We start from the raw sequence: 57232 nt of genomic DNA on the forward strand, positions 1-57232 counted from the left end.
TGTCCAGCGGCGGACACAGCTTAGGAACCAGCCGGGTCCACAAAGTACCCTTGGGAACTGTGAAGGTACTCGTCATCGGCCCCGGCGGCCGCGAACACGCAATTGTCCGATCCCTGCTCGCAGACCCCAACGTTTCCGAAGTCCACGCGGCTCCGGGCAACGCCGGCATCAGTAAGCTGGTCCCCACGCATGCGATTGACGCGAACGACCCCGACGCCGTGGCCGCCCTGGCCGCCAAGCTCACGGTGGACCTCGTGGTTGTCGGTCCCGAGGCGCCGCTCGCTGCGGGTGTCTCCGACACCGTCCGCGACGCCGGCATCCCGGTATTCGGTCCGAGCAAGGCCGCCGCCCAGCTGGAAGCCTCCAAGGCCTTCGCCAAGGAAGTCATGGCCGAGGCGGGCGTCCCCACCGCGATGGCACGGGTGGCCGGCAACGCCGAGGAAGCCGCCGACGCGCTCGACACCTTCGGGGCTCCCTACGTGGTGAAGGACGACGGCCTCGCCGCCGGGAAGGGCGTCGTGGTCACCAACGACCGCGGTGAGGCCCTCGCCCATGCGCAGAGCTGCTTCGCTGCCGGCGGCACCGTCGTGATCGAGGAGTTCCTGGACGGCCCAGAGGTTTCGGTATTCGTCCTCTGCGACGGCAGCAACACCGTGGCGCTCTCCCCGGCCCAGGACTTCAAGCGCATCTTCGACAACGATGAAGGCCCCAACACCGGCGGCATGGGCGCCTACACGCCGCTGGAGTGGGCCCCCGAGGGCCTCGTCGACGAGGTCCTTGACCGCATCGCCCAGCCCACGGTCAATCAGATGGCGCACCGCGGCACGCCGTTCGTGGGGGTGCTGTTCGTCGGTCTGGCCCTCACCGCCCGGGGCACGCGGGTCATCGAGTACAACGTCCGTTTCGGCGACCCGGAGACCCAGGCTGTCCTGGCCCGGCTCAAGACTCCCCTCGGCGGCCTGCTGATGGCGGCCGCGAAGGGCGAACTGGACAAGGTCCAGCCGCTGCGCTGGTCCAAAGACTCAGCCGTCGCCGTCGTCGTCGCCGCGGAAAACTACCCCGGAGCCCCCCGCACGGGAGACCGGATCCGCGGGCTCAAGAAGGTTGAAGCCATCGAGGGCGTCCATGTCATCCATGCCGGCACCAAGCTCGACGCCGAGGGCAAGGTGGTGTCCGCCGGCGGGCGCGTCCTCGCCGTGGTGGCGCTGGGGACCGACCTCGTCGAGGCCCGGGAACGGGCGTACGACGGCGTCGAGCTGGTGCAGCTGGAGGGCGGCCAGTTCCGCACCGACATCGGCGGTAAGGCGGCCCGCGGCGAGATCAAGGTCACGTCGTCCGGCGCCCCGGCCACCACGAAAGCGAAGGCCTAAGCATGACCGGCACCAATTCCTCCCTGCCCGGTGACGCACCGAAGGGCCTGGATACCGCCGCGCCGGACCTGCCGGGCTGGAAGCACGTCTACTCCGGCAAGGTCCGCGACCTGTACGTTCCGGTGGATGAGACCATCACCGAGCGAATGGGCCGCGAATGCGTCCTGGTGGTGGCGAGTGACCGGATTAGCGCCTTCGACCACGTCCTGGCCAGTGAAATCCCGGACAAGGGCCGTATCCTCACCCAGCTCAGCCTGTGGTGGTTCGAGCAGCTGGGCGTGGAGCACCACGTGCTCGCGTCCACGGTCGACGGCGGCGTCCCCGCCGCCGTCGAGGGCCGCGCGATGATCTGCAAGAAGCTGGACATGTTCCCCGTCGAGTGCATCGCCCGCGGCTACCTCACCGGCTCCGGGCTCGCCGAATACCGGCAGACGCGCACCGTATGCAGCATCCCGCTGCCTGAGGGCCTCGTGGATGGATCCCGGCTCGACCCGGCGATCTTCACCCCCTCCGCCAAGGCCGAGGTGGGCGAGCACGACGAGAACATCACCTACGACGCTGTCGTCCAAATGGTCGGCGACGACATCGCGGCCCGGCTGAGCGAACTCACCCTGGAGATCTACACGAGGGCCGAGGCGATCGCCCGGGGCCGCGGCATCATCCTGGCGGACACCAAGGTGGAGTTCGGCTTCGACGCCGCCACCGGCGTCATCACCCTGGGCGATGAGGTGTTGACCCCGGACTCCTCCCGGTTCTGGGACGCCGCCACCTATGAGCCCGGCAAGGCCCAGCCGTCCTACGACAAGCAGTACGTCCGCGACTGGCTGACCTCGGCCGAATCCGGCTGGGACAAGTCCTCCGACGTGCCCCCGCCTCCGCTGCCGGCCTACGTCGTCGCCCGGACCCGCAGCCGCTACGTCGAGGCCTACGAGAAGCTCACCGGCCGGCCGTTCAGTTAACTGTTCGCCGGGGTTTTCGTCGAGGCGGCCGCCTCGGCACGGCGCTTCGCCAGCCGGATCTCCAGCACCGCATCCAGTGCCTGCTGGACCCGGTCCGAGGCCCCCGCGGCGCTGAACTCCTTCTGCGCCTCACCGAGGTAGATGAGGGCCTCGTCGGATTCGCCGGCGGCCTTGAGCGCCTTGCCGAGCAGGAGAGCCACCTCGCCGGCGACGTGCCGGGCCAGCGCATCGCGTTCGGCGTGGATCTCCCGCAGCTTCTGGACTGCGGCGACGATGTCCCCGGTGAGGTAGAGCCAGCGGGCCCGGATGAAGGCCACTTCAAGCTCGTCGGTCCTGTTGCCGCCGACAATGGACAGCGCCAGCTCGGCGCGTTCGATCGAGGTCAGCGTCTCCGGCTCCACGATCCCCGAGGACAGCCTCACTGCGGCGGACGCCTTGTTGAAGCGAGCCCACAGGTCGATGTCGTTGGCGGGGGAGAGCATCTGCGCCGCGCGCTCATGGTACTTGATCCCCTCGGCGTAGTCGTGGCGCATGAAGGCGACGTTCCCGATCACCCAGGCGACTTCGCCGGCGAGCTGGGTCATCGAATGATCATCCATCTGCGCGTTCATGTCCTGGCAGTACTGCCAGGCCTCGTCCAGCCGGCCGCTTTCGGCCAGCGCCCCAATCAGCGCCCGCAGCGCCCCGATGATGAGGGTGGATCCCTTGGGCAGGTCGGCGCAGAGCCGCACCGCTTCCTGGGCATGCGCGACGGCGACGGCCAGCTCCCCCTGCCCGTGGCATACGGCCGCCAGCATCTGCCGGGCTCGGACGCCCAGCCCGGCCGATTCGGCCGCCATCGGGTGGTCCAGCAGCCGCTGCACGAGGTTCTGGCATTCCTTGAGCTCGCCCTGCTTCATGAGGCATTCAGCCTGCATGTAGGTCATGTTCCACCACGCGCTGGTGTTCTTGGCCTCGAGCGCGATCTGGGCCGCTGCCGCGGCGTGGGTGGCCGCCAGCGGGTAGTCTCTCAGGTCCCAGGCCTGCCGGGCGTACAGCACGGCGAGCACGTATTCGGCGTCACTGACGGAGACCGGCTGACTCCAAGCCTCCAGCGCCTTGGGGGCAAGTTCGAGGCGGCGGGCAAGCTCTTCGATGACATCAGCGGTCGGTTCGCGGCGTCCGGTTTCGAGCAGTGAGATGTAGCTGGGCGAGTACAGATCCCGGCCCAGTTCCGCCTGCGTGAGACCCCGTTCCAGCCGTTCCGCGCGGAGCTTCTCCCCAAATCCGTTCCCCACGGATACCTCCTCATTCCGGACATTCTTTGTACTAAGTGCTTGACAGCCCCTGTGGAAATCATTTTACAATGTGTGTCAACAAGGTAGTGCTGACTTGGTGCAGACCCCGACTCTTATTGAGGATCTCTATGTTGAAGAAGATTGCAGCCGGCGTCCTGCTGGCGGGTGCCCTCGCGTTTGCCGCCGCGGCCCCGGCGGCGCTGTCAGTAAGTGCTATCGGTAACTGGCCGGATCCCATGGGCCACACCTCGGCAATCGGCAACTGGCCGGATCCGATGACGTCCTCCCCGGACATCGGCAACTGGCCGGACCCCATGTAGGCAATACCCAGAGGAGCCCCGGGACATGCGCGAACCATGTCCCGGGGCTTCTTTTTGTGTGGAGCTTCACCTTGGGCCCCGCCCGGCGCCCGCGTTTGCCCCGCCCGGCGCGGCGCCCGCGTTCGCCCCGCTGTCCTGGCGGCGGCGCAACGGATTGCCGGTCACAAATCCGGACATAAAAGAAGAGGGCCTTCCGATTGGAAGACCCTCTTCTTGATTGGTCGGGATGACAGGATTTGAACCTGCGACCTCGTCGTCCCGAACGACGCGCGCTACCAAGCTGCGCCACATCCCGATCCGCTGCTACAAAAGCAACTTCACAAGAGTATCCGATGTGGGCCCCGGATGTGAAATCGGCCGGCGGTCCGCCCCGAGCATCCGGAGAACAGGAGCATCCGGAGAAGGGGATCAGACCAGCGAGTCTTTCCAGGCCCCGTGCAGCCGGGCGAAGTGCCCGCCGCCGCCGACCAGTTGCTCCGGGGTGCCGTCCTCGACAATGCGGCCGTCGTGCACCACCAGAACCCGGTCTGCGGTCTCGACCGTGGAGAGCCGGTGCGCGATGATGAGCGCGGTCCGGCCGGCGTCGCTGCCGGTGCCCTGCAGGAGCTGGCTGAGGCCGTTCTGCACGAGCCGTTCGGACGGGATGTCCAGCGAGGACGTCGCCTCGTCAAGGATCAGCACGGCCGGGCGCGCCAGGAAGGCCCGGGCGAAGCTGATCAGCTGGCGCTGCCCGGCTGAAACGCGGCCGCCACGCTTGTTGACGTCCGTGTCATAGCCCTCCGGGAGTTCCTGGATGAACGCGTGGGCACCGACCGCCCGGGCGGCATCCTCGATCTCCTGCCGCGATGCGTCGGGGCGGCCCAGACCGATGTTGTCCGCCACGGAGCCGCTGAACAGGAAGGCCTCCTGGGTGACCATGACAACGTTCCGCCGCAGATCCGCCGTCGTGAGCTGGCGCAGGTCCACGCCGTCGAGCAACAGGGACCCGGAGGAGACGTCGTAGAACCGGGCAATCAGCTTCGCCAGCGTCGATTTCCCGGCGCCGGTCTGCCCCACCAGGGCCACGGTCTGGCCGGCGGGGATGTGCAGGTCCATGGTCGGGATGATCACCGGACCATTCCCGTAACGGAACTGGACGGCACGGAACTCGATAGTGCCTTTCGCGTCCTGCAGGGCCACCGGGTTCCTGGGCGGCCGGACGGTGGGGACTTCCTCGAGCAGCCCGGAGACCTTTTCGAGCGCGGCCTGGGCGCTCTGGAAGGAGTTGTAGAACATCGCCATCTGGTCCACCGGCTGGAAAAAGCGCTTGGTGGACAGGATCAGGGCCAGCAGCACGCCGACGGCGAGGTCGCCGCTAAGCACCCGGAAGCCGCCGAAGAGCAGCACGACGGCGACGCAGACGTTCCCGATCAGCACCAGACCGGGCTGGAAGATGCCGTTGAGGTTGATTGAGCGGACGGTGGCCTTGCGATAGTCCTCGGCGAGTCCGGTGTAGCGGACCGAGTTTTCGGGTTCCTTGCGGAAGGCCTTGACCGCGCGGATCCCGGTCATGGTCTCGACGAAGTGCACGATCAGCCGGGCGGAGACCACGCGGGACTCGCGGAACGCGATCTGGGAGTGCTTCTGGTACCAGCGCGCCAGGAAATACATCGGCACGCCCGCCGCCAGCACCAGCAGCCCGCTGCGCCAGTCCAGCGCAAACACCGTGGCGGCGGTGAACATCATGAACAACAGCCCGGACGCGAGCGAACTCACCCCGGAGTCCAGCAACTCGCGGAGCGCCTCAAGGTCCGAGGTCTGCCGGGCAATGATGCGCCCGGAGGTGTATTTCTCGTGGAACTCCAGGCTCAGCCGCTGCGTATGCCGGAATACCCGGACCCGCAGGTCCAGCAGCATCGCCTGGCTGAGTCGCGCCGTCGAGGTCACGTACACGGCAGTGAGCCCCGCCGTCGCGACGGCGGCGGCGAGGTAGGCGGCGCCGGTGAGCACCAGCGGGAGGTTGTCCCCGGCGCGGAGGGCCGGCAGGGCCCGGTCGATGCCGAAGGCGATCAGCGCCGGTCCGGCCACGCGCGCCGCCTGGGACAGTACGACGGCGGCGATGGTCAGCCAGAAGCGGCGCCGGACCGGGCGGATCAGGGAGCGCAGCAGGGCCAGCGAGCGGCGCCGGACGGCCTTGCTCTCGCTCTTGGACAGGTGCGCGTTGTCCTCGTTGGCGGTGCCGAAGGTGGAACTGCTCATCGGGATACCTCCTCGGCCTCGAGGTCTGGCAGTTCGGAGTCATACAAATCGGAATCCAGGTCCCGCGGTTCGGGATCGAGGCTGGCAATGACGTAACGGTAGTGGCTGTTCTGGGACAGCAGCTCGGCGTGGGTGCCGACGGCGGAGATCCGGCCTTTCTCGAGCAGCGCCACCCGGTCCGCCAGCGCCACCGTGGACGGGCGGTGGGCGACGATCAGCGTGGTCGTGTCCGCGAGGACCTCCCGCAGCCGGTGCTCGACAAGTTCCTCCGTGTTGACGTCCAGGGCAGAGAGCGGGTCGTCGAGGACCAGCACCTTCGGCCGGGCGGCGATGGCGCGGGCCAAGGCGATGCGCTGGCGCTGGCCGCCGGAGAGGCTGAGCCCTTCATCGCCGATCAGCGTGTCCAGACCGTCGGGCAGGGAGTAGGCGAAGTGGGCCTGGGCGACGTCGAGCGCCTCTTCCAGGGCCTCCTCGTGGTGCGCTTCCGAACTGGTGCCGGGGACGCCGAGCAGCACGTTGTCCCGGACTGAACTGGAAAACAGGGTGGTGTCTTCGAAGGCCACAGCGACGATGCTCCGCAGTTCCTCCACGCTGAATTCGCGCAAGTCCACGCCGTCGATGGTGATGGATCCGGCCGTGACCTCGTAAAGCCGGGGGACCAGCTGGAGCAGGGCGCTCTTGCCGCTGCCCGTGATACCGACGAGCGCCATGGTCTCGCCCGGGTTGATATCCAGGCTGATGTCCTTGAGGATCGGCGTGTCGGCGGCGTCCTCGAAGGCGAAGGCGGCGTTGCGGAAGCTCAGGGCGCCCTGGAGCTCGGCGGGGCGGTGAGGGTCCTCCGGGCTGGTGATGGTGTTGGCCGCGTCCATGACCTCGAAGTGTCGGTCTATGGCGGTCTTTGCGGTCAGCGCCATGGCCAGGAGCATGCCGCAGAACTCCACCGGTGCCGCGATCACGGCGGCGGTGGCGAAGAACGCCACGAGTGCCCCGATGCTGAGTTCCCCGGTGGAGGCCAGCAGCACGCCGACGACGAGTCCGGCACCGAGGGCCAGCTCGGGCAGCAGGGTGACGACCAGGCTGAAGACGGCCAGGTGCTTCGCCTTGGCGATCTCGGTCTGGCGGAGCTCCTCGGCCTGTCCATTAAAGTTCTCCAGCGCCTCGCGGCTGCGGCCGAACGCCTTGAGCACGCGGATGCCGTGCACGGACTCCTCGACCGTGGTGGCGAGGTCCCCGGCCTGGTCCTGGCTACGGCGGGCCACCTTGCTGTAGCGGGTGCGGAAACGGAAGCCGTAGATCATGATCGGCACCGCGGCGGCGAGGAAGATCAGGGCCAGCTGCCAGCTCATCGAGAACATCACGACGACGCCGATCGCCACGGTCAGGGTGGTGACCACGAGCATGATGGCGCCGAAGGCCATCCAGCGGCGCAGGAAGTTCAGGTCGGTCATGGCCCGGGAGAGCAGTTGCCCGGATCCCCAGCGGTCATGGAAGGACACCGTGAGATCCTGCAGATGGCCGTACAGGGACACTCGCATCCGGGTCTCGACCGTGGTGGCGGGATTGATCACGAACTGCCGCCGCAGCGCCACGAGGCCCGCCTCGGTCACGCCCAGGCCCAGGATCACGAGGGAGGCGATCCAGACGGCGTCCGCGCTCCCGCCCGGGCGGAGGGATTCGTTGACCAGGACGCGGAGCACCTGCGGGATCGTCAGGGCCACCACGCTGGCCAGCAACGCGCAGAGCAGGCCCAGAACGAGGCGCGGCAGGATCGGCCTGACGTGGGGGTAAAGACGGCTGATGGAGGAGAAAAACGGAGTCTGCTTGGCCATGCCTGCTTCTTAAAACGCGCCTGCGAAGTATCTAACGCAACTGGAGGTAGTTTCCGGTAGCAACTACCCTAGGCCATCGGGTGACCGGGTTCACAGGAACCGGGTCACATCAGGATCTGGCCCAATCAGTACATGCCGCAATGCCCGGCCGGCGTCCGGGGTCCGGGGGCCGGGGGCGGGCGGCGGGGGACATGTCCAGTCCTGGCAGCGAGGGGTGGGTCCGGACCTCGCAATGCCGGGGGACATGTCCAGTCCTGGCCGCCAGGGATGGGCATAGGCCCGTTATGTCCAACCGTGGTCCCCGGGGGAGGGCATGTCCCGGGGCGGACGTGGTTCAGGGGTGGGCCCGGACCGCGCAACGCCGGGGGACATGTCCAGTCCTGGCCGCCAGGGATGGGCATAGGCCCGTTATGTCCAACCGTGGTCCCCGGGGGAGGGCATGTCCCCCCGGCGGGCGTGGTTCAGGGGTGGGCCCGGACCGCGCAATGCCGGGGGACATGTCCAGTCCTGGCCGCGAGGGATGGGCATAGGCCCGTTATGTCCAACCGTGGTCCCCAGGGGAGGGCATGTCCCCCCGGCGGGCGTGGGTCAGGGCCGGGGCGTGAGGGTCAGGAGCACGGCCTCGGGCCGGCAGGCGATGCGGACCGGGGCGAAGCGCGAGGTGCCGATGCCGCCGGAGACGTTGACCGGCGTCGTGCGTCCGTTGCTTTGCCAGTCGTTCAGACCCTTGGCACGCCAGGTGGGGAGGTCGCAATTGGAGACCAGGGCGCCGTAGCCCGGGAGGCAGATCTGGCCGCCGTGGGTGTGTCCGGCGAACAGCAGGTCCGCCCCCTCCTCGGTGAAGTGATCCAGGACGCGCTGGTATGGGGCATGGGCGACGGCGATGCGCAGGTGCGCTGACGCGTTCTGGCCCTTGGTCCCGCGCGGCCAGCCCGCGTAGCGCTCGAGGCCCAGGTGGGGATCGTCCACGCCGGAAAAATCAAGGCGCAGTCCCTTGACCACGAGCGACTGGGACCGGTTGGTGAGGTCCACCCAGCCGCCCATCCCGAAACCGGAGCGCAGCCGCGGCCAGTCCAGGTCGACCGGGTTCTGGCGCTCCCCGGACGGACCGCGCAGGTAGGAGGCGGGGTTCTTGAGCTGCGGGCCGAAGTAGTCGTTGGAACCGGGCACAAAGACGCCCGGGAACTCCATCAGGGGCTGCAACGCCTCGAGCAGGGGTTTCACCGCGTTGACGTGACTGAGGTTGTCACCGGTGTTTACGACCAGATCGGGCGACAGGTCCGCCAGCGAGGCAAGCCACCCGGCCTTCCGGCGCTGGCCGGGCACGAAGTGGATGTCGCTGAGATGCAGCACGCGGATCGGCCCGTGGCCCGGCGGCAGAAGGGCCAGTGACTCCTCCCGCAGGACGAACTGGTTCTTCTCCCACAGTCCGTAGCCGGCGGCGGCGGCCCCGGTCGCTGCGCCAAAAGCCGCCGTTACGGCAAGGCCGCGCCCGAAGCCCCGGACGCGGCCCGCCAGCGTGGTTCCCCCGGCCACTGGCTACTTTTCCTTGTCGCTGGGGCTCGGTGACGGCTCCGGCTTCTCGGTGGGCGTCGATTCCCTGGTTGCCGGGGTGGTGGGGCGCACGATCGGAGCCGGGCCGGTGACCAGGTTGGACGGCGGGGCGGGGAACGGATTCGTCCCGTACGCCGGGGCCACGGCGGACATGAAGTTCGAGAACTGCGGGCCCGCGATCATGTAACCGTCGACCCCCCGGTAGAACTTGCCGTTGATGGTGACGTTCTGGCCGGCCCGCTGCTGCGAGCCGAGGGCGTCACCGAACCACGACGCCGTCGCCAGTCCGCTGGTGTGGCCGACGACCCAGGTGGAGCCGTTGTTGTTCGAGGTACCGGTCTTGGCCGCGATCGGGAAGGAGGTACGGGTGGAGATCCGGGGCTGGATCAAGGACCCGGAACCCCTGTTGAGGACTTCCTGCAGAGCGAAGTTCACCCCGCGGGCCACCTCGGGCTTGAGCGCGTCACGGCAGTTCGTGGCCTGGGCCGGAAGCTGCGCGCCGGTCTGGTCCGTCACCTCGGTGATGGCGATCGGTTCGCAGTACTTGCCGTCGTTGGCGAAGGTGGCGAAGGAGCTGGCCATGGTCAGCGGCGACGTCTGGGTGGAACCCAGCAGGTTGCCGGTCGAGAACATATTGATTTTCGGGTTGGGTGCGGTGATCTTTCCGGAGCTGTCCCGTTCGGGCAGGCCACCGTGAAGGCCGACGGCGTCAACGGTCTTCTGGATGCCGCAGAAGTCCAGCTGCGCGGCCGAGGCGAAGGTGACGGTGTTGATCGAGTTGTAGAGGCCCTCCAGGACGCTCATGGAGCGGTAGTAATTCTCCTCGGCGTTCTGCAGGTCGTCGGCCGCGCCGAGACCCTTCTCGGCGGTGTTGTAGGCGCCGGTGGTTATGCCGCAGGAGTTCCGCCATCTGAAGTTCAGCGGGTACCTGCGCACTGCACCGTTGACGACCGTGTTCATCGACTTGCCCTCGTTCAGCCATTGCGCGAAGGTGAACGGCTTCATGGTCGAGCCCGGCTGCGCACCGCCGAGGCCGTTCAGGTCGTTGCCGTCGGCGTCGTACTGGTCGACGCTGAAGTTCAGCTGGGAATCGAACTTGCCCTCGGCGGGGAACCACACGGTGTTCTGCGCCATGTTGGTGATTTTGCCGGTGCCGGGCTGGACGGAGACGAGGGCCGCGCCCCACTTGTCCGGATTGGCGCCGGCGGAGCCGTCCACCTGGGCCTGCGCCGCAGCCTGGGCGTTCGGGTCGAGGGTCGTCTTGATGGTCAGTCCGCCGCGGAAGACTTTCTTCTCGCGCTCGTCGGCGTCGGCACCGTAGGCCGGGTCATTCAGCAGCAGGTGGAGCACGTAATCACAGAAATAGGGGGCCGTGGTGGAGTAGGCGCAGCCCTGCCGTGCCGGGGTGACCTTGGTTTCCACCGGGGTGGCTACGGCGGCGTCGTAATCTGCCTGCTGGATCTTTCCGGTGCTGAGCATCGAGCTGAGCACCAGGTCCCGACGGTTCTTCGCGTTTTCCGGATTGGCGATCGGATCGTAGAAGGACGGGCTGTTCACGACGCCCGCCAGCAGCGCAGCCTGCGGCAGCGTCAGGTCTTTCGCGGTGGTGCTGAAGAAGAACTTGGAGGCGGCCTCAATGCCGTAGGCGTCCCGGTTGAAGAACACGATGTTCAGGTAGCCCTCAAGGATCTGTTCCTTGGTGAACTTCTTTTCCAGCGCGATGGCGAGCTTCATCTCGCGGAGTTTGTCCCCGACACCCTTGTTGACGCCGTTCAGGAGGACCTGGTCGCCCTTGCCCTCGGCCTCGAGGGAGGAGTTGATGACGTTGTTGACGTACTGCTGCGTGATGGTCGACGCGCCCTGCCTGTTGCCGCGGGCGGTGCTGACGAGGGCCCGCATGATGCCGGTGGTGTCCACGCCGCCGTGCTCGTAGAAGCGGCTGTCCTCGATGGCGATCACCGCATCCTTGATGTGTGGCGACATCTGGTCCAGCGATACCCGGGTGCGGTTCTCGGCGTAAAGGTTGGCGATGACGCTGCCGTCCGAGGCCAGCACGGTCGTCGACTGACTGGGCGGATCCACCTGCAGTTCGGCCGGAAGGGTCTCAAAGAATTTGATCGAACCGCTCGCCGCGCTGCCGGATATGGCAGCCGCCGGGACCAGCAGCCCCGCCACCAGGACACCACAAATGGCGCTCACGCCCAGGAAAAGAAGGACTTTTCCGAGGGTGGTGGCCGTGTCAAATAAAGGGTTCTTACCAGTCGCCATGTTTTCCACTTTACCGGCAAGTACTAGGCTTACTCGCATGACGAAATGGGAGTACGCCACGATTCCGCTCATTATCCACGCTACAAAGCAGATCCTGGATCAGTGGGGCGACGACGGCTGGGAGCTTGTCCAGGTTGTTCCGGGCCCGGACGGCAACGGCCTGGTTGCCTACCTGAAGCGGGAGAAGCAGTAGCCATGAGCACCCCAGCAGCGGCCGCGCCCGGCGCCTCCGCGAACCCGGCCCAGCAGGAAAACCCCGCCGCCGGCACCGACAACGCGGGCGCGTCGTCCGCCGTCGAACAGCGCCTGGCCGAGCTCGGCCTGACACTGCCGGAGGTCGCCGCGCCGGTGGCCGCCTACGTTCCCGCGGTCGTCTCCGGCAACCACGTCTACACCTCCGGCCAGCTGCCGTTCATCGACGGAAAACTCCAGGCCACAGGCAAGGTCTCCTCCGGCACGGAAGGAACCTCGGACGAGCCGACCGTTTCCCCCGAAGCCGCGAGGGACTACGCCGCCGTGTGCGCCGTGAACGCGCTGGCCGCGGTGAAGAGCGTCATCGGCGACCTGGACCGCATCACACGGATCGTCAAGGTGGTCGGTTTCGTCGCCTCGGACCCGTCCTTCACCGGCCAGCCCGGGGTGATCAACGGCGCTTCCGAACTGCTGGGCAAGGTCCTCGGCGACGCCGGCCAGCACGCGCGTTCCGCCGTCGGCGTCACTGTCCTGCCGCTCGACTCTCCCGTTGAGGTCGAACTGATCGCCGAATTCGCCTAGAGGGCCGGTCACTTCCCTTGCCTCAGTTAGCCCGACGACTTTTCGCTCTTCCCGCCGACCTGGAAGGGGCGGCACGCAGCTGGCTTGAACACGGCGAACGGACGCCGCGCGCGGCCCGGTACGCGTCCTCGGTGGTCCTCCTGCGGGATTCCCCGACGGGACTGGAGACCTGGCTGGGTTACCGGCCAGGGTCTTCGCCCCTGGGCGTGCTCGCCTTCCCGGGGGGATCACTGGAGGCGTCCGACGACGACGCGGTCGGCTGGTTGGGCCCCTCACCCCAGCATTGGGCCGAGCAGATGGGAACGGACGACGTCGGGCTGGCGCGCCGCCACGTGGTCGGCGCCATCCGTGAACTGTTCGAGGAGACCGGCGTCCTGCTGGCCGGGCCGGACCTGTCCGGCACCGTGGAGGGCACGTCCACCCCGAAGTGGATGCGTGCCCGGGAAGCCGTGGCCGCGCAGGAGAAATCGTTCACCGAAGTGCTGGCCAAACGCGGGCTTTCGGTGCGGACGGACCTGCTGAAGCCGCTGGTCAACTGGCTTAGCCCCGACTTTGCGCACCTTCGATTCAACACCCGTTATTTCGCTGCCACGGTGCCGATGAACCAGCAGCCCTCGCTGCTGGCCAGCAAGGGTGTCTGGGGCCGGTGGGTCTGCGTCCGCAAGGTCATCAACGAGCGGGACACCACGGTGCTTGGCGACGAGGTGGGCCAGGAGAACACCGTCGGGCTGACCCTGAGCCAACTCCTGGTGCCAGGCTCCGAGATCATGCTCGAAAAGATGGCCGCCGCCAACGGCTGCATCGCGTACCTGAGCTACAAACGCAAAGCCCACGTCTACCAGCCCAAACTCGTCGAGGAAGACGACGGCCGGCTCCTGCTTGAGGTGGAAGCCGCAAAGACCGTCGCAGGGGAGCCGCAGCGGGAACGCTGATCCTGCCCGCGTGACGGGCGGGCGATGCGGCCAGGGCTGCCGGTGCGCGCCCGCGTTCCGGCCGGTGGACATGCCCCACCTCTCCTCCCCGGGCCAGGGGGACATGCGCTCCCCTGTCTGAGTCCAGTGGACATAATGGCTATATGTCCAGTCCACGGTCCCGGGACTGGGCATGTCCCGCGAACCTGTGCGCGAGGACTGGGCATGTCCCGCGGTTCGCTTCACAGCCCCAAACTCAGAAGGCCGGTCCCGTTTCACGGGCCGGCCTTCGTTGTGCTGCTGGATACTCTTAGCGGGAGCGCTGACGCAGGCGCTGCATGTCGAGGATGACGACGGCGCGGGCTTCCAGGCGCAGCCAGCCGCGCTGGACGAACTCGGCGAGGGCCTTGTTGACGGTCTCGCGGGACGCGCCGACCAGCTGTGCCAGCTCTTCCTGGGTGAGCTCGTGGGCCACCAGGACGCCGTCGGTCGCGGGGCGCCCGAAACGGTCCGCGAGGTCCAGCAGGGCCTTGGCCACGCGGCCCGGGACGTCGGAGAAGACCAGGTCGGACAACGAATCGTTGGTGCGGCGCAGGCGGCGGGCCAGGGCCTGCAGCAGCTGCGCGGAAACTTCCGGGCGTGTGCGCAGCAGCGCGTTGAGGCTTTCGTTCTTCAGCCCGGCGAGGCGCGTTTCCGAGACCGCTGTGGCTGTGGCGGTCCGGGGGCTCGGATCAAACAGTGCCATTTCGCCAAACAGCTCACCCGGTCCGAGGATGGCCAGGAGCGATTCCCGGCCGTCCGGCGACGTGCGGCCGAGCTTCACCTTGCCGGAGACGATGAAGTACAGCTGGTCACCCTGGTCGCCTTCCCGGAATACCGAGGCCCCGCGTGAGAGGTCCACCTCGGTGAGTTCGTCCGTCAGCAGACGGAACGCCTCGTCGTCGAGCGTGGCAAAAAGTGGTGCGCGGCGCAATACCTCGATGTCCATGAAATCTCCTGACTTACTGTGTCGGCTGGGGCGCTTCAGCCATTCTTCCAGAATTTTGACACTCCTGTGACGTAGTTGGCACCGAAAGGCGCGAAATGGAGCCGCCGGCGCCGGCGGACCCTTGGCGCCGGCGGTCCGCCGGCGCGCGGCAAACTGTCAGCCACCGCCGGTAGAATTGGTCCCTACCGCCCCTAAGGAGGCCTGGTGTTCGGCATGACCATCCTGGACCTGGCGTTGATCCTGACGCTGCTGTCCTACCTGATCTACGGCCTGCGCAACGGCTTCCTGGTGACGCTCGGAGGTATCGCCGGCTTCGCGGCGGGTGCCGTGGGCGCATTTGTTTCGGTCCCGATAGTCAGCGATCTCGTGGACAACGCCGGCTGGCGCCTGACGGCTGTCGTCGCCACCGCCGTCCTGTTGATGGTTATCGGCCACGGCCTCGGCACCATGATCGGGCGCAGGATCCGCAGCGTCGTGAAGATCAGCCCGCTCCGTGCCGCGGACCGGGTGGTGGGCGGCGGAGTGAACGTGGTCGTCTCCGCCTTGGTCATGTCGCTGCTGGCGTTTAGCATTAGCGCCCTGGGCGTTCCCTTTGCCTCGCAGCAGATCGCCGAATCCAAGGTGATTAGGTTCATCGACGGGATGACTCCGAACCCCATCAAGACTTCGATGGCGCAGTTGCGGTCCGCGGTGATCGGCGAGGGCATCCCGACGCTTTTCGAAGGCTTTGCCCAGGGCCAGCCTGCGTCCGTCCCGGACGTCAATACTGACACCCCTGCGCTGAATGCTGCGGCTGACTCCGTCTTGAAGATCGCCGGAACCGCATATCAGTGCGGACAGAACCAGACTGGCACCGGCTTCGTGGTGTCACCGGGCCGGGTGGTGACAAACGCCCATGTCGTCGCCGGTGTTCCGGAGCCGGTGGTCGAGGTTCCGGACGGGGGCGCCTTGCCCGGACGCGTCGTGTACTTCGACGGCCAGCATGATCTTGCAGTCCTGGCCGTGGACGGTCTGCGCTCCGCGCCGCTGCCGCTCGGTTCCGTCCTGCCCGCCGGCAGCCCGGCCGCGTTTGCCGGCTACCCGCACGGCGGGCCGTTCGAGTCCAACCCCGCGACGGTGCAGGACATCATCACCGTGCTCGTTCCGGATATCTACGGCAACAACGCAGCGCCCGCGGACGTTTACCGCCTGGCCGGGGACGTGCAGCCGGGCAATTCCGGGGGGCCCTTGCTGACCACCGACGGGCAGGTCGCCGGCGTCGTGTTTGCCAAGGCAACAACCGGATCCTCGCTCGGCTACGCGATCACGATGGCCGATCTGGGTCCGGTCGCCGCCCTGGCGCCCGGACTCGACCGCCCCGTCTCCGCGGGGCAGTGCATCACGAAGTAGCCCGCGGCGTCCAGATAGGCCATGCCCGTGGCGTGCGCCGTCTGCCTGCCTGCCCTGCGAGCCGACACCGGTTCCGCCCACGCCGGTGCCATGGGGGGACTCGGTTAGTCCCGGCTGGTCTCCAGCCCCGCGAGGTACTCCACTGCGAAGCGGTAGCCCATGATGCCGGCGCCGGCGATCACGGCCTTGCTGATGTCCGCGAGGTAGGAGCGATGCCGGAACTCCTCCCGGGCGTGGACATTGGTGATGTGGACCTCGACGGCGGGCAGCTGCACCGCGGAAATCGCGTCCCGGATCGCGATCGAGGTGTGCGTGTACGCGCCGGCGTTGATGACAATACCGATCGCCTTGCCGCGGGCTGTATGGATGGCGTCGACCAGGGCGCCTTCGTGGTTGGACTGGAAACACTCGACGTTCAGCCCATGGGCAGCGCCGGCGTCCTTGGCGAGTTGTTCGACGTCGGCCAACGTGGCCGTACCGTACTTCTCCGGTTCGCGGGTGCCGAGCAGGTTCAGGTTGGGTCCGTTGAGGACCAGGATGGTGCCGCGGCCGGCACCGGCGGGGGTAGCTTCGCTCATGCCTGCCAATGTATCGCAGAGAGCCCCGGGGATTCCCCCGGGCCTGCCGGAGCGGCGGCCCTGCCGCAACTGGAAGGGCCGCCCTGCCGCGACCGGCAGGATCCGGATGAAGCTCCCGGGCCGGCTGGCGCGCGGGGAAACCTCGACCCAGGCGAGTCATCAGGCGCAAGATTGCGCCCCGGATGGCTGCCCGCCGTCCTGGAATGGGTGCCCGCTATCCGGAGTGGACGGCGGCGCCGCCCACTTGGGTGGGGCCGCCGCCGTCGGGCCGCCTGATCCGGCCGGCCCGGCTGCTACTTCCTCAGCGACTGTGCAATCTGGGCCATCACCGTGTTGTCGGCCAGGGTGGTCGCGTCGCCGACCTCGCGGCCTTCCGCGACGTCCTTGAGCAGGCGGCGCATGATCTTGCCGGAGCGGGTCTTCGGCAGTTCGGGCACCACAAGGATCGTCTTGGGCTTGGCGATCGGGCCAATCTCCTTGCCCACGTGGTTGCGGAGCTCCTGGACGATCTCGTCGCCGGAGTCCACCGCGTCCCCGCGCAGGATCACGAAGGCGACAACGGCCTGGCCGGTGGTCTCATCGGCCGCTCCGACGACGGCGGCCTCCGCCACGGCAGGGTGGCTGACCAGCGCGGACTCGATCTCGGCGGTGGAGAGGCGGTGTCCGGAAATATTCATCACGTCATCCACCCGCCCGAGCAACCAGACGTCGCCGTCCTCGTCCTTCTTGGCGCCGTCACCGGCGAAGTACATGCCCTCGAAGCGGGACCAGTAGGTGTCTTTGAACCGCTCCGGGTCGCCCCAGATGCCGCGCAGCATGGCCGGCCACGGTTCGCGGATCACCAGGAACCCGCCGTGCCCGTTGGGCACCGATTCGCCGAGCTCGTCCACGACGTCCACGGCGATTCCGGGGAGCGGGACCTGGGCGGAGCCGGGCTTGGTGGCCGTCACGCCGGGCAGTGGGGCGATCATCTGCGCCCCGGTTTCGGTCTGCCACCAGGTGTCGACGATCGGGGCCGGGGTGTCTTTGCGTTTGCCGTTCTTGCCGGCATTGCCGCCGATGACCTCGCGGTACCACATCCACGCCTCGGGGTTGATGGGTTCGCCGACGGAGCCCAGGACGCGGATCGAGGAGAGGTCGGACCGGGCCGGGATCTCCTTGCCCCACTTCATGAAGGTGCGGATGGCGGTCGGGGCGGTGTACAGGATGGAGACCTTGTACTTCTCCACGATTTCCCACCACCGGCCCTGGTGTGGGGAGTCGGGGGTGCCCTCGTAAATGACCTGGGTGGCGCCGTTGATGAACGGCGCGTAGGCGACGTAGGAGTGCCCCGTGATCCAGCCGACGTCGGCGGTGCACCAGTAGACGTCCGTCTCCGGGTGCAGGTCGAACACGGCCTTGTGCGTGTACGCGGTCTGGGTGAGGTAGCCGCCGGTGGTGTGCAGGATGCCCTTGGGCTTGCCGGTAGTGCCGGAGGTGTAGAGGATGAAGAGCGGGTGCTCCGAGTCGTGCCCCACGGCAGTGTGCTCCGGGGAGGCCAGCCCGACGGTGTCCGCCCACCAGTGGTCGCGGCCGTCGTGCCAGTCCACGTCCTGGCCGTTGCGCTTGACGACGACGACGTTCTGGACGGTATGGCCGTTATGGGCCAGGGCTTCATCGACGGCAGGCTTCAGGGCGCTGGGCTTGCCGCGGCGGTAGGTGCCGTCCGCGGTGACCACGAGCCTGGCCTCGGCGTCGTCGATCCGGGAGCGCAGTGCGTCGGCGGAGAAACCACCGAACACCACCGAGTGGATGGCGCCGATCCTGGCGCACGCCAGCAGCGTGATCACGGCCTCGGGGATCATGGGCAGGTAAACCGCGACGCGGTCACCCTTGACCACACCGAGGGATTCGAACGCGTTCGCGGCCTTCTTTACTTCCTCGGTCAGCTGCGCGTAGGTGTAGGACCGGGTGTCGCCCGGTTCGCCCTCGAAGTAGATCGCGACCCTGTCTCCGTGGCCGTTCTTTACGTGGCGGTCCAGGGCGTTGTACGCGGCGTTGACCTCGCCGCCAACGAACCACTTCGCGAACGGCGGGTTGGACCAGTCCAGCGCCTGGTCGAAGTCCTTGGACCAGGTGAGCAGCTCACGGGCCTGCTTCGCCCAGAAGGCGGGGCGGTCGGCGTCGGCCTCCGCGTAGTCGGCGTCGGTGACCACGGCGTTGCGGGCGAACTCGGCCGAGGGAGCGAATCTGCGGTTCTCGTGTGACAGGTTTTCGAACGCGTCGCCGTGCTGCGGTGTGCTGACGGAAGACGTAGGGCCGGGTGCCTGGGTCGTCGTGGCGCCGGGGGTCTGCTGGGACATGGTGAACCTCATCATTCATCGATCCGTGCTGCGCGGGCGCCCGGATCTGCTGCGCCGTGCCGCAGGCGCGACGTCGGGCAGCGGTCGATCACGGGCGTCCCGCAAAGAACTGTTCCGCAACAAACACTAGTACCTGGGTGCGACAGAAGGTGTGCCCCGTCACAACGGGAGCCGTGAGCGGTGTCTGTTAAGCGCTGAATGGCGCCGGTCAGGGGGGACTGGTGCCGCCCCGGCCCGGACTCTGGCGCTGCCGGTGATCGTCGGACAAAATTGGGCCAGGAACCTCTGAAACAGAGGCAGAAATGAGACTTTGGGGCCTGGTGGCCCGCGCCCTGGCGCCTGGCCCGCCGGGCGTGGGACTGGTACGCAGTGCAGGAGCAGGACCCGACGATTCACCCGACGCCAGGACTGATCCGCGAGGTCACGCAACCCGGCCAGGGCCTCAACCCCCTGATTGCGCCGTTCTGGCAAGCGGACTACGGCTGGGACGGAATCGACGCCGGGGCTGTGAACGCGTGGGAGCGGGAATGCCGTCCGCAGGCCTCCGGGCAGCGCCCAACGAGGCTCCGAAGATTGGCGGTCGCATTGCCCGAACCGCAGAGCCTCCCGGCGCTGATCGCCGCCTGGGAGGGGCGGTCTCGACACCGTGATCGTTCTGCCGTACGCGGGGTACGTTGCCCGCCGTCTCACGCACCGCCACCTCGCAGTATCGGCCGTAACACGCAGCGATCCGGTCAGCTACAGCCGAGCCACCGGCGTGGCGCGGGTCACCGGCCGATCCGAAGGATGACGCGGATTTGGCGGTGCAGTGCACGGCTTGTCAGCTAGTGATCGGACGGTCACTTGGCTAGGCTGAGATGGAGTTGCGACATCCGATGGAGGCGACCTGAACCGCGCGCGGTCCAGTCTCCGCCTGCCGTTCCGCGGCACCGTCCTGGGTTGCACCATGCTAAGGAGAACAGAATGAACGAGCAAGCTAATGGGCAGCTCCACGCGCCTTCCGACGGCCACGGCAACACCGGGCCCGCCCGTCCCGCCGGCTTCGGGGACGCCCCCCGTTTCACGGTGGACAAGGCGAAAGGAAAGTCCGGCATGAAGAACGAGGCCGTCCTCGGCCCGTTCACCGTCCGGGACCTGACTGTTTTCGGCTCCACGTTGATTCTCTTCATCGCTTCGCTGATTCCGATGTTCGCCGTCCGTTACAACCTGTGGAACCTGGGGAGCCTCTTCTTCCTGGGCCTGGGTATCCTGCTGCCGCTGATTGTCAGCGCCCTCTTCGTGGCGCGCCGCCTCAGCCCCGGAACAAGGATGCGGATCGGTTCATTGTCCGTGGACCAGTTCGCCTCGGTGGTGGCGTCCTTCGCCGTCGCCTTCTTCTTCCTCGCCGTGGCCGGCGCCTACGTGCCGAGCATGCTGCTGGCCCTCGTGGGGGCACTGGGACTCTTTGCCGCGACCGTCCTCGCCCGCCTGATCCCCTACCTGGCCGGCGACTTCCTGGACCGCCAGGAGACCCCGGCGCATGTGGTGGCACGCGATACTGCGGCGCCCGTCCGCAAGCCCCGTGCGCCCAAGGCGCCCAAGGAGCAGAAGAAAGCCAAGGATTACCAGGACAGCAGCACGGGTACCGTCGCAGGCTGGGCCAAGCGCATGACCCCCGGCGGTCCTGCCGCAACCCCGGCCCCGCGCGCCGCCGAGCCCCGGGCCGCTGCTGCGGACGACGCCGTTCCAGGTACCGCCGCTGCGGCTCCGTCCGGGGCCACGGCGCCGTCGGCCGGGCCGGCTGCAGCCGCGGCCGCGCAGACCGCTGCTGCCCCCCGGGCCGTTCCTGCTCCGGGGTCCGGTGCCACGGCTACGGGTGTCCCGGCAACCCAGGCTTCCGGCGTTGTTCCTGCCGCGACGGCAGCCCCTTCGACGGCAGCCCCGTCCACGGCTGCTGCCCCGCCGTCCGCAGCAGAGCCGGCCGGTCCGTCCGCCGCTGAGCAGACCCGGACTCCCGGCGTCGGGCAGTCCGATGGGAACGCCGCAGTCGCCCCGGCGGCCGCCGCCGAGCCGACACACGAGGAACGGCAGGCGAAGACCACAGCGGCTGCCGAGCAGACCCTCGCGGCGGACGTGCCGGCGGCCGCCAGCAACAGCGCTCCCACCACCGTCAACCCGCAGGTACGGTCGCAGGAGCCTATCGGGGCCACCGTCGATCCTGCGAGTCGGACAGCGCCGAATCAGGCCCAGCCTGTCCACGACGCCTTCTGGTTCGCCGTCGCCCGGCCGCGCACGGCTGTCGATGAACACACGGGCGCTCCGGCATTCGTGATTGAACCCGGCGGCTGGGTCCTGGCCCTAGAGGACCGGGGGAGCGAGTTCCTGGTCCAACATACCGACGGCAGGGTGGGCGTGCTGCGCGACCTCAGCAATATCGAGCGCGGTTAGCCGGACGCCGGTGGCCACCGCCGAGGAGTCCGAGCCCGGCAGCGTCGGGCCTGCCAGCCCTGGCGCGTCCGCGCCAAGTACGTCGGGTCCCGACAGCCCGGGTATGGCCGGCCCCGCACCTGCGGGGCCCAAGGCCGCGGGCGAGTCCCTGCTCGGACTCAAGCGACGCGCCCGCCGGATCAACCGGGCGCTGGCGGAGCAGTACCCGTACGCGCACGCTGAACTGGATTTCCGTAATCCCTTTGAACTCGTCGTGGCCACGGTGCTCTCGGCGCAGACCACGGATGTGCTCGTCAACCAGATCACCCGGCTGCTGTTCGCCCGGTACCCGGACGCACGGAGCCTTGCGGAGGCGGATCCGGACGAGCTTGAAGGCATCATCAAGCCCACTGGGTTCTTCCGCGCGAAGGCGCGGAGCCTGCTGGCCCTGAGCAACCGGCTGGTGGATGAGTACGACGGCGAGGTGCCCGGACGCCTGGAGGATCTCGTGACGCTGCCCGGCGTCGGGCGGAAAACCGCCAACGTCGTGTTGGGAAACGCCTTCGGTATCCCCGGCATCACCGTGGACACCCACTTCGGCCGGCTGGCGAGGCGGTTCGGCTGGACAGACTCGGAGGATCCGGTGAAGATCGAATTCGACGTCGCCGAACTATTCGAGCCGAAGGACTGGACCATGCTCTCGCACCGGGTCGTGTTCCACGGCCGCCGGGTCTGCCATTCGCGAAAGCCGGCCTGCGGGGCCTGCGCGGTGGCCAACTGGTGCCCGAGCTACGGGATGGGGGAGACCGATCCGGAGAAGGCGAAGAAGCTGCTGAAGTACGAACTGGCCCCGGGACAGGAGGAGCTGCTCGCGAAGCTGCTTGCCGAGACCCACCGGGCCGCGGAAATCCGGATGGAATCGCAGAGGAAGCCGCGGTGACGGCCCGCGAGGATCTCCTCGATCTGGCGGCCGGGGTCGCGGCGGGCACGGCCCCGGCGCCGGATCCGCGCTGGCGGGAACTCGCCATTGAACCAGGAGAGCGCGTCCGCCGCGCCGCCGTCCTGATGCTGTTTGGGGCCCTTGACCATGTCCCCGCGGCCTCGGGCAAGAAACTTGCTCCGGCTGACCTGGACGTCCTGCTGCTGCAGCGCGCCCAGACCCTGGATGACCATCCGGGACAGATAGCGTTCCCCGGAGGCGGTATCGACGACGGCGAGTCGGCGGTTGACGCCGCCCTGCGCGAAGCCCGGGAGGAAACCGGGCTTGACCCGTCCGGCGTCGAGGTGCTCGGGGTCATGCCCGAACTGGCGCTGCCCCGCGGCAACTTCCTGGTGACGCCCGTCCTGGCCTGGTGGGCCGCCCAGTCACCCGTGCGGGTGGTGGACTACGGCGAGTCTTCCCAGGTCTTCCGCGTCCCTGTCCGCGACCTGTTGGATCCTGACAACCGGGTGATGGCAACCGTCAGCCGGGCCGGCCAGACCTTCCAAAGCCCCGCGTTCACCGTCAACGAAGTGGTGGTGTGGGGCTTCACCGGGATGATCCTCAACCAGCTGTTCGAGCAGCTGGGTTGGGCGGTTCCCTGGGACGGAACGCGGCTTTACGGGATCGACGTCTGACGCGGCCGGAAGGTCGCTCTTCGCACAGCGTGCAGTGCTAGTGTGGGGCGAGCCGCGGGCTCGTCCGCGTAGTGCCCAGCCGGGTTGCCTCCCGGCCGCTCGACGCGTTCTTCCCGGGCCGGGACTTGTCGACGACCAAGCCGGTGGCGGCATTCTCGCGCACAGCGGTGATGCCCGCGGCAGCGGCCTTGATGGTGTCGAACAATGGCGAAACGGCGACAACCGTTCCATCCGGTGCGGTCAGCTTGAAGAAATACGCTTTCTCTCCAGCCTCTGCGATCTCAAAAATGCCAGCCAATCTGCTGCCTTCCAAATCCATGCGTCCTTGCATTGGCCGGTGGAACCAGGAACGGCTACCGGCCATTTCGAGCGTAGCCGGGTTGACGGACCGGACACAATGCTACCGACGGGTACGTTACGTCCCGTGGTCCCGGTCCCTTATTTCGCCTTGTCGTAGGAGTCCACGACCGCCATGCTGACCGGGAAGTCCACCGGGATCCGGCCGAAAAGCAGCTCCTTGGCGGCGTCCGCAGCCTCCTCGATGGCGAGAATGCAGTCCCCGACCGCCTCCTCCGGACAATGGATCATGACTTCGTCATGCAGAAAGAACACCAGTTCCCCGGCGGGCAAGCTGTCCGCGCGCATAGCCCGCAGCCGCCGTCGTAATTCGGCCAGCCAGCATGCCGCCCAGTCCGCGGCTGAGCCCTGCACCACGAAGTTGCGGGTGAACCGGCCCCGGGACCTGGCCAGGGTATCGGCACGGCGCTGTTCTTCGGCGGTGGCGGACTGTTGGCTCCGCAGCCACCCCTCCGACGGCGGCGGGCTGCTGCGGCCGAGCCGGGAGGTGACGGTCTTCCCGGCTTCACCCTGGCGCGCCGCGTGCTCCACAAACCCGACAGCCCGGGGATAAGTGCGGGCCAGTTGGGGCATGAGCCGCCCGGACTCGCCCGTGGTGGCCCCGTAGATGGCCCCCAGGAGCGCCATCTTTGCCTTCGCCCGGTCACCGCCGAAACCCTGCGCCGCGATGCCGGCGTAGAGGTCCTTGTCCCGGGCCGCCTCGGCCATCTTCGAGTCCTGGGCAAGCGCCACCAGCACCCGCGGTTCGAGCTGGGAAGCATCCGCAACGATCAGCTTGTGGCCCGGATCGGCGTGCACGGCGCCACGGATCTGGCGCGGAATCTGCAGCGCCCCGCCGCCGCGGGAGGCCCAGCGGCCCGAGACCACGCCGCCGACGACATACTCCGGCTGGAACCGGCCATCCCTGACCCAGGCGTCGAGCCAGGCCCAGCCGTTGGCCGCATGGAGCCTTGACAGTTTCTTGTACGCCAGGAGCGGCTCGATCGCCCGGTGCGACGATTCCTTCAGCTCCCACTGACGGGTGGACTTCACCTCGACCCCGTTCCGGTGCAGGGCGCGCATGAGCTCCTGGGGTGAATCCGGGTTGAGCGAAGGGGAGCTCAGCAGCTGCCGGAGCTCTGTGGTGAGCGCCTCAAGTTTGGCCGGACGGCGGCCCTGCGGAGGGCGCGGACCCAAGTGGTCGGCGAGAATCTCCTCGTGCAGCTCCGTCCGCCAGGGGACCCCGACGTGCTGCATTTCCGCGGCAATCATGGCCCCTGCGGATTCAGCCGCCAGGAGCAACTGGAGCCGCTGCTTACGGTTGGCCGGCTGGCCGGCGGCCCCCGCCTGGTTGAGAGCCTCCTGCTGCGCGGCGTACTCTTCGCGCAGGTCCTCCGGGTTGTGGCGCGACGCCCGCCGAAGTGCCGGATCGTCAAACAAGGCCCCCTGGTCCGCGGGCGGAGGCGGCGGCTGGAGGGCCCGCGGCGGCTGCTGCAGATCATCGTCCTGGGTGAGTTTCTCGGCGTTCCGGGCGTAGGAGGTGTGGGCGGTGAATTCCGAGTGTGCCAGGATCGCGCCGCACAGTGAGAGGTCATAGCAGCGCTCCAGCTCCACCCCGGCGGCCAGCAGTGACGGGTACCAGTCCTGCGTGCGGTGCCAGATCCAGCGCGGCCGCCGCTTCTCGAGCTGAAGCACGACGCCGGCCAGTTCCGCGGCGCTGATGACCCTCGGTTCGGGGCTGGCCGGGTGAGGGGCGCCCCCGGCGGTGAGTTCCTGGAGGGCTGCGCCGTCAGCGTGGGCGGCGAGCAGCAGATACATACGGTCAATTCTGCCCTGTGGCTCGGGGCGGCTTGTCCACATAGCCCGGCGCGCGGCTTACGGGCCGGTCCGCCCAGAGGCAGAGTGACGGTATGAGCCGGCATGAGCTATTTCCCCCCGACACCCCACGCCGGCGCGGCGCCGGGCCCGGTGAGGCGGCCTGGCTGCCGGACGCGTCGGCGGAGACGCTGCTGGTAACCGCGAACGAGCTGCTCCACGGAGAAGTGGAGCGCATCGTGGCGGCGGCCGGCGGTACCTTGCGGACGGTGCCGGACGTGCTGGAGGCAGCGCCGTTCTGGGCCGCTGCGGCGGCGGTGCTGGTGGGAAACGACATCACCGCGCTTCCGCCGCGGCGCCGGGCGCCGGCCGTTCTGCTCGGACTGGCCGACGACGGGGACAGCCTCTGGCAGCTGGCGGCCGCGATAGGGGCGGAACGCGTCGCCGTGCTGCCCGAAGCCTCGGCCTGGCTTGCCGCGCACCTCAGCCGTTCCCGTTCGCCCGCGGCAGGCGGGCTCGTCCTCGGCATCAGCGGCGGCTGCGGCGGGGCGGGAGCCACCACCGCTGCCATCTGGCTGGCCCAGGCCGCTGCACGGCACGGCGCCGACGTCCTCCTGGTGGACGGTGACCCCCGCGGCGGCGGCCTTGAACTCGCTTTGGGCGCCGAGGAGACGCCCGGTCTCCGCTGGCCGGATCTCGCCGGGGCAAGTGGGAGCATCGATCCGGGCCAGCTGGCCGAGTCCCTGCCGACGGCGGGAGGTTTCTCCTTCCTGTCCTGGCCGGGCAGTCGCGACGGCGCCACGGTCGTGGAGACAGCCACTGTGTCCATCGTCCTGGAAGCTGCCCGGCGCGGCTTTGACCTGGTGGTGCTGGACATCGGCCGCGGAAGTGAGTCGCTGCGGGCGCTCGCCTGGGACTGCGACCGGCTCGTTCTCATCGTCCCCGCCCAGCTGCGCGCGGCCGTCGCGACTGCGCGACTGCTGCACGATCTCCCTCCCGTGGAAACCTCCCTTGTCGTCCGGGGCAAGCCTGGAGCCGTGCTGGACGGAGGGCTGATTGCGGACTCGGTCGGACTTCCCCTGTCCGGGATCATGCCGGAAGTCCGGGGCACTGCCGCGGCGACGGAACTTGGACGGCTCCTGATCTCGGGTCAGCAACGCATCGTCCGCCGCTTCGCCGCAGCGGTACTCGAGCTGAGCGTCGGGGAAGTCCGGTGAGCGCGCACGCGGCGGCGGGCCCCCCGGACGCTGCCGCCGCCGGCAGGCGCCGCCTCGGCAACCGGCCGGGGGCCGGCAGCTCCGCGGACGAGCAGTTGTTACAGACCGTGCGGGAGTCCGTTCTGTCCGAGGCCGGGCCGGTCACGCCATCCCGCGTGGCCGCCGCCGTGCAAGCGACCGGACGGCTGCTCGGCACCGCGGGTGCCCTGGCCGCGGTGGACAGCATCAGTGCGGAACTCACCGGGCTGGGCCCGCTGCAGGCACTGGCGAGGGATCCCGCCGTGACGGACATCTTCGTCAACGGACCCGACTCGGTGTGGATTGACCGCGGCAACGGCCCGGAGAAAGTGCCGGTGTTCTTCTCCGGCGAGCCACAGATCCGCGCGCTGGCAGCACGGCTTGTGGCGGCCGGCGGGCGGCGCCTCGACGACGGATCTCCGTGCGTGGACGTCCGGCTGGACGGCGGCTACCGGGTCCATGCGGTCCTGCCGCCGATCTCCACGGCGGGCACCCTGCTGAGCGTGAGAATCCGACGGGAACGAGTGTTCACGATGCCGGAGCTGCGGCAGATCGGCATGTTCGGCACCCTCATCGGGACGGTGCTGGAACGCATGATCGATCGCAGGTTGGGTTTCTTGATTAGCGGAGCCACCGGTTCCGGAAAGACGACGCTGCTCGCGACGCTCCTCGGCCTATGCCGTCCGGGGGAACGGCTCGTCCTGATTGAAGACGCTTCCGAGCTCAACCCGGTGCACCCGCATGTCGTGTCGCTGGAGACCCGGCATGGAAACCTCGAGGGAAGCGGCGTCGTCGACCTGGGCGAGCTGGTCCGCCAGGCCTTGAGGATGCGGCCCGACCGGCTGGTCGTGGGCGAATGCCGGGGCGCCGAGGTCCGGGAGCTCCTGACAGCCATGAACACCGGCCACACCGGAGGCGGCGGAACCATCCACGCAAACACCGCTGGCGCCGTCCCCGCCCGGCTGACGGCGCTCGGGGCGCTCGCCGGCATGGGCCAGGACGCCGTGCGCCTGCAGGTGGCGAGCGCGCTGGACGCCGTCGTCCATGTGGGCAGGACCGGGGCCCGGCGGCACGTGGTGTGCATCGGCGTCCTGGAGGACCTCGAAGAAGGCCTGGCAGTCACCGTGGCTCTCGAGGCGTCAGGGGACGCCGAGGCCGGCGTCCGTTGCGGCCCGGCGTGGCCGGGGCTGGCGGACCGTCTGGGCCTGGATCCAGGGCCAGACGGGATCCCGGCGTGACGCCGGCTCTGGCCGGAGTGTTGGCGCTCGCCGTCTGGTTGGCGCTTTCGCCGCCCGGCGGCCCGAGCCGGCGGCTCCGGCTGCGGCTCGCCCGGCCCCCCAGGAACGCGGCGCGGGGGCCCGCCGACCGCCGTTCGGGACCTGGCGCGGGGCCAGCCCGGGGCCGCGGGGCTGCCTTGCGACGCGGCACGCCGCGCCTGCCGGTGCTCCGCGGTCTGCGCCCGCAGAGGTGGACGCAGCCCGGGCAGACGTTCGCACCGATGGCCCTGCTGGTCCAGCAGTCCGCCGCGCTGCTCAGAGGGGGCCGATCCCCCGCCCGGCTCTGGGATGAGCTCTGGCTGCTCTATGGCGGCGAGCCTGCACCGGGCCGGTCCGCGTCCGACGTTCCGCCCGCAGCGCTCGCCCCGGCCTCCCGGGCCAGCCTCGCGGCCGCCCGGGCTGCCGCGAGGTGTGGAGCCCCCGTGGGGGAGGCCATCCGGAGGGCCGCCGCTGTCCGGGTCTCCGGCGCTTCGCCGGGACGCCCTGCGGCCGAGCAGGAACGCGGTGCCTGGATCGAGTTCGCCGCGTGCTTCGACGTGGCGGAGGCGAGCGGCTGTCCGCTGGCCGATGTTTTGACGCGCTTCGCCGCCCAGCTCGAGGCCGAAGAGGATGCGGAAGCGGCACGACAGACTGCCCTTGCCGGTCCCCGGGCCACAGCTCGCCTGCTCAGCTGGCTGCCCGTCCTCGGATTGGGACTCGGCATGCTGCTGGGCGTGGACCCGATAAACATCCTGCTGGGGGAGCCGGCAGGCCTTGCGGCGCTCGCGGCGGGCGTTGCCCTCACAGCCGCCGGACGGATCTGGTCGACCAGGCTCGTCCGGTCAGCGGCCGGACAGTCGTGATGACTGCCGAGATGGCCGGTCTCGCCGTCGCGGTACTGCTGGCGGCGGCCACCTCGGTGGCATTTACCGACCGCTCCCAGGCCAGACAGCGGCTCAGGCGGCGGCAACACGAACCGTGGTCGGCAGGGCCCGGCGGAACCCCGGGAACCGCCCACGGCGACGAGGGAACGGCCGACGCCCCCGGCCTCGGCGACACCGCCATGATGCTCGAGCTGATTGGGGCGATGCTGGACGCAGGGTCCGGGCTCGGACGGGCATTGGAACTGGCCGCGGGCCTCGCCACCCAGGAGTTCCGCGCGCCGCTTCGCCCGGTCGTGTCCGCGCTGGCTCTCGGTGCCGACTGGGACGCAGCCTGGCGCAGTTCAGACGTCCGATCGCCTCGGCTGCTGGACTTACAAGACGCCCTGGGCTTCGCCGCCCTGACGGGGGCGCCCTCCTCCGCCGTTCTGTACGCTCAAGCGGCCCGGATCCGCCGGGAACGCTTCAGGACCGCCGAGAAAAAGGCCGCTGCTCTTGGCGTGAAGCTCGTCGTCCCTCTGGGTCTTTGCTCCCTGCCGGCCTTTGTATGTCTGGGCATCGTGCCCGTGCTCCTGGCGATGATCCCCGGCTGATTCAAGGTTTTCCAAAGTGCCTCTCGATATTGTGCGGTAGGCATCGCAGTACGAGCGCCCTCGTGTGTGACCCAGTGATAGCTACCCGCTCAGGGCGTCCGGTATGTCGGTACGTCTGAGAAAAATATTCGGGAGTTTGAAGTCAGGGCAGGGGGGCAGATCAATGATTCGACTGCGAAGGGCCGGTGTGATTGCGGCGCTAAATCTGTTGGTGGTGGCAGGGCTGGCTGTTGGTGCCACACCGGCTCACGCCGTAACCTGCGCCCCTGGAACGCCGGCACCCACCAACAACTATCCGGGCACAACAGTGCTGGCGACCAGTTTCGAGTCCCAAACGATCGCAGCGGCTGGCTTCCGTGCCCCTGCCACTGCGGGGACAGGCACGGCCACAATTTCCGACGCAGACGCCCACTCCGGTAAGTGCGCCGCCAAGCTGCACGTAACCACCGCGGCGGGCTCCCTGGCGAACTTTTCCACGCCCCTGCCCGCCGGCAGCAAGGACGTTTACGCCGACGGATGGTTTAACGTCACTGCCAAGGGTGTCGACGGCAACAACGTTCCCTACTTCCGCTTCTTCACCAACGGAACCCGGACCCTCGACGTCTATCGCTCCAACAACGGAATCGGCCCGCTGTGGCTGCGGGTCGCGTCCCCGACCGGGACCCCCACTTACACTCGGCTGGCGCCCTCCGTGAAGCTGAACAGCTGGCATCACCTGACACTGCACGCAGTCGCCAACGGAGCCGCGACCACGGTGGAAATCTGGTTCGATAACAAACTGGTCTTCTCCAGCGGCCAGGTCGCCATCGACGTCGACACCTTCTCCGCCGTGCAGCTGGGCGCTGAACATCGGCGCCAGGCAGGCGACGTCTACATCGATGACGTCATTATCAAGAGCTCCAAGGGAGTGGCCGGAAAGCCGGGAACCTTCGTTCCCGTTACTCCCGCCCGGATGCTTGACACCAGGTCCGCCTCGCCGGTGGCTGCCGATTCCGCAGTCTCATTCCAGGTCGCAGGCGTAAGGGGCATTCCGGCCAAGGTGGCGTCGGTGGTGTTCAACCTGACGGTCACGTCGCCGCGGTCCGCAGGTTTCATCACTGCCTATGCCTCAGGCACCGGTCGCCCGAACGCGTCCAACCTTAACTTCGCCCCCGGGCAAACCGTGCCGAACCTCGTGACGGTCCCGGTGGGGACCGACGGGAAGGTCACGCTCTTCAACCGATCTCCCGGGAGCGCCCAGCTCATCGCTGACGTCACCGGCTATTACATCACCGGCACCCCGGCGATACCCGGCTCCTTCCGATCCCTCGCGCCCTCCCGGATCCTTGACACCCGGAACGCCTCGCCCGTCGGTGCGGATTCGGCGGTGTCCTTCCAGGTCGCCGGGGCCCGCGGCATCCCTGCGTCGGTGGCGTCGGTGGTCTTCAACCTCACCGTGACCGAGGCCCGGTCCTTCGGTTTCATCACGGCCTATGCCTCCGGGACGGGACGCCCCAACGCCTCCAACCTGAACTTTGCCGCGAACCAGACCGTGCCGAACCTGGTAACGGTTCCCGTGGGAGCTGACGGAAAGGTCACGCTGTTCAACCGCTCCGGCGGCACCGCCCAGCTCATTGCAGATGTTGCCGGGTACTACCTTCCCGGCACGCCGACGGAGCCGGGCGCCTTCAAAGCCATCGGGCCCACCCGGGCACTGGACACCAGGAACGCTTCGCCCGCTGCGGCGGACGCAGCGGTTGCCTTCCGGGTCGCCGGCGCTAACGGCATTCCCGCTAGCGTCTCTGCCGTCGTCTTCAACCTGACGGTCACGGCGCCCCGGTCCTTCGGTTTCGTTACCGCCTACGCTTCCGGTACGGCGCGTCCCAACGCGTCCAACCTGAACTTCGCCACCGGGCAGACAGTTCCGAACCTGGTCGCTGTCCCCGTAGGCTCCGACGGCCGGGTCTCGTTATTCAACCGCTCCTCCGGCACCTCCCAGCTCATCGCGGACATCGCGGGTTACTTCCTCCGATAGGGCACTGAGTAGGGACAGAAGCCGAGTTCCGGATGATTGAAGGCCTCTTAGCCTGGTGCGTACCGCCGATGGCTAGGAGGCCTTCCTCATGTCCCGTTGGCCGGTGCCGGCCTGTTGGCCGCGTTTGGCGGGCGGCGTGGGCCGACGTTGGCCTGTTGGCCTGTGCCGGCCTGCGTGGCCGGTGTCGTCCCGTTGGCCGGTGTCGGCCTGTTGGCCGCGTTTGGCGGGCTGAACGCGTTGGCCGGCGATTTCCGAGGAGGCGCGAGCCGTGGCCGGCCCTGGGCTGACCTGCTGGAGTGCTCCTCCACATCCTGCGGGATGGCAACGTTTTCCACTTGGGCGTTCTCCCGACTTACCGGCATGGCCGGGAGCAGGGAGAGTCGAAGGAGCCGGCGATTCAGCCGGACCCTTTGAAAGGAAGCCACATGTCGATTCACCGAGACGCCCCGGCCGAAAACCGCCGGGAAGCCGCCGATCATGGAACCACGGAGGTCCGTGAAATTTATCCCGGCGCCCGCGCGGCCCGCCCGGTCCACAGCGGCCGTCCAAGAAGGCCCAAGGGTTCCGAGGCCGGAATGGCAACCGCCGAGTACGCCATCGCCACCCTGGCCGCCGTGGGCTTTGCCGGGGTGCTCGTGTTCATCATGCGCAGCGACGAGGTCCGCGGCTTCCTGCTTAATCTCATCCGCACGGCGCTGGCGTTGCCATGAAGCCCGGACGCCCCGACATCGAGACTGCACGCGGGCAGCCGTTCCGGCCGAAGCTTCGGGCATCCCGAGGAGCCGCCTCCCCACCCGCAGGTGACCGCCCCCGGACGCGTTTGGGTTCCGCGGGCGGCTCCTGCCGCGGCGCGGTCACCGCCGAATTTGCTGTGGCCTTGCCAGCCGTCATTCTCCTGCTGGCCATGGTCCTGGCCGGCTCGGCCGCCGGGGTGACGCAGCTTCGCTTCGAGGAAGCCGCCCGGGCAGGTGCGCGTGCCCTCGCGCGGGGCGACACTGCTGCCGACGTCGGGGGAATCGTGCGCCGCCTTGCGGGGGAATCAGCTGGGTCGGCGGTGACTTCCGACGGCGAATGGAGCAGTGTCGCTGTCTCCGGCCGAGTGCAAGGCGCCGTCGGTTCGCTCATTCCGTGGACGCTCTCCGCCCGCGCCTGGGTGCGGCGAGAGTCAGCCCCGGCTTCGGCCCCTGTCCGGATCGCACCGGCGCAGCGCCACCAACCGGCGGGGCTGAGTTCGTGAAGCCGCAGCCGGCTGTCCCTGCCGAGCCGGCGCGGCTGCGGCACCCCGACCGCGGCTCGGGTACGGTCCTCGCTCTGGCCCTGGGGTTGGTCCTGCTCATCGCGGCGGTCTTGATCGCGCTGCTGGCGCAGGCTGCGATGATGGCGTCCCGGGCCGCTGCAGCAGCCGACCTCGCGGCGCTGGCGGCTGCGGATGCGGCCAGGGGGATCACTGATGGCGAGCCCTGTGCCATTGCCCGCGAGGTCGCGCGGCGGCACCAGTCAAGGGTCCTGAGCTGTTCCGAGGGGGCAGGGGAAACCGTTCAAGTCCGGACGCAGCTTGACGCCGGCACGATGTTCGGGGCATCGGCCACCGGACTCGCCCGCGCCGGTCCGCCGCCCGCGGAGACCGTGCCGTAGCGGCGCGTGAGGCCGGGCCAGCCCAGGGTCAGGCCTGGAGAGGAGTCACGGTCAGGTCCGCGCCGCCGTGTTTCCCGTTGGACCCTGTCCCGTCGCCGGCTGATCCGTCGCACGCCTCTCTGCCTGCAGCGTTAGTACCACTAGTGTCGTCCATGACACCCGCGTTCATGAATTCAGACGCGTCCTTTAACAGAACATCGATCAGGGTGACAGCGGCATCCTTGTCCAAGGGGTTGTTCTTGTTGCCGCATTTGGGGGACTGCACACACGAAGGACAGCCGGACTCGCATTCGCAGGCCTTGATCGCGTCGCGGGTGGCGGACAGCCACACCCTCGCCTTGTCGTAGCCGCGTTCGGCGAAGCCCGCGCCGCCCGCGTGCCCGTCGTACACGAAGATCGTGGGCACTCCGGTGTCCGCGTGGATGGCCGTGGACACGCCGCCGATGTCCCAGCGGTCGCTGGAGGCAACCAGCGGCAGCAGTCCGATGGCGGCGTGTTCGGCGGCATGCAGGGCGCCGGGAAACTGCGCCTCGATCAGCCCGGCGCCGGTCAGGGAGCGGTTGTCCATGACGAACCAGACGGCCTTGGTGAACAGGTCCCGGGCGCCGAGCTGCAGCGGTTCCTCGCCGAGGATTTCATTCGAGATCAGTGCCTTGCGCTGGAAGGAGACCACCTGCGTTGTTACCTTCACGTCGCCGAAATGCACGGCCACGTCGCCCCACTGGGTGGTGCGCCGGGTCTCCAGCACCTCGATCTGGGTCACGTCCCGGGCGGTGGTGTAGTAGTCCGGATTGGCGCGGCGCACCACCACGCAGTGATCGTCCTCGTTCAGGTCCTCGACCACGTAGCTCTCGCCCTGGTGCACGTACACGGCTCCGGTGTGCGCCTGGTAGTGCGTCTGCGGCGCATCCATGGTCCCCAGCAGGGAGCCTGTGTCTGCGTCCACGATGCTCACCGGCCCGCCGCCGTCGGCCCGTAGGTTCACCATGGCCGCTGCGCTCTGCGGTGCGTCCAGAACCAGCCGGCAGGCCGCTTGCGCAGGTAGCCCTGGGCCACGAGCTGGTTCAGCAGCTTCTCCGCCGTGCCGCCGAACAGCTCAAGTTCGGCGTAGCCCAGCGGTAGTTCGGCGGCCGCGGCGCAGAGGTGCGGTCCCAGCACATAGGGATTGGCGGGATCGAAGACGGTGGCTTCCACCGACACGTCGAAGATCGCCTCGGGATGGTTCACGAGGTACGTGTCCAGCGGATCATCACTTGCCACAAAAGCGGCGATGGCATCCTGGCCGGCACGGCCCGCACGGCCGATCTGCTGGAACAACGACGCGCGGGTTCCCGGCCAGCCGGCCACCAGCACCGCGTCGAGACCGGAGATGTCGATGCCGAGCTCCAGGGCCGAGGTGCTGGAGACTCCCAGGAGCGCTCCTGAGCGCAGGGCTTTCTCGAGCGCGCGGCGTTCTTCCGGCAGGTAGCCTGAGCGGTAGGCCGCAACCCGCTGCGGCAGGCTGGGATCCACCTCGTCCAGGAGCCGTTTCGTGATGGACGCAATCGTCTCTGCGCCCCGCCGTGACTTGATGAAGGCAATGGTCCTGACCCGTGAGGCCACCAGGTTGGCCAGCAGGTCCGCGGTTTCGGCCACGGCAGTCCGGCGTTCCTTTGCGCCGTTCTCGCCCCGGAGCTCCGTCAGGGCAGGCTCCCAAAAGGCGACGGTGGTGGAGCCGTGAGGGGAGGAGTCTTCCGAGACCGCGCGGACCGGCGCACCGATAAGCCTGCCGAAGGACGTCCCCGGCTCCGAGGCGGTGGCCGAAGCTGCGATGAAAACGGGCCCGGGATGCGAGCCGTCCGGGCTGTAGTAGGCGCAGATGCGGCGCAACCGGCGCATCAAATTGGCCACATGGGAACCGAAAACGCCGCGGTAGCTGTGTGCCTCGTCGACGATCACGTAGCGCAGCCGGCGGAAAAACCGGGCCCACCAGGCGTGGTTGGGAAGGATCCCGAAGTGCAGCATGTCCGGATTGGCCAAAATGAAGTTCGCGTGGTCCCGGATCCAGCGCCGCGACGCCGGATCGGTGTCGCCGTCATAGGTTTCGGCCCGGACGGTTGGGAGCTTCAGCGACTGGATGGCGGCCAGCTGGTCGGCGGCCAAAGCCTTGGTGGGAGACAGGTACAGCGTGACGGCGCCGTCGTCGTGGATTTTGCCCGGTTCCGCCAGGACGCGGAGCTCCGAGCGGTGGATCGCGTCCAGCGCCGGCAGCTGGTAGGCCAGCGATTTGCCTGAAGCGGTTCCGGTGGCGATCACGACGTGCTCCCCGGCATGCGCCAGATCCGCGGCCTGGATTTGGTGGCGGTACGGCTCCTGGATTCCAAGGGAGCCGTACGCGGTCACCAGATCGGGATGCGCCCACTCCGGCCACGGCGTGTACACCGCCGGGCGGGAGGGGATGGTGCGCACATGACGAAGCTGTTCCGGGTCCGGGCCGCGGCCCAGCAACGGAATCAGGGACTCATGTGGGTTCACTCAAACATTCTTTCACCCGGACTCAAATCGGCCGGGTGCGGCCTCAACCCACGGACAAGTCCGAACCCTCATCCGATGCCGAAAGCATCAGCACACGGCAGACGGTGCTCCAGCCGAGGTGGGAGTACAGCTTCTGGCCGTCCAAAGAGGCCAGCAGCAGTCCGGTTTCCACCTCGTGCTCGAACGCTTGGGCGGCCAGCGCCCGCATGATGAAACTGCCCAGCCCGCGCCGCTGGAAACCCGGTTCAGTGACGATCTTGTCGAAGATCGCTGTGCGGTCCACCACGAACACTCGTCCGCTCGCGGCCACTTCCTCGGCCGCGCGGACCACGGCATGTTGCACACTGTCGATCCTGGACACCTCGAGCTTGAGGTCGTCGTCGGAAAGCCAGGGGTCCTCCGCGTCCTGGGTCTCCATGTCCACGATCATCATGGTCTGTGAAGCCGAAGTGACATTAAGGGCGTGCCGCTGCGCCAGGGAGGTGTAGCGATCCAAATCGTTGGTGAAGATGGTCAGGATCCGGGCCGGCACTTCTGCGGTGCTCGCGGCCAGTTGTGCAAACTCCGGATCCGAGGGATCGTGGGCGAAATACCCCCACTCACGGGTTGTGTCAGCGCGCAGGACCGCCGGGAACCGGCCCTCCCTGCGCGTTTCATAACCACGGCAACCGGCCCAGCCGGCCACCCAAGTTTCCACCAGATGGGTGGTGTCTTCAACCATGGCGTCCAGACTCATGAGATGAGCGTATTCCAGCCCCGTCACAAGCAACAGTGGCCGGACTGGGGAACCGGCCTCGCTGATGAAATCGTGGCTGTCCTGGGAGGCGTTCCCGCCCCTGCCGGCCGCCCTGCCGGCCGCCCCGCCGGCCTTCGTGCGTCCCGGCGCCCGGTGTCCGCGCCGTCGGACGCTCCAGTACCCTTAAACACGTGGCTTTGAACCGAATTGTGCTCTTTTACGGCTTTACTCCTCTGACGGATCCGGATGCCGTCCGGCTCTGGCAGCGCGCCCTGTGCGAGAAACTCGGGCTGACCGGCCGCGTCATCATCTCCAAGGACGGCATCAATGCGACCGTCGGCGGCGAGCTGCAGGCGGTCAAGCAGTACGTGAAGACCACCCGCGAGTACAGGGGGTTCCACGGCATCGACGTGAAGTGGTCCGACGGCAGCGCCGAGGACTTCCCGCGGCTCAGCGTCAAGGTGCGGGACGAGATCGTGTCCTTCGGCGCCCCCGGCGAACTCACAGTGGACGCCAACGGCGTCGTGGGCGGCGGCAAGCACCTCACCCCCGCGGAAGTCCACGAGCTCGTCGAGGCCAGAAAGGCCTCCGGCGACGAAGTCGTCTTCTTCGACGGGCGCAACGGGTTCGAGGCCCAGATCGGCAAGTTCAAGGATGCGATCGTCCCCGACGTCGCGACCACCCACGACTTCATCAAGGAACTCGATTCCGGCAAGTATGACGCCCTCAAGGACAAGCCGGTGGTCACCTACTGCACCGGCGGCATCCGGTGCGAAGTGCTCTCCAGCCTCATGGTCAACCGCGGTTTCAAGGAGGTTTACCAACTCGACGGCGGGATCGTCCGCTACGGCGAGACGTTCCGGGACCGGGGCCTCTGGGAAGGCTCGCTCTACGTATTCGACAAGCGCATGCACCTGGAATTCAGCGAGGATGCCAAGACGATCGGCCAGTGCGTCCGCTGCGCGGCGCCAACCAGCAAATTCGAGAATTGCTCGAACCCGGCGTGCCGGACGCTGACACTGTATTGCACGGATTGTGCCGCCAGCCCCGAGACGCTGCGCTGCCCCGAAGGCTGCGCGGCCTGAGGCTTCCCCCGCCAGCCGTGCTCCCGTCAGCCGTGCTCAGATACGGCTGATGCGGTAGGCGAAGTTTGCCGGCGCGTCCGCATCCACCTTGAGGCTGAGGATCGCATCAGTGGGGAGGGTCACCACGCTTACTCGTGAGGTCCCGCACCGGAGGCTGAGGTCCACCAGTTCGTTCTCACCGTTTTCCACGGAAAAGGACACGCGGCGGGTGCTCCGGCAGGCAAGGGTCAGGGCGTAGGTGCCCTTGGGCAGCTGCGCGGTCGTATCATTCCGCTCCTCGTCGGCCTCCAGGGTTCCGAAGCCCGTGTGAAAGGTCTCCCCCTTGGCGTCGGGCAGCACCTGCAGGACCCAGGCATCAAGTTCAGCTCCTGACACGGGCTGGTTCAGGCTCGGATCCTGAGGGATCGCGGCATCGCTTAACCTTGGCGCGGCGGAAGGACCGCCATTTTCACTGGATAGGCCTTCGTCGTACTCGTAGGCGCAGCCGGTCAGGACTCCCGCAAGCAGCGCAACGGACGTCGCGGCGGCCGCTGCTGTTTGGCGCATCCGCGGCATCATTGTTTCCGAGCAGTTTCCGGGCCAGGCATGCCCCGACTTTAGACGCGCCTAACCTGATTCCGCTAGAGCCGAACGGCCCAGTCGTGAATTGCCGGTCTCCCACCGCTGGCGGGACCTACGGAGCCGAACCGCTCCCGCTGATCCGGACTCCAGCGACGGCACCGATTCCGGGATCGGCGGAGCCCTCCGGGAACTGCACCACATGGGCCGAGACGGAACCGGTCTCAAGGTTGACCTCCGAACTGGCGACTCCTCCACACTCGAGGTTGAGCTCGAGCAAGGTGCTCGCAGCTCCGCCCTGGCCGGCGAATTGCGTCACTGTCAGATGCGCTCCCGGAGCGCCGATGCACGCCGCCGTGACGGTATACCGGCCCGGCACGGTGACCCGGACAGAGGTTGTGAATCCTCCGCTGGCGCTGTCGCGAACGCCGCCAGCACCCCCGGTGAGCAGCCTGTCGGGCAGCGCCCCAAGTATCCGGTCAAGCTCCACTGTGTTCCGGGCCTCCGCGGCCACGAGTTCGGCGTCCCGGGGAGCCTGCGGGGCGTCCGGTCCGGACGAGGCCGACGGGCTGACCGCCGCCGGGGCCAGCCCGACGTCGTCCGCGTACTCGCACCCAGCCAGCCCGGAAGTACCAGCGGCCAAGGCCAGCAGCAGCGCCGCTTGGCGCCTCCATCGCGGACCCACGGCAGCAGACATGCCCCTGAGCCTACTGGCTGGTACCAGAAGCGCAAGGGAGCTACGCGGCGGGAACGAGGTGGTAGGCATAGATGAGCGGGGCGTCCACACTGGCCGTACTGATCTCCACGGTGCCGGCCGCCGGGATCAAAATGCGCGCCGTCTCGCGGCTGCCGTTGCAGGCTGCCCCCGCTTCGGTCAGCCTGCGTCCGTCCAGCGAGACCTCGAAAAAGGCCTTGCCCCCGCCGTCGCAGCTCACGGTGAGCGTGTACCTGCCGGCCGGGACTCCTGTGGCCGCCTTGAGGATCGGGTCGCGGTTGAGGATCTTGCCCGCGTCCTCCAGCACAATTGCGCTTGCCGAGGGCAGCGCGGTCGCTCTCCACTCCGGCACATCGGCGGATTCGATGGAACGGACGGGCGAGCATGCCGAAGCGGCGAGCACGACGGCGGCACCGGCCGCCGCGCCGGCGAACCGCCGCCGCAGGCCGGGGTTGCCGAGGACGCGGGAGGTACGGAAGAACACTCCTTCAACCTACCCCGTGCAGCCGTGTCCGCCGGCAGGCTCAGGGGCCAGCCGGTTCCGCGGGACCGCCCCGGGCCGCCCCTGGTCGGCCGTGAATCCGAGCATCTTTCCCGGTGCAGGGCACGGTACGCCCTGTCGCGCGGTCGGTTCGCTTCCGCATCCGTGAGCGTGCGGTCCAGCGGCTGCAGCGCCAGTCGAAAGAGCACGTTCACCTGCTCCGGCTGCAACCGCAAACGTTCGACGGCGACGCCGTAGGCCCCTTGACCTTGACGCAACGTCAACCTTTAAAGTCGGAGGACTAACCAGGAACTCAGGAGATCATCGAGGAGGGCCGCCCATGGATTGGTCCGTGCAACAGATCGCAATGCTGGCCGGCACCACGAGCCGGACGTTGCGCCACTATGACGACATCGGGCTGCTCAAGCCCAGTCGCACCGGGGTCAACGGTTACCGGTACTACGACCAAGCGGCGCTCGTGCGGCTCCAACGCATCCTGCTCCTGCGGGGGCTCGGGCTCGGGCTGCCGGCCGTGGCAGAGGTCATCGGCCAGGAACCGGACGCAGAGAAGGCCCTTGGCCGGCACCTCGAGTGGCTCCGGCGGGAACAGGACAGGCTGACCCGGCAGATCGCCTCGGTCCAGCAAACCATGGAGGCAGTGAAAGAAGGAGGAGGAATCATGGCGGAGAAAATGTTCGACGGCTTTGACCACACCCAGTACAAGCAGGAGGTCGAGGAACGTTGGGGAAAGGACGCGTATGCCGCAGGCGACGCTTGGTGGCGGGGAATGGGAGCCTCGGAAAAGGACGCCTGGAAGCGGCGCTCCGAGCAACTGGGCAACGACTGGATCGCGGCCGCGGCCGCGGCATCAGGTGTCGCTCCGGACAGCAGGGAGGCGCAGGAGCTGGCCCGGCGGCAGGTCGAGTGGTTGGCCCGCATTCCCGGGACGCCAGCGGCGGCACCCGCCACGGGCATCAACAGGGACATCAAGGGATACGTGACCGGCCTCGCTGAGCTGTACGTGGCCGACCCCCGCTTCGCCAAGAACTACGGCGGCGCGGAGGGAGCGGCCTTCGTCCGCGACGCGCTGCGGATCTACGCGGAGAAGCACCTCTAAACTTGTCCGGTGACCGACTCAACGCACTTTATCGACGGCAACATTCCCGACGCACCCCGCAGCGACCTCCCCGGCCTGCTCGTAGTGCTCGGCGCGGACTTGCGGAGCATCGGCTACACCGTCGACGGTGTGGCGGAGCTCCTCGGCGAGGCCGCGCATTCCGCCCTCAGCCGGGATCAGTTGATCCCGGCGCTGATTGTCACCGGGCGCGCCCTGGCCGGGGAGCCGACGACGGCGGCGCTCGCCGCCGTCGTCCGGCTCTGGCTGCTGGCGGAGCCGCAGCGGGCCGAGACCGTTGATGATTCCCTCCCCCGCATCGGCACTCAGGGCCTACTGGAGCTGGGCCTGGTGGAGCTGTCCGGGGAGGGCCTGGTGCAGGCGCGGGTGGACCTGCGGCCGTACGGCTGGGCCGGAACCGCGGGGGAGGGCACCGTCAGCAGCGGCGGGGCGGATCTGTGGGTCGCCAGCGACCTCGCCGCGCACCAGCGCCCGGGCGTCCTCGGCCACGACCATGTGCTGGGGATCGGGCAGGCGTCCACCACCCTGGTGCAGGTCACCGCACGCCGGCATGTGGCCCGGGCCCTGGACGTCGGCACCGGCTGCGGCATCCAGACCTTCCACCTGCTGCACCACGCGGAGCACGTCACCGCCACCGACATTTCCGAACGCGCCCTCGCGTTCACCCGCTTCAATCTGCTGCTCAACGCCCCTGAGCTGCACCTGGACCCCGCCAAGCTGGAGGACCGCGTGAGCCTGCGCCAGGGTTCGATGCTGGAACCGGTGGCCGGTGAGGAGTTCGAACTGGTGGTTTCCAATCCGCCGTTTGTCATCACTCCCCGCAGCACGGGCGAAGCCGCTGCCGATCAGTTCACCTACCGCGACGGCGGCCTGCCGGGGGATGACATCGTCGGTTCGCTGGTCCGGGCGTTGCCCTCGGTCCTGGCCCCGGCCGGGACAGCCCAGCTCCTGGGCAACTGGGAAATCCCGGCCGGTGCGTCCTGGGATGAGCGGCCGAAGAGCTGGACCGGCCCGGACGTGGACGTATGGTTCATCCAGCGCGAACAGGTGGGCCCGGAACAGTACGCCGAGACCTGGCTGCAGGACGCCTCCGAATCCCGGGACCGGCAGCTCTACCAGGACTCCTACGCGGCCTACCTCGACGACTTTGCCTCCCGGAACGTCGAGGCCATCGGGTTCGGGATGATCTGGCTGCGGCGTCCGGAGCACGACGCCGACCCGGTGATCTCCCGCTTCGAGGAAATCACCTACCCGATCGAACAGCCCGTCGGGCCACACCTCGGCGCCGCCGTCGAACGCGCCGACTGGCTGGCCGCCCACGAGCTGGCCGACGCGCACCTGGTCGTGGCCGAGGATGTCACCGAGGAGCGGCATCAGCGCCCCGGTGCCGAACACCCCGGCGTCATCCTGCTGCGCCAGGGCGCGGGCCTGCGCCGCACCAACCTGCTGAGCACCGAGCTGGTCGGCTTTGTCTCAGCCTGCGACGGCGACCTGTCCGTCGGACAGATTATCGGCGCCCTCGAGGCCCTGCTCGGGGGATACGACGGCTTTGACGCCGAGAGCTTCCGCGGCGGACTCCTCACGGAAGTGGGAAACCTGGTCCGGGAAGGCTTCCTCCTGCCCGCCTGACGGGTGTCAAGCATGTCTTTCAGAGTCTGCCGCGGATCGATAGACTGGTTGAGTGAATGCAGAAACCCGAAAGGCGGAGTCCGCCGCTCCGCCGGTTGCCAAACGCAGGCCGCGCCCCGAAAAGAAAGTGGAAATCACCGATCCGAAGGCGATCCGGGCCTTGGCCCATGCCGCCCGGCTGGAAGTCATCTCCGAGCTGTATTCCACCCAGGTCAGCCGCACGGCCACCGAACTCGCCGCCCAGACCGGCCTCACCCCCAGCGCCATGAGCTACCACCTCCGCGCCCTGCAGAAGTGGGGCATCGTGGTGCCGGCGGCTACTGCCGGAGATGCCCGCGAACGCCGCTGGAAAGCCGCGGGCACCGACTTCACCATCAACTCCGGCGGGGGAGTGGCGAGCCCCGAATTCGCTGTGCTGGACCTCGAGCTGGCTGCGTTCCGCCGCCGTGTCAACGCCTATGCCAGAACCCGGGATGAACGCCGGGAGCGGGGCGAGTCCACGGACGGTCCCTCGTCCGTGGTGCTGGCCAGCAACCTGCTCTACCTGACACCGGACCAGCGGACCGAGCTGACCGAACGGCTGTTTGACCTGCTGCGGGACTATGAGCTTGAGGACCCCGACCGCGTGCCCGAGGGCGCCCAGCGGATGGCGACCATGTGGTCGATGATTCCGGATGACCGGGGCAACGCCGCAGCCGGGTCGGGCGGTTCCCCGGAGAGCACCTCCCGAGCGCCGGGAGACAGCGGCGACCGCCCCGCCTGACACCGCTGGCAGCGGCCGGGCTGCGCCGCCGCACGACGGCCGTAAGTCGTTGCGGGAAACCCCGTTTTCCACCCGGATGCGCGGGAACCGTCAAAATATGGTGAACTAGGCGGGTATGGGCGCATCTGCCCGAGCAACCCTTTTTCTGTAGGAGCACCGTGCCAAGCAAGGCCAAAACCGGCAAGAAACTCGTCATTGTGGAGTCTCCCGCCAAGAGCAAGACCATCGCCAAGTACCTCGGCGAGGGCTTCATCGTGGAGGCCTCCATCGGTCACATCCGCGACCTTCCGCAGCCCTCGGAGCTCCCCGCGGAACTGAAGAAGTCCTCGATCGGCAAGTTCGCCGTCGACGTTGAAAACGACTTCAAGCCGTACTACGTGGTGTCCGCGGACAAGAAGAAAAAGGTTGCCGAACTCAAGGCCCAGCTCAAGGATGCCGACGCGCTCTATCTCGCAACCGATGGGGACCGCGAGGGCGAGGCCATCGCGTGGCACCTGTTGGAAGTCCTCAAGCCCAAGGTGCCCGTCTACCGGATGACGTTCGGTGAAATCACCAAGGAAGCCATCCACCGCGCCATGGACAACCTGCGCGACGTGGACCAGGACCTGGTGGATGCCCAGGAAACCCGCCGCGTGCTGGACCGGCTCTACGGTTACGAGATCTCGCCCGTGCTGTGGCGCAAGGTGGCCCGCGGCCTGTCCGCCGGGCGCGTGCAGTCCGTTGTGACCCGCATGGTCGTGGACCGCGAACGCGAGCGGATGGCCTTCAGGGCCGCCTCCTACTGGGACCTCACCGGCCAGTTCGGGGCAGGTTCCGGCTCTTTCAAGGCGAAGCTGGCCGCCGTGGACGGCGCCAAGGTCGCCACCGGCAGGGACTTCAACGACAGCGGCGAACTCACGTCGCGAAACGTCGTCCACCTCAACGAGGAACTCGCCACGTCACTGGCAGCGGGCCTGCAGGACGCAGACTTCCGGGTCCGCTCCGTCGACACCAAGCCGTACACCCGCCGCCCGGCAGCGCCGTTCACCACATCCACCCTTCAGCAGGAGGCCGGCCGCAAGCTGCGCTTCTCCTCGAAAAGCACGATGCAGGTGGCCCAGCGCCTGTACGAAAACGGCTACATCACCTATATGCGTACCGACTCCTCCGCGCTGAGCAACGAGGCCGTCACGGCGGCACGGCGCCAGGCGTCCGAGCTGTACGGGCCGGAGTACATCCCGGCGTCGCCGCGGGTCTACAGCGGCAAGGCCGCGAACGCGCAGGAAGCCCACGAGGCCATCCGTCCCGCCGGTGACTCGTTCCGCACCCCCGCCCAGGTGGCCAAGCAGCTGTCCGGCGACGAATTCCGGCTCTACGAGCTCATCTGGAAACGCACCGTCGCCTCGCAGATGGCAGACGCCAAGGGCTCCACCGCCACGATCCGCCTCGGCGCGGTCGCGGCCGACCGCCGGGATGCAGAATTCTCCGCTTCAGGCACGGTCATCACCTTCCCCGGCTTCCTCGCCGCCTATGAGGAAGGCAAGGACGAAAGCCGCGGCGACGACGACTCCGAGGAAGCCCGCCGGCTGCCCAACGTGGCCAAGGACGATGCTCTCACCGCCTCGGAGATCGTCGCCGTCGGACACGAGACCTCGCCGCCGCCGCGCTTCACCGAAGCGTCGCTGACCGCGGAGCTGGAAAAGAAGGGCATCGGGCGCCCCTCGACCTACGCCTCCACCATCTCCACCATCCAGGACCGCGGCTACGTCCGGAAGCAGGGCTCCGCCCTCGTCCCGAGCTGGATCGCGTTCTCCGTGGTCCGTCTCCTCGAACAGCACTTCCACGACTACGTGGACTACGAGTTCACGGCCGACATGGAAGCGGACCTCGACAAGATCGCCAACGGTCAGGCGGCCGGAGCCACCTGGCTGAAACACTTCTATTTCGGTGAAGACTCCGACCCGGGCCTGCTGAGCATCGTGAACAACCTCGGCGAGATCGACGCCCGTGAAATAAACTCCATTCCCATCACGGACGAGATCACCCTGCGGGTCGGAAAGTTCGGACCGTATCTGGAAAGCTCCACGCCGACGGTGGATCCGGAGACCGGCGAAGTGGCGGAAGCAGCCCGGGCAAATGTTCCCGAGGATCTGGCCCCGGACGAGCTCACTGCCGCCAAGGCTGTTGAACTTATGGAAACCGCGGCGCCGGAAGAGCGCGTGCTCGGCAAGGATCCGCACACGGGGCACACCGTCGTGGCCAAGAACGGCCGCTACGGGGCCTACGTCACCGAGGTCATCCCCGAGATGACCGAGGAGCAGCTCGCCAACCAGCCGGTGGAGTACTACAAGAACGGCAAGCCCAAGCCCCCGAAGAAGCCCGTCAAGGCCAAGCCGCGGACCGGGTCCCTGTTCGCCTCCATGAGCGTTGACACCATCACCCTGGACGAGGCCCTGCAGCTCATGAGCCTTCCCCGGGTGCTCGGCCAGGACGCTGAGGGCAACCCGATCACGGTCCAGAACGGCCGCTTCGGCCCGTACCTGAAGAAGGGCACGGATTCCCGGTCCATCGGCTCCGAAGAGGAAATCTTCACCATCACGCTGGAACAGGCGCTGGAAATCTACTCCCAGCCGAAGCAGCGTGGCGCCCGCGCCGCCGTGCCGCCCCTGGCGGAATTCGGCCCGGACCCGGTTTCCGAGAAGAACATCGTGGTGAAGGAAGGCCGCTTCGGCCCGTACATCACCGACGGCGTCACCAACATCACCGTGCCGCGCACCACGGCGCTGGAGGAGCTGACCCGGGAACGCGCCGTCGAACTCCTCGCCGAAAAGCGCGCCAAGGGACCGGTCAAGCGCACGACGACGGCCCGCAAGGCTCCCGCCCGCAAGGCCACGGCGAAGAAGTAGGCCGGGGTGTCGCCGGGCTCGCCGGAAGCGCGCGGGAACGCCGGAAATTTCCGGCGACCCCGCAGCGGACGGGCGAATTCGCGTTTGCGGAGCCGGTCGCAACGTGATCGAGTAGGAGCATGACTGAACAGCAGACTCCTTTGGATCCCCAGCCGCTGAACGATCTCGAAGAGCAGCTCGCCCGGGGTGAGCAGCCGGACGCCAACCCCGTGGACGTCATCCTGGCCTTCCTCAACAACGAGGTCTACGTGGTCAGCTCCGACGCCCTCGAAGGGGCCGACGCGCAGGTCGAGCCGCTCGTGCTCGCCAATTCCTCCGGGAAGCCCGTGCTGGCTGTTTTTTCGCACCCGAGCCGTGTCGGCGAGCAGTACCTTGAGGCTGCTCCCAACGTGCTCGGCACACAGGGCGCTGCGATCATCGGCAACCTCGGGGACGAGCTCGGCATGGTCATCAACCCCGGTGCGGCGTTCGGTTTCGAAATCGATCCGGAAGGCGTCGCCAACATCCGCCGCGACTTCAAGCCGGCCGACGACCCGGAGGATGCCGCCGGGCCCGACGGCGAGCACGGCTGACGGCGGTTAGGTCCGCGGCTTCGACCGGGGAATAATGGCAGCATGCGTCTTGGCGTCCTCGATATCGGTTCAAACACCGTGCACCTGCTGCTGGTTGACGCGCACCCGGGCGCACGCCCGGTGCCCTTCGCCTCGCATAAGCGCCCGCTGTCCCTCGTCCAGTTCCTCGACCGCGACGGCAACATCAACGACGCCGGCCAGCATGAGCTGACCGAGTTCGTCCTGGAGGCCTGGGAATTTGCGGCCAAGCACAAGGCCGACGACCTCCTCGCCTTCTGCACGTCGGCGATCCGTGAGGCCACAAATGGGCCCGCCGTACTGGCCCGGGTCAAACATGAGACCACCGTGACCCTTCAGGAGCTGACCGGCAGCGAAGAAGCGTCCATGACGTTCTTCGCTGTCCGCCGCTGGTACGGCTGGGGCGCCGGGCCCATCCTGGACCTCGACATCGGCGGCGGGTCGTTCGAGATGGCCTACGGTCAGGACGAACTCCCCGAACTCGCGATGTCCGTCCCGCTCGGAGCCAGCCGGCTCACCCGGGACTGGCTGCATGAGGACCCGCCCTCGGCCAAGAGCGTCAAGGAACTGCGGCGCTACATCCGGACCACGCTCAGCCCCGTGGCCCGCAATTTCGAGAGACTGGGCCGGGCGAACCTGGTGGCCGGAACGTCCAAGACCTTCCGTTCGCTGGCGCGCCTCGCGGGCGCCGCGCCCAGTGCCGCCGGACCGTACGCCAAGCGGGAGCTGTTCGCCACGGACCTGGGCCTCTGGGCACAGCGCATCTCGGCCATGAAGGTGGAGGACCGGCTGCACCTTCCCGGCGTCTCGGAGGCCCGCGCGCCCCAGTTGCTCGCCGGGGCGCTCGTGGCGGAGGCCGCCCTGGAGCTGTTCGGGTTTCCCAGCATGGAAATCTGCCCCTGGGCCCTGCGCGAAGGACTCATTCTCCGGCGCCTGGACCAGCTGGTCTTCGACGGTCCGCTGGAGCCCGCGCCCCATGTGGGCCCTCTCGCGGACGAGCATCGCGCGGACGTCCGGGCCGTCGACGTCAGCTGAGCGGAGCCGCGGACGTCCGATGAGCGGGGTGACTCTGTGCGCAGGACAGTGTCGATCAGCTTCTCGCAGTCGCCGAACTGGAGGGGCCGGAACAGACTTTGCAGCAGCTCGAGGGGCTTGCGCTGGACAACTACTACCTTTTCCAGGGACCGAACGTTCCTGGCTAGCCGGCTGCGGGGCCTGGGGTCCAGCCGACGGCGTTAAGCGAGTAAGCGCCGGGCGGCTCCGCAGGGGAACTGGGGGGACCGTTCTGCAGCCGCCCGGCGCTACTATCATCACTCGCACCTGGTTGAGGCACTTCCCAAGTTATGCGCCGATCTTGGGAGTTCCAGCAAATTCGGCTGGGTATTGGCTGGCAATCCGGCTTCGGGACAGTTCGTTCCTGCTCACCGCGGGAAGCCTGCGCCGGGTGCCATTAAACGGCGAAGGCACCGGCCGTCCGTTGCGGGAATATGGTGAAAACCCGCTACGAACTGCCGGTGCCAGGCAACCATCCGCATGGTTGCGGTATCACTCGCACCCTCAATGAGGTAGTCACCAAGGTAGTCCCGGAGTTTGTGCGTAGGCTGCGCCGGGGATGTGAACTGGCTGGGAGTCCGGCCGGACTGCAATGATGGGGTCATGAGCAACCGAATTGCATTCCTGGGCTGTGGATCGATGAACGAGGCCATCCTGGGCGGCCTGATCGCGGGCGGCACCGACCCGGCGGACATTGTCGCCACGGTCCGCCGCGCCGAACGGGCCGCCGAGCTCGCCGAACGGCACCATGGCATCACGGCGATTGCCGGGGAGGAAGAGCCGGAGAACAACAAACAGGCGGCCACCGGGTCCCAGGTCGTGATCCTGGGCGTCAAACCCGTGGGCATCGCGGACCTGGCCCGCGAGATCGGTGATTCGCTGGCGCCGGACGCGATCGTGATCAGCGTCGCCGCGGCCGTGTCGCTCGAGCAGCTGGAGGCGGCCCTGCCGGCCGGTCAGCCGGTCATCCGCACCATGCCCAACACCCCGGCGAAGCTGGGCCGGGGCGTCGTCTCCGTGTCACCGGGCACGCATTGCACCGCAGCGCAGCTCCAACTGGCCAAGGACCTCCTTTCTGCCGCCGGCACCGTCGTCGAGGTTCCCGAGGACCAGGTCGATGCGCTGTCAGCGGTCAGTGGCTCCGGCCCGGCCTACGCCTTCTACCTGGCCGAAGCCATGGCCGCGGCCGGCGTCGAGCTGGGACTGGACCCGGACCTGTCGCTGCTGATCGCGCGCGAAACCGTGGCCGGGGCCGGGTTCATGCTGGCCGAGCCCGGTGCGGATCCCGCGGCGCTCCGGAGGGCCGTCACGAGCCCCAACGGCACCACCGAACGAGCCATCGCCACCTTTGACGAGCGCGGTCTACCCGCGATCGTTGCCGACGGCGCCCGGGCCGCCGCCACGCGGGCGGCCGAGATCACGAAGCAGCTCGCCTAGCGGGGGAGCCACAGTCTTACGGCCACCGTCCTACGGCCTCGAGGCGAACCTCTCGAGCAGGTCCACGTGGCCGGAAACAATGAGCATGTCCCGTGCGGAGACCTTCGTCTCCGGCCGGGCATAGGTGAAGTCCTCGCCCGGGGATTTCACGCCCACAATGGTGACGCCGTACTTGGACCGGACCTTGGACTCCTCGAGTGTGAAGCCCACCGTTTCGCGTGGCGGGTACATCTTCACAATCGCGAAGTCGTCGTCGAACTCGATAAAGTCCAGCATCCGGCCGGAGACCAGGTGCGCGGCGCGGACGCCCGCGTCGGCCTCCGGGTAGATGACGTGGTGGGCGCCGATCCGGGTCAGGATCTTGCCGTGCGAGGGTGTGATCGCCTTGACCCAGAGGTGCTGGATGCCGAGGTCCACGAGGTTGACCGTAATCAGCACGGAGGACTCGATCGAGGTGCCCACTCCCACGACCGCTGAGCTGAACTCCTGCGCGCCGAGCTGGCGGAGGGCATCGATGTTGGTGGCATCGGCCTCAACGACGTGGGTCAGGACGCTGGCCCATTTCTGCACCAGGTTCCGGTCGCGTTCGATCGCGAGCACCTCACGGCCCTGCTTGACCAACTGCTCGGCGGTGGACGAGCCGAAGCGGCCCAGCCCGACCACCAGCACGGGGGCGTTGTGGGCGGGCCGGTCGACGGCGCCTGATGAACTAGCCAATGATGGGCCTCTCTTCCGGGTAGTGGTACAGCTGGCTGCGCTGGCGCAGGGCCAGGGCAGCGGCGAGGGTGACGGTCCCGACGCGTCCGGCGAACATCAGGGCGCTGAGGACATAGACCCCCGACGGCGGCAGTTCGGCGCTGAGGTTGGTGCTCAGGCCCACCGTGGCGAAGGCGGAGATGGTTTCAAACAGCACCCGGTCCAGGGACGCCTCGCTGATCTGCAGCAAAAGCAGGGCCGAAACGGCCACGAGGGTGGCGCCGGCGACGATCACCGAGATGGCCACCCGCATGGTGCCCTCCGGGATGGTGCGGCCGTAGATCTTCACGTCGGAGTCTCCGCGGGCCTCGGCCACGATCGCCAGGAACATCACGGCGATGGTGGTCACCTTGATGCCGCCGGCGGTCGACGCGGAGCCGCCGCCGGCGAACATCAGGGCATCCGTCAGCAGCATGGTGGTCGAATCCATCTGGTTCTGGTCCACCAGGTTGAAGCCGCCGGACCGGGTCATCACGGACGCGAAGAGTGAATGGATGATTTTGTCCGCGTCGCTCATGCCGCCGATGGTCCGGATGTTTTCCCACTCCATCAGCCCCCAGAGCACAGTGCCGGCAACGAGGAGGATGAACGACACCTGGATGGTCAGCTTGGTGTGGAGGTTCCACTTTTTCCAGTTCAAACCGTTCTGCTGCAGCACCATGACCACGGGGAAACCCAGGCTCCCGAGGAAGACACCCAGCATGAGCGGTACCAGGATCCACAGATCGGTCTCATACGGGACGATCCCGTCGGAGTGGGGCGTGAAACCGGCGTTGTTGAACGCGGAGATGGAGTAGAACACCCCGTGCCAGACCGACTGGCCGAAGCTTTCGCCCAGGGCGAGGAACCGCGGGATCAGCGCGAGGGCGAGCGCCGCCTCGATCACCACGGAGGTGACGATGACGATCCGCAGCAGCGTGCCGACCTCGCCCAGCCGGCCGGCGTTCATGGCCTCCTGCGCAATCAGCTTGCCCCGGACTCCGAGTCTCTTGCTGACCATGAGCGCCAGCAGCGACGCCAACGTCAGGGTGCCCAGCCCGCCGACGAAGACGCCGATCAGGATGATGAGCTGTCCGAAGAAGGACCAGTGCACGGCCGTGGAGACCACCGTCAGGCCGGTGACACAGACGGCAGACGCCGCGGTGAAGAGCGCCTGGTGCAGGGGGGTGACGGTTCCCGTGGCCGAGGACAGCGGCAGCGACAGCAGGGCCGTGAAGACCAGGATCACCACGGCGAACGTGGTCAGCGCGAGGCGCGCAGGTGAGCTGTTGGCAATGTTGTCGATGAAATCGCGCAGCCGCGTGAAGATCCACAGGCCCTCCCGCTCGGGAGTGCCGGGCTGCCAGCTGACCGCGCTCGTGGCCCTCGACTGGCGTTGCGTCATGTGTGGTTTGTCCTCGGTTGAAACTTCTTCCTTCAGTAGTAAACCACTAAAGTCCGCGCAATGACGGGGGAGAGGAGCCCTCGGCTCGGGTAGCCTGTGATTGATGACATACCTGCCCGGACCCACCCAGGCCGCATTGCCGACGACGGTGGTGTGGGACCCGGACATGACTGCCTACAATTTCGGCCACGGCCACCCGATGGCGCCGGAGCGCATGGAACTCACGGCCCGGCTGGCCGGCAGCCTCGGCCTGCTGGATCTGGACCACGTCAGCGTGGCCGCACCCGAGGTGGCGTCCGATGAGGAACTCCGCACCGTGCACAGCCCCGAGTTCGTGGCCGCCGTCCGGCGCGTCAGCGAGGACCCCGGCACCCCTGACCTGGAGCGCGGACTCGGCACCGAGGACGACCCCGCGTTCGCCGGCATGCATGAGGCCAGCGCCCGGCTGGCCGGGGGCTCCCTGCTCGCAGCCGCCGCGATCCTGGACGGCAGCGCGGTCCGGGCGGTGAACTTCGGCGGCGGGATGCACCACGCCTCCCGCGAGCGCGCGAGTGGGTTCTGCATCTACAACGACGCGGCCCTGGCGATCCAGCGTCTGCTCGACGGCGGCGTGCAGCGGGTCGCGTACCTCGACGTCGACGCGCACCACGGCGACGGCACCCAAAGTATCTTCTGGGACGATCCGCGGGTGCTGACCATCTCGCTGCACGAGACCGGACTGACCCTCTTCCCGGGCACCGGCTTCGCCAACGAGATCGGCGGACCGAACGCCGCGGGCAGCGCCGTGAATGTGGCCCTCCCGGCCGGCACCGGGGATGCCGGCTGGCTCCGGGCCTTCCACGCGGTGGTGCCGCAGCTGGTCGGAGCCTTCGCGCCGGAAATGATTGTCAGCCAGCACGGGTGCGACTCGCACCGGCTGGATCCGCTGACCCACCTGAACATCAGCGTGGACGGCCAGCGCGAGGTCACCACGGCGATCGGGAACCTCGCGGCCCGTTACTGCGACGACCGCTGGATCTCGACCGGCGGCGGCGGCTACAACATCTTCAGCGTGGTGCCCCGCTCCTGGAGCCACCTCATCGCGATCGCCGCGGGGCGCCCGGTCCCGCTCCGCACGCCCGTCCCGGAGGACTGGCGCCGCCACGTGAAGGACAAGTACGGGGCCAGGTACGGCGTGGAGCCGCCCCGGTTCATGGGGGACGACGTCGACCTGTGGTGGCGTTCCTGGGAAGTCGGCTTCGACCCCAACGACGAAGTGGATCGCACCGTGATGGCCACCCGCAAGGAAGTATTTCCGCTCTACGGACTGGACCCCTGGTTCGACTGAAAGATCCGGAGCGACCCCGGCTGCCCGCGCGGGAAATAGTGGATGCCATCCGGCGTATATGTCGCTAGTGTGGAGGGCATGGTGACAGACGACGTATTTGCCGTCATTGCTGAGGCAACCCGGCGTGACATTCTGGTGGCCCTCCGCAAGGGGGACAAAGCGGTGGGGGAGCTGGTCCAGGAACTGGAGGCAAGCCAGCCCACCATTTCCAAACATCTCAAAGTGCTCCGTGAAGCGGACCTCGTCAGCATGCGGGCCCAGGGCCAGAAACGCTACTATGCCCTGAATCCGAAACCCCTCGCGGGCATCGCCAGCTGGCTGGAGACGTTCGACGTCGGCACCCCGGAGGTGCCCGGGGCGCCGGTGGCCAGGGTCCCCGACAAGATGCTCCAGACCGCTCCGGACGGACTGGGCGCCGCCGCCGCCCTTTCAGCCGCCCCGGCCGCGCCGCAGCCAGCCGCCGCCGCCATTTCAGCCGCCCCGGCCGCGCCGCAGTCAGCCGCCGCTGCCCTGGCCGGCCGCACCGCCGGCAGCCCGCTGAGTCCCGCCGTCGTTCTCCCCGTCGGCGCCGCCGGTGAGGACAGGATGCCGCAGCAGATCGGACGCACCGTCGGCCGTGCCGCCACGAAGGCCGCCGACCTGCTGGCCAGCCTGCCCAAATTCGGCCGGAAAAAGTAGCCCGGCCCGCTGTGTCCCGTGCCACCCCGGTTTGGTCGCACGGGGTGCCCGCCGGTCCTCGAATAGAATCCTTTCCCGCCGGTGCAACCATGGAGGGGCTTGATTGTTGTGCCCACTGACGGGCGCCAAGGTTTAGGGATTTGCAATGGACGCACGGCTTGAAGCCATCCGGGACACCGTACTGGCAAGGAATCCCGGCGAAAGGGAGTTCCACCAAGCAGTCACCGAGGTCTTCGAGAGCCTCGGACCGGTACACGACCGGCACCCGGAATTTCTTGAGGGTGCCGTCCTTGAGCGGCTCTGCGAGCCGGAGCGGCAGATCATCTTCCGTGTGCCGTGGACGGACAATGCCGGACGGGTCCAGATCAACCGCGGTTTCAGGGTCGAGTTCAACTCGGCGCTGGGGCCGTACAAGGGCGGACTGCGGTTCCACCCGTCCGTCTACCTGGGCATCGTGAAGTTCCTGGGCTTCGAGCAGATCTTCAAGAATGCGCTGACCGGCATGCCGATCGGCGGCGGCAAGGGCGGCTCCGATTTCGATCCCCGCGGCCGCTCCGACGCCGAGGTCATGCGCTTCTGCCAGTCCTTCATGACCGAGCTGTACCGCCACATCGGCGAGTACACCGATGTTCCCGCCGGCGACATCGGCGTCGGCGGACGCGAGATCGGGTACCTGTTCGGCCAGTACAAGCGCATCACCAACCGCTACGAGTCCGGCGTCCTGACCAGCAAGGGCATCTCCTGGGGCGGTTCCCTGGTGCGGCCGGAAGCAACCGGCTACGGCACCGTGATCTTCACCGAGGAAATGCTGAAGACCCGGGGGCAGTCCTTCGACGGTCAGCGCGTTGTGGTCTCGGGCTCCGGCAACGTGGCGATCAACGGGATCGCCAAGGCCCAGGCCCTCGGCGCCAGCGTAGTGGCGTGCTCCGATTCTTCCGGCTACATCGTGGACGAGGCCGGAATCGACGTCGACCTCCTCCGCAAGATCAAGGAGGTGGAGCGGGGCCGCCTCAAGGACTACGAGACCCGACGTGCCGCCGTCTCCTATGCTGAGGGCGGTTCGGTCTGGGACGTCGACGCTACGGTGGCGCTGCCGTGCGCGACGCAGAATGAGCTCGACGGCGACGCTGCCGCCCGGCTGGTGCGCAACGGACTCGTAGCCGTTGGGGAGGGCGCCAACATGCCGTCCACCCGCACCGCCGTCTCCGTCTTCCAGGACTCGGGTGTGCTCTTCGGCCCCGGCAAGGCCGCCAACGCCGGCGGTGTGGCGACGTCCGCGCTGGAGATGCAGCAGAACGCCAGCCGCGACTCCTGGTCCTTCGCGCACACCGAACAGCGGTTGACCGAAATCATGGTCGGCATCCACGACCGCTGCGCGGCGACCGCCGAGGAGTACGGGGAGCCCGGCAACTACGTGCTGGGCGCCAACATCGGCGGTTTCGTCAAGGTAGCCGACGCGATGCTGGCCCAAGGCCTCATCTAGGCGTGAGCAGGCGCACGTGGTCCGGAGTCAGCTCGGAGAGCCGGCCGACGCCCAGCAGGGCCATGGTCCGGACCATGTCCGTTTCCAGGATCTGGAGGGCCCGGGCCACGCCGGCCTGACCGCCGGCCATCAGCCCGTAGAGGTACGCGCGGCCGATCAGCGTGAAGTCCGCGCCGAGGGCCAGCGCTGCGATGATGTCCGCGCCGCTCATGATGCCGGTGTCCAGGATGACCGCCGCATCACTGTGATCCGCATCCAGCACCGCGGTCACGTCCGGCAGCAGGTGGAAGGGGATCGGGGCGCGGTCCAGTTGGCGGCCGCCGTGGTTGGAGAGAATGATGCCGTCCGCGCCGTGGTCCACCACCCGGCGGGCATCCTCCACGGTCTGGATGCCCTTGACCACGAGCTTGCCCTTCCACGTCTCGCGCAGCCAGTCGAGGTCGTCGAAGGTCAGGGTCGGGTCGAACATCGAGTTGATGAGGTTCGCCACCGTTCCCGTGTAGCGCGAGAGCGAAGCGAATGTCAGCGGCTCATGGGTGAGGAAATTGAACCACCAGGCCGGGCGGTAGGACGCGTCCAATATGGTCTTGAGCGTCAGCGCGGGCGGAATGGTCATGCCGTTGCGGACGTCGCGGAGCCGGGCGCCGGCGACGGCGGTGTCCACCGTGACCATGAGGGTGTCATTGCCCGCCTGGGCGGCCCGCTCGATGAGTTCCAGCGAACGGTCCCGGTCTGTCCACAGGTAGAGCTGGAACCAGTTCCGGCCGTCCGGGGCTGCCGCCGCCACGTCCTCGATGGACGCCGTGCCCATGGTCGACAAGGTGTAGGGGATGCCCGCTTCGGCGGCGGCACGGGAGCCTGCATACTCTCCCTCCGACTGCATCATCCGGGTGAATCCGGTGGGTGCGATCCCTACCGGCAGCCGGGACGGCTTTCCCAGGATCTCCGTGCCAAGATCGACCTTGGAGACATCCCGCAGGATGCCGGGCCGGAACTCGATGTCCAGGAACGCCTGGCGGGCGCGCGGCGCAGCGTGATCTCGGCTTCAGCAGCGCCGTCGGTGTAGTCGAAGGGCGCCTGGGGCGTGCGCCGCTTGGCCAGGTCGCGGAGGTCCCAGATGGTGCTGGCGCGGCGGAGCCTGGCGGCCCGGCTGAACTCCGGCTTCTTGAACTGCATCAGCGGGGCGAGGTCCGAGTACTTCGGGATGCGGCGCTTCAGGGCGGCCGGAACAAGCCCGGCCGCGACGGCGGGCTGGCCGTTCGGCAAGGTGTCTGGCGGGGTGCTGGGCGCCTCGGGGTTGCCGGGCTCGATGGTGTGCGTCATGGTTGCCTCCGGGCAGGTCTCGTGGTGCGGGATGTTCTGCGTGCGGCGAAGCTCCGCCGGCTGTGGGTCCAACCCGAGTCTAGGCACTTGAAGCCGTGGGTGTTGCTGGAATCCTGGGCAGCCTCACGGGCGCGTCCGGCGTCTCCCTCGCTCGCCGAGGCCGCCGGCTGCTGGAGGCGCCACGGCGGCACGGCGCCGGGCGGAGCACCGCGGCATTCCGGCTGCCGCGGCGCAATGTTACGCACCCCGTTTTGCCGCAGGGACGTTCCCGGGGCTATGGTCAGCGCTATGACAAACCGTTGGTATGCGTATTTTTCGTTGGCTCTGGAGGGGCCCGCGTCTAACTGACACGCATCCAACCTTCCTTCAGAGCCAACAGGGCAGAGATCATTCTCTGCCCTTCGCCATTTCCCGGCGGGTTCTGATCAGGGCCCGCTCCGTAACCGGAACAGGACCTCAGCATGAGCATCGAAGCAGCCCCCGAATCCCAGCAGTCCACGTCCAATCTCCGTGTCAGCGAGTTCACCTCGCTGCCCACGCCGCAGGCCATGATGGCTGAGCTGCCGCTCGACACCCAGGCCGCCGAGGTCGTCGGACGCGGCCGGGACGAGGTCCGGGCCATCCTGGACGGCGTCGATGACCGGCTCCTGGTGATCGTCGGGCCTTGTTCGATCCATGACCCCAAGGCCGGGCTGGAGTACGCCCGCCGGCTGGTCAGCCAGGCCGAAAAGCACCGCGAAGACCTGCTGATCGTGATGCGCACCTACTTCGAGAAGCCGAGGACCACGGTGGGCTGGAAGGGCCTGATCAACGATCCTCAGCTCGATGGCAGCCACGACATTGCCGCCGGGCTCCGGGCCGCCCGCCGGTTCCTGCAGCAGATCACCGCGCTCGGCCTGCCCACGGCCACCGAATTCCTCGAGCCGATCAGCCCCCAGTACATGGCGGACCTCGTCTCCTGGGGTGCCATCGGGGCGCGGACAACCGAAAGCCAGATCCACCGGCAGCTGGCGTCGGGGCTTTCCATGCCGATCGGCTTCAAGAACGGGACCGACGGCGACCTCCAGGTCGCGCTGGACGCGTGCAGCGCCGCCGGCGCGGCCCAGGCCTTCCTCGGGATCGACGATGAGGGCCGGGCGGCGCTCGTATCCACGGCCGGCAATCGGGACGCCCACATCATCCTCCGCGGCGGACGCAAGGGCCCCAACTACTCTGCCGCAGACGTCGAGGCCGCCTCCGCCACGTTGGCCGCGCGGCAGCTGAATCCGCGCCTGATCGTGGATGCGAGCCACGCCAACAGCGGCAAGAGCCACCATCGGCAGGCCGAGGTGGCCCTCGAGATCGGTTCCCAGCTGGAAACCGGGGGACCATCGGCGGGCGCAATCGCGGGCATCATGCTCGAGAGCTTCCTGGTCGGCGGGGCGCAGAACCTGGACGTTGCGGCGCACGCCGCGGGACGGGACGATCTGCTCTACGGCCAGAGCGTCACCGATGCGTGCATGGACTGGCAGGTGACGGCGTCGGTCCTGGGGCAGCTGGCGGCGTCCGCACGGACGCGCCGGACCCGGGGCTAGGGACGGTGCCCGACGGGAACTGCGATGTCGTCCCGGGCGACTCCCCAAATAAGGTCGTGATTTCCGCATTGCCTGCGGAAAGTCCGGTGGGATTACTGCGCAAGTCTTTCACAGGGGCACCAAGAGCCCCTAGAGTATCTATCACATGGTTGTTGGATGGCTCAGCATCGGCGCACCGCCATGTCATCTAGATAGGGCTGCCGCTTGTTGAGTAAGGAATAAAAGAAATGTCACCGGAGGCCAACTTCTCCAATGCTCGATTCTTGACCGTGGCTGAAGTCGCGGAGCTCATGCGCGTGTCCAAAATGACGGTGTATCGTCTCGTGCACTCCGGCGAGATGCCCGCCGTCCGATTCGGCCGCTCGTACCGGGTGCCGGAAAGCGCCGTCGAACAGTATCTCAAGGGTGCCGTAGTCGACGGACGCACCGAGACTGCCTGAATCCCTTAGATCGGAAGACCGCGTCCGCGGGCCTGTGCCGCGGCGTCGGTCATGGTGTGCCCCGGATAGGCGGTACCCTGTTAAGGAACGTTTTACGTCAT

47 protein-coding genes, 1 tRNA gene and 2 pseudogenes are annotated in these 57232 nt (G+C 68.0%); 31 read left to right on the plus strand and 19 right to left on the minus strand.

Going from position 1 to position 57232, the window contains the following annotated elements; genetic code table 11:
- Positions 1-59: 59 nt before the first annotated feature.
- Positions 60-1370, plus strand: a complete 1311-nt coding sequence (gene purD / locus QFZ69_RS02705) for a phosphoribosylamine--glycine ligase (protein WP_306919573.1) — start codon at positions 60-62, stop codon at positions 1368-1370.
- A 2-nt stretch (positions 1371-1372) separates the two neighbouring features.
- Positions 1373-2329 (plus strand): phosphoribosylaminoimidazolesuccinocarboxamide synthase, encoded by a 957-nt coding sequence (locus QFZ69_RS02710; protein ID WP_306915498.1) that lies wholly within the window; start codon positions 1373-1375, stop codon positions 2327-2329.
- Here QFZ69_RS02710 and QFZ69_RS02715 read toward each other — a convergent pair.
- Positions 2326-3606, minus strand: a complete 1281-nt coding sequence (locus QFZ69_RS02715; RefSeq protein WP_306915499.1) for a helix-turn-helix domain-containing protein — start codon at positions 3604-3606, stop codon at positions 2326-2328. The genes QFZ69_RS02710 and QFZ69_RS02715 overlap by 4 nt on opposite strands.
- A 128-nt stretch (positions 3607-3734) precedes the next feature.
- Here QFZ69_RS02715 and QFZ69_RS02720 point away from each other — a divergent pair, with 128 nt between their 5' ends.
- Complete coding sequence (locus tag QFZ69_RS02720; protein WP_306915500.1) at positions 3735-3926, plus strand: hypothetical protein; 192 nt, start codon at positions 3735-3737, stop codon at positions 3924-3926.
- 218 nt (positions 3927-4144) lie between these two features.
- On the opposite strand, the gene QFZ69_RS02725 is transcribed toward QFZ69_RS02720, so the two are convergent.
- From QFZ69_RS02725 to QFZ69_RS02745, 5 genes are all read right to left on the minus strand, one after another.
- A tRNA-Pro gene (locus QFZ69_RS02725) sits at positions 4145-4221 on the minus strand.
- 113 nt (positions 4222-4334) lie between these two features.
- The gene (locus QFZ69_RS02730; protein WP_306915501.1) at positions 4335-6164 is read right to left on the minus strand and encodes an ABC transporter ATP-binding protein; all 1830 of its coding nucleotides are present in this window, start codon (positions 6162-6164) and stop codon (positions 4335-4337) included.
- Positions 6161-7993 (minus strand): ABC transporter ATP-binding protein, encoded by a 1833-nt coding sequence (locus QFZ69_RS02735; protein WP_306915502.1) that lies wholly within the window; start codon positions 7991-7993, stop codon positions 6161-6163. Before QFZ69_RS02735 ends, QFZ69_RS02730 begins: the two co-directional genes overlap by 4 nt.
- A gap of 588 nt (positions 7994-8581) precedes the next feature.
- Positions 8582-9529 carry a metallophosphoesterase gene (locus QFZ69_RS02740; protein ID WP_306915503.1) on the minus strand — a complete coding sequence of 316 codons (948 nt, stop codon included), beginning with the start codon at positions 9527-9529 and terminating at the stop codon, positions 8582-8584.
- Between the two features lie 3 nt (positions 9530-9532).
- Complete coding sequence (locus QFZ69_RS02745) at positions 9533-11815, minus strand: transglycosylase domain-containing protein (protein ID WP_306999887.1); 2283 nt, start codon at positions 11813-11815, stop codon at positions 9533-9535.
- A 37-nt stretch (positions 11816-11852) separates the two neighbouring features.
- On the opposite strand from QFZ69_RS02745, the gene QFZ69_RS02750 reads away from it, so the two are divergent.
- Genes QFZ69_RS02750 through QFZ69_RS02760 form a run of 3 tightly spaced genes read left to right on the plus strand, consistent with a single transcriptional unit; the run spans position 11853 to position 13521 of the window.
- A complete protein-coding gene (locus QFZ69_RS02750) occupies positions 11853-12008 on the plus strand; it encodes a DUF4177 domain-containing protein (RefSeq protein WP_003797879.1) in 156 nt (51 codons plus the stop codon).
- Between the two features lie 2 nt (positions 12009-12010).
- The gene (locus QFZ69_RS02755) at positions 12011-12589 is read left to right on the plus strand and encodes a RidA family protein (protein WP_306915504.1); all 579 of its coding nucleotides are present in this window, start codon (positions 12011-12013) and stop codon (positions 12587-12589) included.
- A 17-nt stretch (positions 12590-12606) separates the two neighbouring features.
- On the plus strand, positions 12607-13521 hold the full coding sequence (locus tag QFZ69_RS02760) for an NUDIX hydrolase (RefSeq protein WP_306915505.1): 915 nt from the start codon (positions 12607-12609) through the stop codon (positions 13519-13521).
- 289 nt (positions 13522-13810) lie between these two features.
- Here QFZ69_RS02760 and QFZ69_RS02765 read toward each other — a convergent pair whose 3' ends face one another.
- On the minus strand, positions 13811-14488 hold the full coding sequence (locus QFZ69_RS02765; RefSeq protein ID WP_011693220.1) for a Crp/Fnr family transcriptional regulator: 678 nt from the start codon (positions 14486-14488) through the stop codon (positions 13811-13813).
- Positions 14489-14692: 204 nt separating this feature from the next.
- On the opposite strand from QFZ69_RS02765, the gene QFZ69_RS02770 reads away from it, so the two are divergent.
- Positions 14693-15877 carry a MarP family serine protease gene (locus QFZ69_RS02770; protein ID WP_306915506.1) on the plus strand — a complete coding sequence of 395 codons (1185 nt, stop codon included), beginning with the start codon at positions 14693-14695 and terminating at the stop codon, positions 15875-15877.
- Between the two features lie 104 nt (positions 15878-15981).
- On the opposite strand, the gene aroQ is transcribed toward QFZ69_RS02770, so the two are convergent.
- Positions 15982-16455 carry a type II 3-dehydroquinate dehydratase gene (aroQ, locus tag QFZ69_RS02775; RefSeq protein WP_306915507.1) on the minus strand — a complete coding sequence of 158 codons (474 nt, stop codon included), beginning with the start codon at positions 16453-16455 and terminating at the stop codon, positions 15982-15984.
- Positions 16456-16748: 293 nt separating this feature from the next.
- Positions 16749-18797 carry an acetate--CoA ligase gene (gene acs / locus QFZ69_RS02780; protein ID WP_307000454.1) on the minus strand — a complete coding sequence of 683 codons (2049 nt, stop codon included), beginning with the start codon at positions 18795-18797 and terminating at the stop codon, positions 16749-16751.
- Between the two features lie 963 nt (positions 18798-19760).
- Here acs and QFZ69_RS02785 point away from each other — a divergent pair.
- The 3 genes from QFZ69_RS02785 to QFZ69_RS02795 all read left to right on the plus strand — a co-directional run bounded on the left by QFZ69_RS02785 (position 19761) and on the right by QFZ69_RS02795 (position 22820).
- Complete coding sequence (locus QFZ69_RS02785; RefSeq protein WP_306915508.1) at positions 19761-21224, plus strand: hypothetical protein; 1464 nt, start codon at positions 19761-19763, stop codon at positions 21222-21224.
- A gap of 103 nt (positions 21225-21327) precedes the next feature.
- Complete coding sequence (nth, locus tag QFZ69_RS02790; protein ID WP_306915509.1) at positions 21328-22143, plus strand: endonuclease III; 816 nt, start codon at positions 21328-21330, stop codon at positions 22141-22143.
- Positions 22140-22820, plus strand: coding sequence for a CoA pyrophosphatase (locus tag QFZ69_RS02795; protein ID WP_306915510.1), 681 nt, complete (start codon positions 22140-22142; stop codon positions 22818-22820). The genes nth and QFZ69_RS02795 overlap by 4 nt, the downstream gene beginning before the upstream one ends.
- Positions 22821-22857: 37 nt before the next feature.
- On the opposite strand, the gene QFZ69_RS02800 is transcribed toward QFZ69_RS02795, so the two are convergent.
- Positions 22858-23139 (minus strand): YegP family protein, encoded by a 282-nt coding sequence (locus QFZ69_RS02800; RefSeq protein WP_306915511.1) that lies wholly within the window; start codon positions 23137-23139, stop codon positions 22858-22860.
- A 119-nt stretch (positions 23140-23258) separates the two neighbouring features.
- Entirely contained in the window at positions 23259-24974 is a 1716-nt protein-coding gene (locus QFZ69_RS02805; protein WP_306915512.1) for a bifunctional 3'-5' exonuclease/DNA polymerase, read from the minus strand.
- Between the two features lie 92 nt (positions 24975-25066).
- On the opposite strand from QFZ69_RS02805, the gene ssd reads away from it, so the two are divergent.
- From ssd to QFZ69_RS02845, 8 genes are all read left to right on the plus strand, one after another.
- Positions 25067-26188, plus strand: coding sequence for a septum site-determining protein Ssd (gene ssd, locus QFZ69_RS02810; RefSeq protein WP_306915513.1), 1122 nt, complete (start codon positions 25067-25069; stop codon positions 26186-26188).
- Positions 26185-27444 (plus strand): TadA family conjugal transfer-associated ATPase, encoded by a 1260-nt coding sequence (locus QFZ69_RS02815; protein WP_373461778.1) that lies wholly within the window; start codon positions 26185-26187, stop codon positions 27442-27444. The genes ssd and QFZ69_RS02815 overlap by 4 nt, the downstream gene beginning before the upstream one ends.
- On the plus strand, positions 27441-28325 hold the full coding sequence (locus tag QFZ69_RS02820; protein WP_306999889.1) for a hypothetical protein: 885 nt from the start codon (positions 27441-27443) through the stop codon (positions 28323-28325). Before QFZ69_RS02815 ends, QFZ69_RS02820 begins: the two co-directional genes overlap by 4 nt.
- A complete protein-coding gene (locus QFZ69_RS02825; protein WP_306915515.1) occupies positions 28325-28936 on the plus strand; it encodes a type II secretion system F family protein in 612 nt (203 codons plus the stop codon). Before QFZ69_RS02820 ends, QFZ69_RS02825 begins: the two co-directional genes overlap by 1 nt.
- Before the next feature lie 163 nt (positions 28937-29099).
- Positions 29100-30950, plus strand: a complete 1851-nt coding sequence (locus tag QFZ69_RS02830; RefSeq protein WP_306915516.1) for a hypothetical protein — start codon at positions 29100-29102, stop codon at positions 30948-30950.
- Positions 30951-31375: 425 nt separating this feature from the next.
- Entirely contained in the window at positions 31376-31660 is a 285-nt protein-coding gene (locus tag QFZ69_RS02835; RefSeq protein WP_306915517.1) for a DUF4244 domain-containing protein, read from the plus strand.
- A 110-nt stretch (positions 31661-31770) separates the two neighbouring features.
- Positions 31771-32187 (plus strand): TadE family type IV pilus minor pilin, encoded by a 417-nt coding sequence (locus QFZ69_RS02840; RefSeq protein WP_306919575.1) that lies wholly within the window; start codon positions 31771-31773, stop codon positions 32185-32187.
- Positions 32184-32585 (plus strand): Rv3654c family TadE-like protein, encoded by a 402-nt coding sequence (locus tag QFZ69_RS02845; protein WP_306915518.1) that lies wholly within the window; start codon positions 32184-32186, stop codon positions 32583-32585. The genes QFZ69_RS02840 and QFZ69_RS02845 overlap by 4 nt, the downstream gene beginning before the upstream one ends.
- Before the next feature lie 28 nt (positions 32586-32613).
- On the opposite strand, the pseudogene QFZ69_RS02850 reads toward QFZ69_RS02845, so the two are convergent.
- Positions 32614-35099 (minus strand): annotated as a pseudogene (locus QFZ69_RS02850) (DEAD/DEAH box helicase).
- Between the two features lie 43 nt (positions 35100-35142).
- The gene (locus QFZ69_RS02855; RefSeq protein ID WP_306915520.1) at positions 35143-35835 is read right to left on the minus strand and encodes a GNAT family N-acetyltransferase; all 693 of its coding nucleotides are present in this window, start codon (positions 35833-35835) and stop codon (positions 35143-35145) included.
- Positions 35836-36026: 191 nt separating this feature from the next.
- On the opposite strand from QFZ69_RS02855, the gene QFZ69_RS02860 reads away from it, so the two are divergent.
- Positions 36027-36920 (plus strand): rhodanese-related sulfurtransferase, encoded by an 894-nt coding sequence (locus QFZ69_RS02860; protein ID WP_306915521.1) that lies wholly within the window; start codon positions 36027-36029, stop codon positions 36918-36920.
- Positions 36921-36956: 36 nt separating this feature from the next.
- Here QFZ69_RS02860 and QFZ69_RS02865 read toward each other — a convergent pair whose 3' ends face one another.
- The 3 genes from QFZ69_RS02865 to QFZ69_RS02875 form a co-directional block, all read right to left on the minus strand.
- On the minus strand, positions 36957-37466 hold the full coding sequence (locus tag QFZ69_RS02865; RefSeq protein ID WP_306915522.1) for a hypothetical protein: 510 nt from the start codon (positions 37464-37466) through the stop codon (positions 36957-36959).
- Between the two features lie 127 nt (positions 37467-37593).
- Complete coding sequence (locus QFZ69_RS02870; RefSeq protein ID WP_306915523.1) at positions 37594-38175, minus strand: hypothetical protein; 582 nt, start codon at positions 38173-38175, stop codon at positions 37594-37596.
- Positions 38176-38215: 40 nt separating this feature from the next.
- Positions 38216-38677, minus strand: coding sequence for a hypothetical protein (locus tag QFZ69_RS02875; RefSeq protein WP_306915524.1), 462 nt, complete (start codon positions 38675-38677; stop codon positions 38216-38218).
- Positions 38678-39014: 337 nt separating this feature from the next.
- On the opposite strand from QFZ69_RS02875, the gene QFZ69_RS02880 reads away from it, so the two are divergent.
- The 7 genes from QFZ69_RS02880 to proC all read left to right on the plus strand — a co-directional run bounded on the left by QFZ69_RS02880 (position 39015) and on the right by proC (position 48166).
- The gene (locus QFZ69_RS02880; RefSeq protein ID WP_306915525.1) at positions 39015-39791 is read left to right on the plus strand and encodes a MerR family transcriptional regulator; all 777 of its coding nucleotides are present in this window, start codon (positions 39015-39017) and stop codon (positions 39789-39791) included.
- 9 nt (positions 39792-39800) lie between these two features.
- Positions 39801-41438: a methyltransferase gene (locus tag QFZ69_RS02885; protein ID WP_306915526.1), complete on the plus strand. Its 1638-nt coding sequence runs from the start codon at positions 39801-39803 to the stop codon at positions 41436-41438.
- Positions 41439-41490: 52 nt separating this feature from the next.
- Complete coding sequence (locus tag QFZ69_RS02890) at positions 41491-42201, plus strand: helix-turn-helix transcriptional regulator (RefSeq protein WP_306915527.1); 711 nt, start codon at positions 41491-41493, stop codon at positions 42199-42201.
- Positions 42202-42359: 158 nt separating this feature from the next.
- Positions 42360-45086, plus strand: coding sequence for a type I DNA topoisomerase (gene topA, locus QFZ69_RS02895; protein WP_306915528.1), 2727 nt, complete (start codon positions 42360-42362; stop codon positions 45084-45086).
- Between the two features lie 119 nt (positions 45087-45205).
- Positions 45206-45658, plus strand: coding sequence for an SseB family protein (locus QFZ69_RS02900; protein ID WP_306915529.1), 453 nt, complete (start codon positions 45206-45208; stop codon positions 45656-45658).
- A 42-nt stretch (positions 45659-45700) separates the two neighbouring features.
- The gene (locus QFZ69_RS02905; protein WP_306915530.1) at positions 45701-46711 is read left to right on the plus strand and encodes a Ppx/GppA phosphatase family protein; all 1011 of its coding nucleotides are present in this window, start codon (positions 45701-45703) and stop codon (positions 46709-46711) included.
- 621 nt (positions 46712-47332) lie between these two features.
- On the plus strand, positions 47333-48166 hold the full coding sequence (gene proC, locus QFZ69_RS02910) for a pyrroline-5-carboxylate reductase (RefSeq protein WP_306999891.1): 834 nt from the start codon (positions 47333-47335) through the stop codon (positions 48164-48166).
- A 30-nt stretch (positions 48167-48196) separates the two neighbouring features.
- Here proC and QFZ69_RS02915 read toward each other — a convergent pair whose 3' ends face one another.
- Together QFZ69_RS02915 and QFZ69_RS02920 are read right to left on the minus strand one after the other, a co-directional pair.
- A complete protein-coding gene (locus QFZ69_RS02915) occupies positions 48197-48835 on the minus strand; it encodes a TrkA family potassium uptake protein (protein WP_373461926.1) in 639 nt (212 codons plus the stop codon).
- Positions 48836-48875: 40 nt separating this feature from the next.
- A complete protein-coding gene (locus QFZ69_RS02920; protein ID WP_306915532.1) occupies positions 48876-50306 on the minus strand; it encodes a TrkH family potassium uptake protein in 1431 nt (476 codons plus the stop codon).
- A 103-nt stretch (positions 50307-50409) separates the two neighbouring features.
- On the opposite strand from QFZ69_RS02920, the gene QFZ69_RS02925 reads away from it, so the two are divergent.
- The 3 genes from QFZ69_RS02925 to gdhA all read left to right on the plus strand — a co-directional run bounded on the left by QFZ69_RS02925 (position 50410) and on the right by gdhA (position 53794).
- Entirely contained in the window at positions 50410-51633 is a 1224-nt protein-coding gene (locus QFZ69_RS02925; RefSeq protein ID WP_306915533.1) for an acetoin utilization protein AcuC, read from the plus strand.
- Positions 51634-51711: 78 nt separating this feature from the next.
- Entirely contained in the window at positions 51712-52311 is a 600-nt protein-coding gene (locus QFZ69_RS02930; RefSeq protein ID WP_306915534.1) for a helix-turn-helix transcriptional regulator, read from the plus strand.
- 145 nt (positions 52312-52456) lie between these two features.
- A complete protein-coding gene (gene gdhA, locus QFZ69_RS02935) occupies positions 52457-53794 on the plus strand; it encodes an NADP-specific glutamate dehydrogenase (protein ID WP_306915535.1) in 1338 nt (445 codons plus the stop codon).
- Here the strand turns inward: gdhA and QFZ69_RS02940 are convergent.
- Positions 53787-55117: pseudogene (locus tag QFZ69_RS02940) on the minus strand (alpha-hydroxy-acid oxidizing protein). The gene gdhA and the pseudogene QFZ69_RS02940 sit on opposite strands and share 8 nt — an antisense overlap.
- A 461-nt stretch (positions 55118-55578) precedes the next feature.
- On the opposite strand from QFZ69_RS02940, the gene QFZ69_RS02945 reads away from it, so the two are divergent.
- On the plus strand, positions 55579-56691 hold the full coding sequence (locus QFZ69_RS02945; RefSeq protein WP_306915536.1) for a 3-deoxy-7-phosphoheptulonate synthase: 1113 nt from the start codon (positions 55579-55581) through the stop codon (positions 56689-56691).
- 227 nt (positions 56692-56918) lie between these two features.
- On the plus strand, positions 56919-57131 hold the full coding sequence (locus tag QFZ69_RS02950) for a helix-turn-helix domain-containing protein (RefSeq protein ID WP_306915537.1): 213 nt from the start codon (positions 56919-56921) through the stop codon (positions 57129-57131).
- Positions 57132-57232: the final 101 nt, after the last annotated feature.

Origin of the sequence: Arthrobacter sp. V1I7 (assembly GCF_030817015.1) — a bacterium.
GTDB lineage: Bacteria > Actinomycetota > Actinomycetes > Actinomycetales > Micrococcaceae > Arthrobacter.

Excerpts from the sequence above, each read along its gene's own strand:
- QFZ69_RS02710 (WP_306915498.1), top strand. The coding sequence starts at position 1,373 with ATGACCGGCACCAATTCCTCCCTGCCCGGTGACGCACCGAAGGGCCTG.
- QFZ69_RS02720 (WP_306915500.1), top strand. The coding sequence starts at position 3,735 with ATGTTGAAGAAGATTGCAGCCGGCGTCCTGCTGGCGGGTGCCCTCGCG.
- QFZ69_RS02730 (WP_306915501.1), bottom strand. The coding sequence starts at position 6,164 with ATGAGCAGTTCCACCTTCGGCACCGCCAACGAGGACAACGCGCACCTG.
- QFZ69_RS02735 (WP_306915502.1), bottom strand. The coding sequence starts at position 7,993 with ATGGCCAAGCAGACTCCGTTTTTCTCCTCCATCAGCCGTCTTTACCCC.
- QFZ69_RS02745 (WP_306999887.1), bottom strand. The coding sequence starts at position 11,815 with ATGGCGACTGGTAAGAACCCTTTATTTGACACGGCCACCACCCTCGGA.
- QFZ69_RS02750 (WP_003797879.1), top strand. The coding sequence starts at position 11,853 with ATGACGAAATGGGAGTACGCCACGATTCCGCTCATTATCCACGCTACA.
- QFZ69_RS02755 (WP_306915504.1), top strand. The coding sequence starts at position 12,011 with ATGAGCACCCCAGCAGCGGCCGCGCCCGGCGCCTCCGCGAACCCGGCC.
- QFZ69_RS02765 (WP_011693220.1), bottom strand. The coding sequence starts at position 14,488 with ATGGACATCGAGGTATTGCGCCGCGCACCACTTTTTGCCACGCTCGAC.
- aroQ (WP_306915507.1), bottom strand. The coding sequence starts at position 16,455 with ATGAGCGAAGCTACCCCCGCCGGTGCCGGCCGCGGCACCATCCTGGTC.
- acs (WP_307000454.1), bottom strand. The coding sequence starts at position 18,797 with ATGTCCCAGCAGACCCCCGGCGCCACGACGACCCAGGCACCCGGCCCT.
- QFZ69_RS02785 (WP_306915508.1), top strand. The coding sequence starts at position 19,761 with ATGAACGAGCAAGCTAATGGGCAGCTCCACGCGCCTTCCGACGGCCAC.
- nth (WP_306915509.1), top strand. The coding sequence starts at position 21,328 with ATGGCCGGCCCCGCACCTGCGGGGCCCAAGGCCGCGGGCGAGTCCCTG.
- QFZ69_RS02800 (WP_306915511.1), bottom strand. The coding sequence starts at position 23,139 with ATGGATTTGGAAGGCAGCAGATTGGCTGGCATTTTTGAGATCGCAGAG.
- QFZ69_RS02805 (WP_306915512.1), bottom strand. The coding sequence starts at position 24,974 with ATGTATCTGCTGCTCGCCGCCCACGCTGACGGCGCAGCCCTCCAGGAA.
- ssd (WP_306915513.1), top strand. The coding sequence starts at position 25,067 with ATGAGCCGGCATGAGCTATTTCCCCCCGACACCCCACGCCGGCGCGGC.
- QFZ69_RS02825 (WP_306915515.1), top strand. The coding sequence starts at position 28,325 with ATGACTGCCGAGATGGCCGGTCTCGCCGTCGCGGTACTGCTGGCGGCG.
- QFZ69_RS02830 (WP_306915516.1), top strand. The coding sequence starts at position 29,100 with ATGATTCGACTGCGAAGGGCCGGTGTGATTGCGGCGCTAAATCTGTTG.
- QFZ69_RS02835 (WP_306915517.1), top strand. The coding sequence starts at position 31,376 with ATGTCGATTCACCGAGACGCCCCGGCCGAAAACCGCCGGGAAGCCGCC.
- QFZ69_RS02855 (WP_306915520.1), bottom strand. The coding sequence starts at position 35,835 with ATGAGTCTGGACGCCATGGTTGAAGACACCACCCATCTGGTGGAAACT.
- QFZ69_RS02865 (WP_306915522.1), bottom strand. The coding sequence starts at position 37,466 with ATGCGCCAAACAGCAGCGGCCGCCGCGACGTCCGTTGCGCTGCTTGCG.
- QFZ69_RS02870 (WP_306915523.1), bottom strand. The coding sequence starts at position 38,175 with ATGTCTGCTGCCGTGGGTCCGCGATGGAGGCGCCAAGCGGCGCTGCTG.
- QFZ69_RS02880 (WP_306915525.1), top strand. The coding sequence starts at position 39,015 with ATGGATTGGTCCGTGCAACAGATCGCAATGCTGGCCGGCACCACGAGC.
- QFZ69_RS02900 (WP_306915529.1), top strand. The coding sequence starts at position 45,206 with ATGACTGAACAGCAGACTCCTTTGGATCCCCAGCCGCTGAACGATCTC.
- QFZ69_RS02905 (WP_306915530.1), top strand. The coding sequence starts at position 45,701 with ATGCGTCTTGGCGTCCTCGATATCGGTTCAAACACCGTGCACCTGCTG.
- proC (WP_306999891.1), top strand. The coding sequence starts at position 47,333 with ATGAGCAACCGAATTGCATTCCTGGGCTGTGGATCGATGAACGAGGCC.
- QFZ69_RS02920 (WP_306915532.1), bottom strand. The coding sequence starts at position 50,306 with ATGACGCAACGCCAGTCGAGGGCCACGAGCGCGGTCAGCTGGCAGCCC.
- QFZ69_RS02925 (WP_306915533.1), top strand. The coding sequence starts at position 50,410 with ATGACATACCTGCCCGGACCCACCCAGGCCGCATTGCCGACGACGGTG.
- QFZ69_RS02930 (WP_306915534.1), top strand. The coding sequence starts at position 51,712 with ATGGTGACAGACGACGTATTTGCCGTCATTGCTGAGGCAACCCGGCGT.
- gdhA (WP_306915535.1), top strand. The coding sequence starts at position 52,457 with ATGGACGCACGGCTTGAAGCCATCCGGGACACCGTACTGGCAAGGAAT.
- QFZ69_RS02945 (WP_306915536.1), top strand. The coding sequence starts at position 55,579 with ATGAGCATCGAAGCAGCCCCCGAATCCCAGCAGTCCACGTCCAATCTC.
- QFZ69_RS02950 (WP_306915537.1), top strand. The coding sequence starts at position 56,919 with ATGTCACCGGAGGCCAACTTCTCCAATGCTCGATTCTTGACCGTGGCT.